Below are 57506 nucleotides of genomic sequence, written 5' to 3'. Positions count from 1 at the left end.
TGCCTTCGTAGGCCTCGATGCCCGGCACCGGCGGGCGCTTGGGCTGGAACGAGCCGCCGCCGGCCGCGATCACCAGCACCTTGCATTCGAACACCTTGCCGGCGTCGGTGGTGCAGCGGAAGGCGGGATCGCCGATCTTCTCCACCGTCTCGACCATCTCGCCGAGATGGAAGGTCGGATGGAACGGCTTGATCTGCTCCATCAACGCGTCGGTGAGGCCCTGCCCCGAAACCTGCGGAATGCCGGGAATGTCGTAGATCGGCTTTTCCGGATAGAGCTCGGCGCACTGGCCGCCGACCTTGTCGAGGATGTCGACGAAATGCGCCTTCATGTCGAGAAGGCCAAGCTCGAAAGCGGCGAACAGACCGCAGGGGCCGGCGCCAATAATCAGCACATCGGTTTTGATCACATCGCTCATGTCGTCTCTTTATCGGTCGTTATCGGTTGGACGGCGGCCCAGCGGGCAGAGGTGACCCTGCCTGTCTAGCCAACGGGGATGGATCAGGGAAGGCATAAAAGAGGGAGCGCCCCGCAGCCGCGCCCACTTGCCGGGGCAAAATAACTGGGCTGTAACGAGGAAAGATATGACGGAGATCAATCGGTGAACGCACCAAGCCGCCTCGATACGACGCCGCGCCTGGAGGACTATCCCTACCGCCTCAGCGACAACGTCCGCTTCGGCGATCTCGATCCCAACCAGCACGTCAACAACGCGGTCTACGCCACCTATTTCGAGACCGGCCGCGTCACGCTGATGAAGCTGCCGGAGTACGGACTGACGCCGCCAGGGCTCGCCTGGATCATGGTGCGGCTCGACATCCACTTCCGCGCCGAGCTGCACTGGCCGAACACGATCGAGCTCGGCCTAGGCGTAGTGAAGCTCGGACGGACGTCAGTGACCTTCGAGCAGGTCGTGTTCTCGCAAGGAAAGTGCATCGCCTCGGCGATGTCGGTCGGGGTCATGCTCGACGAGGCGACGCGGCGGCCAGCGCCGCTCAGCGCGGAGATCGTCGAGAAGCTCAGACCCTGGCACAAGCGCGGCATCGAGGTCGCGACGCCGAACATATAGTTCAGTTCAGAAGAGGCAGGCCTGTAAGGATCAGGCTTGTCAGGATCAGGCCTGGCGTTCCGGCGTCGTCACGACGAGACCGTCGAGATCGTCGGAGACCTTGATCTGGCAGGACAGGCGCGAATTCGGGCGCACGTCGAAGCCGAAGTCAAGCATGTCCTCTTCCATCGGCGTCGGGCTGCCGACCTTCTCGCGCCAGGCTTCGTCGACATAGACATGGCAGGTCGCGCAGGCGCAGGCGCCGCCGCATTCGGCCTCGACGCCGGGAATGCTGTTGCGGATCGCGGCTTCCATCACGGTTGCGCCGTTCTCGATTTCCACCGTGCGGGTTTCGCCCTTGTGGTCGACAAAGTGAATCTTGGCCATGTGTGCTCGTGCTGCCGCGGTGCTGGGAATGAAGGAGGGTCCGGGCTGTCCTATAACGGGTCGATCAGCCGGGCGCCATAGGGTTTTCAGCCGAAGTGAATCCCGCTTTGCGGGAAGAAAACGCGTCAAAACAAGAGACTAGAGTCCGGCTCGGCCGCGTGGCCTCAAGACTTCAGCATCGCCTCGATGGCGGCGCGGGCCTCGGTCACCGCCTCTTTCAGCGCGGCGAAAGCGTGACGCTGGTCATGGCCGGTCTGGACCGCGATCTCCAGGCTTGCGGCCGCATCCGCCACCGCAAAAGCGCCGATCCCGCGCGCCGAACCCTTGAGCTTGTGGGCCAGCACGCCCGCCTCGGCCGGCAGCGTCGCCATCGCCGCGATCAGGCGGATCGCCTGCTCGGCGAACATGGCCAGCACTTCCCGTTCCAGTTCGGCGTCGCCGAGCGTCATCCGGGAGAGGTGATCGAGGTCGAGCGGGCTGTCGATGGGTGCAAGCGGGGGCGAGGGCATCCAGTCCATCCGTTGCAGTTCAGGAGTCATGGCGCAGGCCCCGGCATCGCGCGACGGTTCCGCCGGTTCGGCGGTGAATGACCTCACCCAAGCATGGAAATGGTTAACGAAATGTTCGGGGGCAGAGACGCAGTTCCGCCGGTTTATTGACGAAAAGTTGCCGCAATCTGCCGAGTCCAGTGGAGAATTGCATTTATTGCTAAGGCGTTACGGCCCGATCCTGTTAACGATGATTAAGAATGTCTTAATCGCGGGCATTTCATTCGCGACGCTCTGCCAATAGGATGTTGCGGAAATTGGCGGACAAGCCGTCCGGGTGGGGACGGCTCGGAGATCCGCGCAAGCGGCATGATCCGGTCTGTGGGCTTGCGCACGCAGCGCGCAGGGCTCGCGGGGGGACGCGTACAAGTAACGAGGGCTCGGACTGAACATGGCGAACACTCCGAAAAAGGTCAAAGACCCCACAGAAGTTGCGCTTTCTGCGATCCAGGAAGCCCTGAACATCAGCGACACGGCTGCCGACACCAGCCGCAACGCCGCGATGCGCAACGAAACCGCGCCTTCGGTGGCGCCGCCGCCCCCGATCTTCGACGAGCCGAGCTTCGAGCCGCGCCCCGCCGCCAACGAACGTTCGACCGTGTTCGACCCGGTCGAGGAGCCGCGCTCTTCGCGCCGCGCCGCCAATGACGACCGCGAGACCATCGGCCAGCTGCTCCAGGCCCTGCAGAAGGGCCGCCCTGCCCGCAACGTCTACACCTTCGCCACCATCTTCGCCGGCGTCTGGCTCGCCGCCTGCGCCGCGCTGACCTTCGGCTTCCTGCCCTCGATCCAGGCCGCCATGGGCCAGAGCGGCGGCGTGCTCGTGATCGCCGGCCTGGTTGCGATGTTCTTCGCGCCGATCATGCTGTTCTACTTCCTTGCGAGCCTCGTCTGGCGCGGCCAGGAAATGCGCATGATCGCGCAGGCGATGGCGCAGGTTGCGATCCGCTTCTCCGAGCCCGAGGGCTCGGCCTCCGATTCCATGGTCACCGTCGGCCAGGCCATCCGCCGCGAGGTCGCGGCGATGGGCGACGGCATCGAGCGCGCCATCGCGCGCGCCGGCGAGCTCGAGACGCTGGTTGCCAACGAGGTTGCCGCGCTCGAACGCGCCTATTCCGACAACGAAGTGCGCATCCGCGCCCTGCTGCAGGACATCGCGCATCAGCGCGACAATCTGGTCGGCCAGGCCGAGCAGGTCCGCAGCGCCATCTCCGGCGTGCAGATCGATTTGCGCCACGACATCGCGCTGATCTCTGATGCCATCGCCTCGCGCGTCGACGAGGTCGCCAAGTCCATCACCGGCGCGCTGGAAGAGCGCGGCGCCCACATCACCAGCGCGCTGAGCAATGCCGGCGACAACATGATCCTGGCGCTCGGCGAGCGCGGCGGCGACCTGCTCGACCGCCTCGAGGAAGCCAGCAACGAGACCACGCGCGCCGTGCTCGATGCCAGCGAGCGGCTGACCACCAGCCTCAACTTCAAGACCGGCCACGTCCACGACGAGTTCGTCGACCTCGCCGACCGCGTCCACGAGATGCTCAACGAGCGCATCGACCGCATCACCGGCGAGTTCGAGCAGCGCTCCGCCGCGATCGTCGACGGCATCTCCGAGCGCACCGAGCAGGTGCACGACAGCCTGAAGAATTCCTCGGATTCGCTGCTGCTCGAGCTCGAGCTGCGCTCCAACGACCTCTCCGCCAAGATCGACGACGCCGGCAACCGCCTCGCCGGCCAGATCCTGACGAGCGGCGACAAGGCGAGCGAGGCGCTCGACGCCACCGTCAACACCCTCGTCGCCAAGGTCGTCAGCCAGACCGAGACCGCGCACGACTCGCTGTCGCTGCAGATGAGCGCGTTCGACGAGCTGGTCAGGAACCAGGGCACCGAGCTGGTCGAGAAATTCGCCCGCGACAGCGGGACGCTGGGCGCGCTGATCACGCGCCATATCTCCGAGTTCGACCGCACCGTGAAGACCTTCGGCGGCGAGATCGTCGAGCGCATGGGCCAGCGCACGCAGGACATCCACGAGTCGCTGAAGACCTATGTCGAGAATTTCGACACCCGCTTCACCGCCAATGGCGGCGAGATCACGGCCGTGCTCGACCAGCGCCTGGTGCAGTTCGAGACCACGGTCGGCGAACGCGTCAACCACCTCGACGCCTCGCTGAACAGCAAGATCGCCAGCCTCGACGGCACGATCGATGGTCACCTCAAGACCTTCGACGAGCAGCTCGTTGGCCGCGTCGCCGCGCTCGAACAGTCGTTCGACACCCGCGCGCAATCCATGACCGAGACCATCGACGGGCGCATCAACACGCTGGCGACCTCGCTGACCGACGGCGCCGCGCAGGCGATCCAGTCGATCGACTCCCGGCTCACCCACCTCACGACGTCGCTGACCGGCGGTGCTTCGCAGGCCATCGAAACCATCGATGCGCGCCTCAACCATCTCACGAGCTCGCTGACCGGCGGCGCCTCGCAGGCCATCGAGACCATCGATGCGCGCCTCAACAACCTCACCACCACGCTGACCGATGGCGCCTCGCAGACCATCCAGTCGATCGATACCCGCCTGACGCACCTCACGACGACGCTGACCGGCAATGCGACGCAGGCGCTCGAGTCGATCGACTCCCGCCTCACCTACCTGACCACCGCGGTCACGAACGGCGCCTCGCAGGCCGTGCAGTCGATCGACACGCGCCTGACCCTCTTGACCTCGACCCTCACGGACGGCACCGCGCAGGCGATCGAGGCGGTCGACCGCCGCATCACCGGTGTCACCGAGATCATCGACGGCCGCAGCACGCACCTGACCGACACGGTCACGGCGCGCTTCCAGGAAATCCACCAGGTCATCGAGACCCGGGTCGGCTCGGTCGCCAGCGACATCGACGTGCGCGTGGCACAGTTCGAGGACCTGCTCGGCTCGCGCGTCGAGGCCGTCGCAGGCCGCATCGAAAGCAGCGGCCGCCAGGCCAGCGAGGACATGATGTCCCGCGCCGAGATGATCTCGACCGCGATCCGCTCGCATGTCGAGGACGCCGAGCGCTCGCTCACCAACCTCGTCGTCAACACCAGCGAGACGATCCAGACCGGTGCGCGCACCGCCCAGCAATCGCTGATGACGGTCTCCTCCGACGTCAACGCCCAGCTCAAGATGACCTCTGCCGAGGTCGAGCGCGCGCTGACCGCGGTCGGCACCGGTTCGGCGAACTCGATCCTCAGCAGCGCCCGCGAGGCGCAGTCGACGCTGGTCGCAGCCTCGGGCGAAGCCTCCAACCAGATCAAGGGGCTCGCGGCCGACGTCGAACGTACGCTGTCGGCGGCAGGCTCCGCCACCGCAGCCTCGATCCTGGCCGGCGCCCGCGAGGTGCAGACCACCCTCGTCACGGCGTCCTCGGACGCGGCCAACCACGTCAAGACGCTCACCGCCGACGTGCAGCGTTCGCTGTCGCTGGCAGGCTCCACCACGGCGGAATCGATCACCGCCGGCGCCCGCGATGCGCAGAGCGCGCTGATCGCGGCCTCGGCCGAGACCGCCAACCAGATCAAGGCGCTATCCTCGGACGTGCAGCGCTCGCTGACGATGGCCGGCACCTCGACCGCCGAGACCATCATGAGCGGCGCCCGCGAAGCCCAGAGCACGCTGGTTACGGCCTCCTCGGATGCGGCGAGCCAGGTCAAGTCGCTCGCGGCCGAAGTGCATCGTTCGCTCTCGCAGGTCGGCCAGTCGACCGCCGAGACGATCACCACCAGCGCCCGCGACGCCCAGAGCACCCTGCTCTCCGTCTCGGCCGAGCAGACCAGCCAGGTCCGTTCGCTCGCGGCCGAGATGCAGCGCGCGCTGGCGACCGCCGGCGGCGCCACCATCGAGGCGCTCACCAGCGGCGTGCGCGAGGCCCAGGGCTCGCTGATCTCCGCCTCGACCGACGCGGCCAGCCAGATCAAGTCGCTGACCACGGACATCGAGCGCACGCTGACCGCAGTCGGCGCCGACACCGCCTCGACCATCCTCAACAGCGCGCGTGAGGCCCAGACCTCGCTGACCTCGACCTCGGCGGACGCCGCGAGCCAGATCCGCACGATCTCGACCGAGATCGAGCGGACGCTGAGCGCGGCCACCGCGAACGCGACCAACGACATCCAGACCAGCGCGCTCAACGCCCAGAACGCGCTGATATCGGCCTCCAACGAGGCGAGCTCGCGGGTCAAGTCGAGTTCGTCCGACGTCGAGCGTTCGGTGCTCGCCGCCAGCTCGAGCTTCGGCCAGGCCATGACCGGCAAGACCGACGAGATCGTCACCTACGTGCAGCAGCAGGCCGACCGCCTGTCGAACATGATCGACGCCAAGCGCGGCGCCCTGGTCGACGCGATCGGCTCCAAGACCAGCCAGCTCACGCTCGACATCGACCGCGTCACCTCGGACGCGCTGAAGTCGATCGAGACGCGCGGCCAGGCCTTCTCGCAGACCATGATGGGCAACGGCTCGGAAGTCGCCCGCACCATCAACGCGGCGAGCGAGATCGCCACCGGCGCGGTCGGCAAGTCGCTGAAGGACCTCGAGCAGGCCTCGCGCGCGGCGATCGACCAGTCGCGCCAGGTCTCGATCGCGGCCGTCACCGAGATGCAGGAGACCAGCAAGATCCTGCGTACCGACACGGTGGCGCTGTTCGAGCGCCTGCGCGAAGGCAACATCCTGCTTCAGGAGGTGCTGACCGGTGCGCACGACAACCTCAACTCGCTCGAGCGGGCGCTGGTGACGCGCGTCGCCGACTTCGTCTCGGCGATGAACGACGTCACCTCGCGCAACGGCGCGGCGACGCAGAACCTGGAAGAGCAGCTCAACGTCTTCAACAGCAAGACCACGAAGGCGCTCCAGGATCTCGGCGAGCTGTCGACCCAGTTCGACGCGCACGGCAAGGCTTTGGTCGACGCCGCGCAGGTCGTCGAGCAGAGCAACAAGAACACCACCGCCTCGCTCGCCGAGCGCAAGCAGGCGCTGGAATCGCTCGTCACCACGATCGACCTGCGCACCGCCGATCTCGACCAGCGCCTGTCGCGCTTCACCGGCCTGCTCGATGAATCGCTGGCAGCCGCCGAAGAGCGTGCCCGCGACATCGCCCGCGTCGTCGCCGAGACCGCCGGCGCAGGCTCGGCCGCGATCACCCGCCAGTTCGAGGCGGTGCGTGCGGCCTCCGAAGAAGAGCACCGCCAGACCATCGAGGCCATGCACGACATCTACCGCCAGACCACGGACGAGGCGGATACGATGTTCAAGCAGTCGACCGAGAAGTTCACCAACCTCGTCTCCAGCATGAAGCAGATGGCCTTCGAGATGCACAACGAGCTCGAAGCCACCCGCAACGAGCTGCGCCGCGGCGTGCTCGAGATGCCGCAGGAGGCCGCCGAGAGCACTGCGCAGATGCGCAAGGTGATCGTCGACCAGATCGAGGCCCTCGCCGAGCTCAACCGCATCGTGGCACAGCATGGCCGCGGCCTCGATGTCACCACGACGAGCCGCGCCTCCGTCGCCGTCCAGCGCCAGGAGGAGCCGATCATGGCGGCTGCGGGCGGACGTAGCGCCGAGACCCGCATGCGCGACACCGGCAGCGCTTCCACGCTGCCGCCGCCGGACCTCGGCATGCCGGCCGCACGCCGCACTGACGCACCGCCGGTCGCGCCCGCCGGTAACGACCAGGGCCGTGACGGCTGGCTGTCGGACCTCCTCAACCGCACGGACGCCAATCAGGGCGCCCCGACCGGCCGTGAGGCTCCGCGTGGCCGCGCCGCACCCGCGCCGCAGCCGCAGGCGCCGCAGGCAAGCAGCAATCCGCTGGAATCGCTGTCGCTCGACATCGGCCGGCTGATGGACCGCAACCTCGCTGCCGAGATGTGGGACCGCTACCAGCGCGGCGAGAACAAGGCCTTCACCAAGCGCCTCTACACGCCCGCCGGCCAGAAGGCCTTCGACGAGGTCGCCCGCAAGTACCGCGCCGACCGCAACTTCAAGGGCACGGTCGACCGTTATGTCGCCGAGTTCGAGCGCCTGCTCGACGAGGTCGCCCGCGACGGCCGCGGCCCGCAGGAGCTGCGCAGCCACCTGACCTCGGAGACGGGCCTGGTGTACACGCTGCTGGCACATGCGGCGGGACGGCTGGGGTAAGCGGCTCGCAGCGACACGAACAGCGAATGAAAACGGAGGCCTCACGGCCTCCGTTTTTGTTTGGATGTTCTGAAGCTCAATTGCTGCCGGGCTGGCCGAACGACAGCCGTTCAGCGAGGACGGCCGCCTGCGTGCGCGAGCCGACGCCCAGCTTGCGCAAGATCGTCGAGACGTGGCCCTTCACCGTCTGCTCGGCGATATCGAGCTCGCCCGCAATCTGCTTGTTGAGCTTGCCTTCCACGATCATCGCGAGAATTCGCAGTTGCTGCGCCGAGAGGGTGGCCATGCGCGCGGCGAGCTCGATGTCGGCGCTCTGGATCGAGCCGCGGCCGCCGACATTTGGCGGCATCCAGATCTCGCCGGCGAGGATCTTTGTGATCGCATCAGCCATCTCGGGCAGGCTGAGCGATTTCGGGATGTAACCGGATGCGCCATAGGCGATGGCGCGACGGATGGTGGCGGCGTCCTGCCGGGCCGAGATGATCGCGACCGGCACCGTCGGGAATTGCGCCGACAGGATGAACAGCGCGGCAAAGCCCTGAATGCCCGGCATGGTCAGATCCCAGAGGATCAGGTCGATCTCGTCGGACTGGGCCGCGAGCGCATTCAGCGCCTCGTCCAGCGACTGGCAGGCGACGATGTCGAGATCGGGCAGCACGGTCGACAGCGCGCTGCGGAGCGCAGCCTGCACCAGCGGGTGGTCGTCGCCGATCAGGATGCGCATCGTCAGGAAGTCTCCGGTTTCGTGCCGAACTGCCGGCTCAGGGCTTCGCCGCCGAGAAAGCGCCGCAGGGCCGCCGGCTTGACCGGCTTCGACAGGACCTCGCAGCCGCGCGCCCTCGCCGCCCGGCGCACCGCCTCGCTGCGATCGCCGGTGACGACCAGCGCGCGGACCTCGCGTCCCGCCTTCTGCCTGAGATTGTCGAGAAAGTCCAAGCCGTTGCAGCCGCCGTCGAGATGGTAATCGAGCAGCACGACGTCTGGCAGGACGGTCGCGGCCGCGTCCATCGCCGCGGTGGCGTCGGCTGCGACCAGCACGTGATGCCCCCAGCCGCCGAGCAGCGCGGAGAGGCCGTCGAGGATCGTCGCGTCATTGTCCAGGCACAGGATGGTCAGAGCGCGTTCCGCCGGTGCCGGCGCGGCCATCGCAGGGTTGCTCTGAAGCGGCCGGCCCGGTCCGTGCGCCAGCGGCACCGTGACGGCAAAGCACGAACCTTGTCCCGGGCGCGACCGGACATCGACGGCGTGGTCCAATAGCCGCGATACGCGCTCGACGATGGCGAGCCCGAGGCCCAATCCCTTCTCCGCCCCCGGCGCGAGGCGCTGGAACTCCTCGAAGATCCGCTTCTGATCTGCCGCCGCGATTCCGACGCCGGTGTCCCAGACCTCGATGCGCAGCACCTCTCCGCGCCGCCGGCAGCCGAGCAGGATGCGTCCCTTGGGCGTGTAGCGAAGCGCATTCGACAGCAGGTTCTGCAGGATCCGGCGCAGCAGATGCGGATCGCTGCGCACCGCAAGGCCGCAATCGACGACGCGGAAGGCAATCCCGCGCTCGCGCGCCATCGCCGAGAATTCGACGTTCAACTGCACGAAGAGATCGGCGATCGGAAAGTCGGATATCTCGGCGCGCACGGCGCCGGCATCATAGGAGGAGATGTCGAGCAGCCGGTCGAGCACGTGCTCGGTCGATCGTAGCGCCGTAACCGCGCTGCTCGCGAGGGTGCGCTCCTTGTCGGCGTCGCCAGCGCGCGACGGAGCGCTCAGGCTCTCGTCGAGCGCGGACAGAAACAGACGGGCCGCATTCAGCGGCTGCAGCAAATCGTGGCTGGCCGCGGCCAAAAAGCGCGTCTTGCCGAGATTGGCCTGCTCGGCTTCGGCCTTCGCCTGCTCGAGCGCCTCGGTGCGCTCGCGGACGCGCAGCTCGAGCCCTTCATTGGCGCGTCGCAAGGCCTCGGCGGCACGGTGACGCTCGGTGACGTCGGTATAGGTCGAGACGTAGCCACCCTCGGCGACGCGGTCGTAGACGATCTCCAGCACCGTGCCGTCCGGCCGCTTGCGCTCGTAGAGATAAGGCCAGCGCTGCGTGGCGACGTCACGGTTGACCAGAAGCGCGGCGAATTCGGATGCGGCATATTCGCCGCGCTCGACATTGAAGGCGATGAGATCCGCCAGCGGAAGCCCCACGCGCACGAAGTCCGGCGGCAGATCGAGCAGCGCGATGAACCGACCGTTCCAGGCTGTGATGTTGAAATCGGCGTCGAAGGCGCAGATGCCCTGCGGTACGCTTTCGAGCGTAGACTGCAACAGGCTGCGGTTGAAGCGCAGCGCTTCCGAGGCCTCGTCGAGCATCGCCATCGCCTCCCGCCGCGACAGCGAGTGGCCTTCCAGCGACGCCGCGATCACGACGCGCGCCGATGCCGCGCCGATCGCGCCGGCCAGCAAATTCTCGGTAAACCGAATCGAGTCGAGATCGACCAGTCCCGACGGATCGAGACGCGGCCCCGTCCCTGCGATGCGGGCCGCCAGATAAGCGTCGAAGGCCGCCGCGCCGCGCTCGGCGCCGACGAAACGCAGCGCCAGCGCGCGGAGATCATCGAGCCGCACCACCACGCGCGACGACAGCTTGGGGATGGATTCGCGGACGACGCCGTCGGCGAACGCGGCCGCCTGATTACGCTCGACTGTCGATTGCCGGCCAAGCGCCGAGACCATCAGGAAGCAGACGAGATTGGCGCCAAGGCTCCACAGCGTGGCGTGCGAGATCGGATCGATCCCTTCGAGGCCCAGCAGCGCATTCGGCTTGAGCCAGGCGAGTTGCCAGGGACCTTGGCGAACGATTTCCTCGATCCCCGGCCAGAGCGGCGCGGCCGAGGGCAGCAGCAGCGTGTAGGCCCAGACGAAGAAGCCGACTGCGATCCCGAGCGAGGCGCCGGCCTTGTTGGCCCGCGGCCAGAACAGCCCGCCGACGAACGCCGGACCGAATTGTGCGACCGCGACGAACGACAACAGGCCGATCACGGTGAGCGGATAGGACTGGTTGACGAGGCGGTGCATCAGATAGGCGAGCAGCAGGATGCTGAGGATCGAGAGCCGGCGCACCGTCACCAGCACCGACGTCATCGGCCGGCTCTGTGCGTGCAGGCCGAAGACGCGCGAGCGCAGCAGCAGCGGCATGATGACGTCGTTGCAGAGCATGGTGCTGAGCGCAACGGATGTCATGATAACCATGCCGGTGGCGGCCGACAGCCCGCCCAGAAACGCGATCAGGCTGATGGTGCCCGCATCGGCTGCGATCGGCAGCGAGATGACGTAGGTGTCGGGGTCCATCATTCCGCCGAAGCGGGTGAGCCCGGCCGCAGCGATCGGCAGGATCAAGAGGCTGAACAGCGCAAGATAAGCCGGATAGAGCCAGGCCGCGGTGCGCGTATGGCTTGGGCTCTCATTCTCGACGACGGCGACATGGAAGGCCTGCGGCAGGCAGAGGAAAGCAATCGCCGAGATGATGATCGTTGCAGGCCACACCGGCTGCGCCGGGTCGAAGCTCAGGATGCCGCCCAATTGCGGATCCGATTGAAACTGCGACAGCAGAGCGGCCGGCCCGCCGGAGGGTCCGAACAGCACGAACAGCGCGACGATCAGGAATGCGAGCAGCTTGACGACGCTCTCGAAGGCGATCGCGAGCATCAGGCCGCGATGATGCTCGCTGGCATGGACGTGCCGGACACCGAACACGATCGCGAACAGCGCCATCGATGCAGCGACGCCGAACGCCGAGTCTTGCCAGAACCGCAGCGCCTCGCCGCCGGCCCGCTCGGGCTGGAGGATCAGATAATCAAAACTCTTGCCGACGGCCTTGAGCTGGAGCGCGATATAGGGAAGCACGCCGAGCAGCGATGCGAGCGTCACGAAGGCCGCAAGCACCTGGCTCTTGCCGTAGCGCGCGGCGATGAAGTCCGCGATCGAGGTGACGTTCTGTGCCTTGGCGATCGCAATCACCTTGGACAGAAGCCGCTGGCCGAACAGCAGCACCAGGGTCGGACCGATATAGATCGTGGCGAAGTCCAGCCCGCTGGTGGCGGCCCGTCCGACCGAGCCGTAGAAGCTCCACGAGGTGTTGTAGACCGCAAGCGTCAGGCAATAGCTGATCGCGGCCGCCCAGGAGTTTGGCGACACCAGCGGCCCGCCGGCGCTTCGCCGGTCGCCCCACCAGGCCACCAGGAACAGGGTGGTCACATAGCCGGCAGCGACCGCAAGAACGAACCACGCCTGCAAGACATCCTCACCCGAAACAGTCTGATGCGCTCGCGACGAGCGGCCGGGCGCGGGCGGATACTAGAGCGTTTTCAATCGCATGGAAGGCCGTTTCAGTCCGCAGACAAGCGGCGGCCGAAGGGATTTCCCCGGCCGCCGCCCGCAATCGCTCAGGCCGCCTCGCGGGACAGCCGTTGCTGCGGCATGCGCTTGAGCGCCAGGTTGACCACGACGGCCACCACGATGTTGAGCGCGAGCGCCAACAGACCGGTGTAGATCGCGACCTTCCCGGCGCCGAAGTCGATGCTGTGCAGCGGCTTCAATCCGTCCGACCAGGCGAGCCACGATCCGCCGGCCAGGCCGACGGCCCAGCCAGCCAGCAGCGCCGGGCTCGAGAACCAGTTCAGATAGAGACCGAACACGAGCGCCGGCAGCGTCTGCAGGATCCAGAGGCCTCCGAGCAGTTGCAGGTCGAGCGCGAACTGCGTCGGCATCAGGAGGATGGCGAGCAGCGCGCCGACCTTCACCAGCATGGAGGTGATCTTGGCGACCTTCGCCTCACCTGCCGGCGTCACCTTCGGATCGACCCACACCTTCCAGAAGTTGCGGGTGAACAGATTGGCGGCGCCGATGCTCATGACGGCGGCCGGCACCAGCGCTCCGATCGCAATCGCGGCGAAGGCAAAGCCCGCGAACCAGCTCGGGAACAGCGTCTTGAACAGCTCGGGCACGACGTCGTTGTTGCTGGCGAGCTTGAGGCCCGCCGCATGGCCCATGTAACCGAGCAGCGCAAGCAGGCCGAGCAGCAGCGTGTAGGCCGGCAGCATCATCGCATTCTTGCGGATGGTGTTGCCGCCCGAGGACGCGAAGATGCCGGTCAGCGTGTGCGGATACATGAAGGCGGCGAGCGCCGAGCCCAGCGCCAGCGAGGCATAGGGCACGATCTGCGCCGGGGACAGCAGGATGCCGCCTGCGCCTTTCGCTGCGAATGCCGCATCCGCCGCGGTGAAGATCGCTCCGTAGCCGCCAAGCTTCGAGGGCACGATCGCAATCGCGGCGATCACCACGATGTAGATCATGATGTCCTTGACGAAGGCGATCAGCGCCGGCGCGCGCAGGCCCGACGAATAAGTGTAGAGCGCCAGCACCAGGAAGGCGAGAACGAGCGGCACCTCGCCGTGCAGGCCGAGCGCCTTGATCGCCACCTCCATGCCGATCAGCTGGAGCGCGATGTAAGGCATCGTCGCCAGCACGCCGGTGGCCGCGACCGCAAGCTCGAGCCCGCGCGATCCGTAGGCGCCGCGCACCACGTCGCCCGCGGTGACGTAGCCGCGCTCCTTGGCGACCTTCCACAGCACCGGCATCACCGCGAACACGAACGGATAGACGATGATGGTGTAGGGCAGCGCGAAGAAGCCGTAGGCGCCGACCGCGTAGACCAGCGCAGGAACGGCGATCACTGTGTAGGCGGTGTAGAAGTCGCCGCCGACCAGGAACCAGGTGATCCAGGTCCCGAACTTGCGGCCGCCAAGGCCCCACTCGTCGAGATGGGCGAGCGTCTCCGGCTTGCGCCAGCGCGAGGCGACGAAGCCCATGCCGGTGACGAGAATGAATAGTGCGAGGAATACGGCGAACGCCGCGCTATCGACATTAGTCAGCACGGCGCACGCTCCTGTAGACGATGTAGGTGAGCAGCGAGGTCAGCGGCACCCAGGCGAGCTGATACCAGTAGAAGAACGGGAAACCGAACAGATGCGGCTCCCTGATATTGTAGAACGGCACAATCATCAGGCCGATGAACGGCAACAACAGCAGCAGACGTACCACGCGCTCTCTCCTCCCCTGTGAGTGAAGTCGACGCGCCTTGTCGTGGGCACGCCTTGAGCGCGATATAGCGGACAATACCGGCCTACCCCTCCCCCTACCTTGGCTCGGCTGGACCCCCATACTTTCGTATCGCGCGGGGTGAAGAAGGCCGCGATGGTCTCCGCAAGCCGTCATTGCGAGGAACGAAGCGCACGCTGCAGCGCGTCCGGGACACGAGACCTACGATGACGAAGTGCGCGAACTTGCGCTCGCCTAGCGCCTGCCGCTCGCGGTGGGGGCCGGCCTCGGCGGCTCGGGCGGCGGGGCGGGCTGCGATGAGTTGCTGGCGCCGAACAGCACGCGGGTCGGGTTGCGGTCGAAATTGTTCACAGCGCGGCTGATGTCACCGAGGGTACGACGGCCGTCGCTCATCAACGCGCCGGAGCGCTTGTCGAAATCGTCGGCGAGCTCGCGGATCGACTTCACCGCCTGGAACAGCTCGCCGCCGTCCTTGCCGCCGGCGAGCGTGTTGAGTCCGAGCATGAGGTTGTCGGCCTTGAGCATGACGCCGTCGACCTTGGCCATCACGCCGTCGATCTTCTCGGAATTGCGCGCGAGCGAGTTGGTGAAGGTCTCCAAATTCTTCAGCGAGTTCTTCACCGATTCCTGATTGTCGGCGACGATCTTGTTGATGTTCTGCAGCGTGCCGCGGATCGCCTCGGTGACGTCCTGGAGCTTGTTGGGGTCGGCCGTCAGCGTCGGGATGCCGTCCTGGTCGAGCGGCGGCGGGGCCGCGGCCTCGTCCCCGCCCTTGAGCGAGATGGCGGCGACGCCGGTGAGGCCCTGGAATTCGAGGCCGACCAGGGTGTCCTTGCGGATCGGGGCGTTGTTCTCGATCATGGCGAGTGCGACAACCCGCCGCGGGTTGTCGAGCTTCACCGAGACCACCTCGCCCACCCGGATACCGTTGAAATTGACACTGCCGCCGTTGCGCAGGCCCGCCGCCGGGCCCTCGAACACAACGCGCAGGGGACTGCGCTGCTTGGTGGTGTGCAGCGACTGGAACCAGAGCACGAAGCCGATCGCCGCGGCGATCACCGCCAGCGTGAACGACCCGATCAAGACGTAGTTTGCCCGCGTTTCCATCAGGTGCTCCGGCTACTCATCACAGCTATTCAACCCAGCCACTCAACCCATGACCGCGCGGGCGCGCTTGCCATGGAAATATTGCCTCAGCCAGGGATGCTGCGAGGCCTGCATGTCGGCGATCGACCCTGCCGCTATGATCTTACCGTTCCCTAAAACGGCGATGCGGTCACACGCTGTGTAAAGGCTGTCGAGGTCGTGGGTTACCATGAAAACGGTCAGCCCCAAAGTGCGCTGGAGCGTCCTGACCAGCTCGTCGAAATCGCCGGCGCCGATCGGATCGAGGCCCGAGGTCGGCTCGTCCAGGAAGACGAGATCCGGATCGAGCGACAGCGCGCGCGCCAGCGCCACGCGCTTGATCATGCCGCCGGAGAGCTCGGATGGGAAGCGCTCGGCGACCTCCGGCTTGAGGCCGACCATGGTCAGCTTGGCCATGGTGATCTCGTCCATCAGCCGCTGCGAGACCCGAAGATATTCGCGCATCGGAAACTGGATGTTCTGCCGCACGGTCAGCGAGGAGAACAGCGCGCCCTGCTGAAACAAGACGCCCCAGCGCCGCTCCACGTTGCGGCGCTGCGAGGTGCTCGAGGAGTCCAGATCGACGCCGAACACCTCGATGGAGCCCGCAACCTTCGGCACGAGACCGATGATGGTGCGCGTCAGCACCGACTTGCCGGCACCGGAAGGACCGACGAAACCCAAGATCTCGCCGCGCTTGACGTCGAGGTTGAGGCCGTCGAGCACGCGTGTTGAGCCGAACTGCACGGTGATGTCGCGCACGCGGATGATCGGATTTTGGATCTCGCTTTGAGCTTCTTTTGCCATCGTCACATCCCGATCGAGGCGAAGAAGATGGCGAACACGCCGTCCATGACGATGACGAAGAAGATGCCCTTCACCACCGAGGCCGTGGTGTGCTGGCCCAGCGATTCCGCGCTGCCCTGCACGGCAAGGCCCTCGACGCAGGCGACGATGCCGATCACGGCCGCCATGACCGGGGCCTTGACGATGCCGACGATGAAATGGTCGATCGAGATGGCGTCGCGCAAGCGCAGCAGGAAGGCTTCGGGCTCGACCCCGCCATAGAGCCAGGCAACGAGACCGCCGCCATAGAGCGCGGCCATCGCGCCGAGGAAAGCCAGGATCGGCAGCGCCAGCACCAGCGCCATCATGCGCGGCAGCACCAGCACCTCGATCGGATCGAAGCCCATGGTGCGCAGCGCGTCGATCTCCTCGCGCATCTTCATCGAGCCGAGCTCGGCGGTGTAGGCGCTGCCCGAGCGGCCCGCGACCATGATCGCGACCAGGAGCACGCCGATCTCGCGCAGCACCAGCACGCCCAGCATGTCGACCACGAAGATGTCGGCGCCGAACCTTCGGAAATGGAAGATGCCTTGTTGGGCGATGATGCAGCCGATCAGGAAGGTGATCAGCACGATGATCGGCACCGCGCGCCAGCAGACCTGCTCCATGTGATGCACGGTCGAGGTCAGGCGGAACGAGCGCGGATGGATCAGGACGCGAAGCCATGCCGCGAGCACGGCGCCGAGCATGTCGACGAGGCCTGCGACCGTGCCGCCGATGCCGGCCACGGTCCGGCCGATCTGCTCCAGCATGCCCGTGATGGTCACCGTGCCGCCGTCGACCACGGCCGTCGCCCTGACCCGCCGCACCTCGTCCACGAGGCTGGAATAATTGGCGGAGAGACCCGCGATCTGCGCCTCGACGGACCCTTTCGTCAGGCTGCGGCGCAGCCGCTCGATCAGCCAGGCGCCGAACGTGTCGAGCTTGGCGACCTCGGAGACGTCGATGAAGATGCTTTGCGGGCCGCCGGCGAGCTTCTCGGCGTCGGCCACCATGCGCTCCAGGACCGGCGCGAAGCTCGCGGTCCATGTCCCGGTGGCGCAGAGTGCCAGCGCGTTGCCCTTGGCAATCCGCTCCAGCTTCGGATCGCTGCTCAAGATGTCCGCTCCCGTGCCGGGGCGGAGAAAATCAGATAGTTGCGCACGCGCCCTTACCCAGAGAAGGTATCCCCAAGTGGTTAATGTTAGTTGCTAGAGGTAACTAGCAGGTTCAGATTTCGCCAGAGTTCAAAATGACTTCCATGAAATTTGCTTCCCTGGCGGCGCGAATCGAGCGCTTCCCGATCGCTGGCAGCTTTATCATCAGCCGGGGGGCCAAGACCGAGGCCGTGACTGTCGTGGCGGAGGTCAGCCGGGACGGGCTGACCGGCCGCGGCGAGTGCGTGCCCTATCCCCGCTATGGCGAGACGCCCGAGGCGACCCTGGCGGCGATCCAGGCCATGCAGCAGGCCTTGGCGGACGGGCTGACGCGGCAAGCCCTCCAGGCCGCCATGGCGCCCGGTGCGGCTCGCAATGCCCTGGACTGCGCCCTGATCGACCTGGAGGCCAAGGCGGCGGGCCAGCGGGCCTGGAACCTACTCGACCGCCCGGTGCCGGGCGAGCGCACTACGGCGTACACGATCTCGTTAGGGACCCCCGTGGCCATGGCGGCCGCCACCGCCAAGGCGGCGCACCGGCCGCTGCTCAAGATCAAGCTCGGCGGCGACGGCGATCCGGAGCGGATCGCGGCGGTACGCAAGGCCGCTCCCGAATCCGAGCTGATCGTCGATGCCAACGAGGCCTGGACCGAGGCCAATCTGGCGCACAATCTCGCCGCCTGCGATGCCGCCGGCGTCACCCTGGTGGAGCAGCCACTGCCCGCGGGCAAAGACGAGGCGCTGGCGCGGATCAAGCGCCCGCTCGCGGTCTGCGCCGACGAGAGCGTGCATGACCGCTCCTCGCTTGCCCCGTTGCGCGACCGCTACGACGCCGTGAACATCAAGCTTGACAAGACCGGCGGCCTCACCGAGGCCCTTGCGATGGCGGACGCCGCGCAGGCGCTCGGCTTCGAAATCATGATCGGCTGCATGGTCGCAACCTCGCTGTCGATGGCCCCCGCGATGCTGGTGACGCCGCAGGCGCGCTTCGTCGATCTCGACGGCCCCTTGCTGCTGGCGCGCGACCGCGATCACGGCCTGCGTTACGACGATAGCCTGGTCTATCCGCCGGACGCCTCGCTCTGGGGTTGAGGCTTGAGCCGGTGCCGAGCCGACCAGATCAGAAGCGCGCCGGCCGCCGCCATCGCGGCCATCACGTAATACAGACCATCGCCGATACGGGCGTAGATCGCACCTGAAGCGATCGAGGTCGCAGCGCCCAGAAGCCCGTTGCACGCGGCGTAATAGCCCTGCCCCCGCGCGATCTGATGCGAAGGCACGCGCTGCACCAGCAGATTCATCGTGCCGACGATGGTCATGCCGAAGCTGAGACCGTGGCCGAGCTGGACGATCGCTAGCAGCGCGAGCGCCGGCTCGCTCGCGGTGACGATCCAGCGCAGCACGGCGCTGAGCCCTCCGATCGCGATCATGGTGGACGGATGCAGCGAGAAGCGCGGCGACAGCGCGAATACCACGATCTCCGCGATCACGCCCAGCGTCCACAGACCCGCGATCGTCAGCCCACTGATCCCATGGAGCTGCCAGTTGATGGCGGAGAAGGTGTAGTAGGCGACGTGACTGCCCTGAATCAGCGCAGCCGAGACGATGACGGCCCAGAAGCCGGCATCGCGCAGCAGCGCCTTGCCGGCATGTCTCTCCGTCGTCTTGCGCCTGACATCGTCGAGCGGCTGAAGCAGCAGGCCGGCTGCGACCGCAACGACGGCCCATGCGACGATGACCCAGATCAGATCGCGCGCGGCGATGTGGTCGACGAGATAGCCGCAGGCGAGCGAGCCGGCGGCGAAGGCCGCCGAGCCCCACAGCCGCAAGGGTCCGTAATCGAGCCCGTAACGGGCGACGCCGCGTAGCGCATAAGCATCGGTCAGCGGCATCGTCGGCGTCCACATCATGCAGGTCAGCGCGTAGATCAGGAACAGCGCCAGCGGCTGCTGCTGCAAGCCGACCGCGGTGAAGCCAATCGCGGTCGCCAGCACCGACACCATCATGCCGGCGCGAATGGCATGTCGCTTTTCGGCGAAGGCGGTCACTTGCGGCAGCGTGGTGAAGCGCGTGATCGCCGGCAGCGCGTTGATGAGGCCGATCCAGGCCGCGTCGACGCCGATCGCCTTCAGCCATACCGGGAAGAACGGCAGATGCGTGCCCGAGACCGCGAAGATGGCCGAATAGAACAGGGCGAGGCTGACGGCGAATCGCCGTTTCGCGGATGCTGGCGTGGGGATTTGTGATTCGGGTGCCATCAAACCAATTGCGATTCGGACGATATCGTGGTGATCGTTACTGTAACGCGCGGTGATTTGCGCGACGAGATCGCAATGGCCAACGAAGCATTCGCCCTTTCGCCCATGTCTGCCCGCGCGGCCGAGCCGAACGAGCAGGATTACGACGCGATCCGCGAAGCCTTCATGGAGACGGCGCGCGGCCGCTGGTTCCTCGGCGAATACGCCAAGCGCAACCGCAATGCCGACACGCGCATGGTGCTCGACGCGGTCGCGAAAATCGAAGAAACCCTTGCGGCGCAGCGACAACCCGTCGTCGAAGATCGCCTGCCCGAAGCGCTGGTCGAGATCCGCCGCGCGATCCGCGAGGCCGAGACGATCGCCATCGCCGCCGTCGACCCCGCCGCGATCGAGACGAGCCTCGCCGCGATCCCGCGCGGCGTGCGCATCATCAAGGAGATCTCCTGGCGCTGGCGCGAGATCGGCGCCGACGGACGAATCTGCGACCTCATTGATTCGCAACTCGCTTCGATCGAGGCCGCCTGCGGACAGATTTCGACCATCGACCCCCGCGTCGAGCTCAAAGCCGCATTCGATCTCTTGAGGGATCGGGTGGAGCAGACCGACGGCGGCGCATCGCCGCAGGCGGCGCCGTCCACGTCGGCTCCGATGCAGCAGGCGCCATCATCCGCCGCCGACGCTCCGCCCGCCGCGCCCGCGGCGATGGCGAGCGAAGCATCCGTGGCTTTTACGGAGTCACAGCGGGACGTCGCCGCGGCTGCCGAGCCCGAAGCGACCGTCGCCGTCGAAGCGTTCGCCGAGGCGCAACAGGCAATGGACGCGGCCGTCGCGCCGGAGATTGCGGCCGAGAGCCAGATCGCCGTCGAGAGCACAGCGCTCGACCAAGTCGCGCCAGAAGACGTCGCGCCCGAAGCCGTCCCGTTGGAAGAGCCGGCCACGGACACCGCCGCCTTCGCGGAAGCCGCTGACGCGTTCGCGCTCGACGCGGCCGCGCAAGCCGAGGACGACGCCGTGCTCGAGGCCATCGCGCTGGAGATGGCCGCGCCCGATCCGGAGTTCGACGAGATCATCGCGCCGGTCGAGATGGAAGCGGCCGTTCCGGAGCCGATGGTGGCGGAGGCTGCAGCGCCCATTGCTGCGGAGCTTCCGGAACCGATCGCGCCTCAGCCTGTCGTCGCTCCCATGGTGGAAGAGCCCGCCGCCGACGCGCCAATCGCAATGGACTCGCTCGCGCGCCTCACCGAAGCCATCGCGGAGGCCGCCGCCGAAGTGATGGAGCAGCAGGCCCCGGCGATGGCAGCCACCGCATCGCTCGCCGCAGCACCGGCCGCAACGCTTCCGATGCCCACGCCGCTCCCCGAGCCCTCGCTCGGCGCCACCATCCTCGCCAGTGGCATCCTGCAAAAACCCCGCGCGCCCGCCAACGACCCGCTCGCGCCAATCCGCCGCATGACCCAGGCCGAGAAGATCGCGTTCTTCTCGTAAAGGGGAGCGCTCTCTCCGCGTCATTGCGAGCAACGAAGCGACAGCGAGACTGCCAACTCCGTCATCCTGAGGCGCGAGACGCACGATGCTCAGCATCGTGCGGGGAGCCTCGAAGGATGCGCGGCCCCGATGCAGCCGGGCGTCGCCCTTCGAGGCTCGCCGAAGAGGCGAGCGCCTTCAGCGACAATGGCTTTGCCATTGCGCGGGGGTGACGGTGATGGATTGAATGCGCTGCTCACTTCCCCATCATCTGACGTCGCGGCGCGTTCAGCTGCTCACCCGCAATTCCACACCGCCCCGATCGGCGTGCGCGTCCAGCACGGGCCAAAACTGCCGCCGTTGTAGCGGCCGCCGTTGAAACCGGGGCGGCCGAAATAGTGCCACTCGCCGTCCCAGCGATAATATTGCGGAACCGGATCGATGTACCAGTGGCGGCGGTCGTTGCGCGCGAGCCGACGCATCGCGTCCTTCTGCTTGTAGAGCGGAATGCTGTTGCTCAGCGGCTGACGATAGCCCGGCAGGAAGCCGTAGCCCTTCCAGACGGGCTTGGGACGCTTTTGAAGGGGCTCAGCGGACGCCACAGTCGGCAGCAGCGAGAGGATGATGGCAACAGACAGACACATAAAGCGGGACATGGAGAAACCATAGACAGTCAGTTCCCGCCGCGCCATTCAAATTCGAGTGCGGGACGTTTCGCCGCTTCTGCCGAGCGGCCACTCTCGATAAGCTCAGCTCGCAACGCGTAGCGTGAACGCGGCGCGGACCGCTTGCATGTGCCGGAGTGACCGAATGCCTGAGAGCCCGCGCGTCGGCGCCTTTGCGATCGTTCCCAGCAACGATCTTCCCGCCGCAATTCCATTCTGGGAACGGCTCGGCTTTGCGCGCATCGGCGGCGATGCCGGCTATGTCATCATGAGCGGCCGGGGATGCGAGGTGCATCTCACGCAAGCCGGCGATGGCCCGTGGCGCGTGCCGGAGCACAATCCCTTTGGCATTTTCATTCGCACGCCCGAGGTCGAGGCCATTGCCGCGCGCGTGGACGATCTCATCATCCGGCCCGGCGGCGTGCTGCGCCACCGCGAATGGGGCATGTATGAAGTCGGCATCAACGGCCCCGACGGCCTTCTCGTCCGGATTGGCTGGCCCTCGGCGCTGATGCGCCAATCCGGCTAGCTGATCACGCCCTTCCTGATCAGGAAGCAGCCGTACCCCCTGCTGTCGCCGACCTGCACGACACCAAACCCCGCCGCGGCCGCGCGATAAAAATCCGCCCGCGAGAGCTTGCCGGGAACAACGGCGCGTCCGACCGCGCGCTCGATCTCAGCCAGCACGGCGCGCTGCACGTCGGGCACGCGGTCGGGATCGTCGACCGGCGCCATCACCCGCACCGGGTCGGGATCGAAATCGTCGAGCGGGTAGAGCGTCATGATGGCGCGAACGGCCGTCTCCATCGTCATGCCCGGCAGCTGGATCAGGCGCTGCGACGATGTCGAGCGGGCGATGTGCGTGGCCGGGTGGTTGGCGTCGACGACGACGAGATCGTCGCCGTGGCCCATGGAGGCCAGCAGCCAGAGCAGGTCGGGCGTGAGGATCGGATCGATCGATTTCAGCATGTGACGGCAGTTCCCATTATCGATCGCTAACCATAGCAGGTTCCGAGCGTGATTCAGATCACGCAAGGCCACCATGGTGAGGGGGATCACGGACCTCAAGCTCGAACGCGGCGAGGCTCCCCGGCAACCAATCTCGCATCGAGATCAGTGCCAAAGGAGCACGCCATGTTCCGCCTAAAGCCTTTCCTGATGACAGCAAGCCTTGTGGGGAGCCTGTTCGGCTTCGCCTGCGGCCCTGTTTCCGCGCAAGTTGCCCCGGTCGAGCCGGCCCCCACCGCGCTGCAGGGCCCGGAGCAGCGGGTGGCGCTGGTGATCGGCAATTCGAACTATAAGAACGCGCCGCAGCTCGCCAATCCCGACAATGACGCCGAGTCGATGGCGAAGTTCCTGAACTCGGCCGGCTTCGAGGTGGTTGCCGCGACCGACCTGACCCAGAACGACATGCTCCGCGTGGTGCAGGACTTCTCCGCCAAGGTGTCCGCGCGCGGTCCGAACACCGTGGCGATGGTCTATTACGCCGGTCACGGCGTGCAGCTCGCCGGCGAGAACTATCTCGTTCCCGTCGACGCCAAGGTGTCGAACCAGACCGAGCTCGTCAACAATTCGGTGCGCCTGGTCGACGTGATGTCGACGCTGGAGACGATCCCGAGCCGCATGCGCATCGTCATCCTCGATGCCTGCCGCAACAACCCGTTCCCTGATGTCAATGACGCCGGCCGCGGCCTTGCCATCGTCGATGCGCCGAACGGCTCGATCGTCGGTTACTCGACCGCACCGGGCGCTGAAGCGCTCGACGGCACCGGCGGTCACAGCCCCTACACGCAGGCGTTCCTGAACGTCGCACGCGAACCCAACGTGCCGATCGAGCAGCTGTTCAAGCGCGTTCGCCTGCAGGTGAACCAGTCCACCAGCGGTGCGCAGATCCCGTGGGAGAGCTCCTCGCTGACTTCGGACTTCACCTTCTTCGGCGACACCGCGGTTGCCGCCAATCGCGCGCCGGTCAGGGCACCGGTGGTGCAGATGGCCTCCAACCTGCCGAGCCGCTCGACTCGTCAGGCCTATGACTATGTCGTGTCGGAGGGCCGGCCGGAATATTATCAGGAGTTCATCCGGATGTACCCGCACGACCCGCTGTGCGACCACGTCCGCTGGCTGCTCAACAACATCCTGCTCTCGCAGGCCTGGCACAAGGCGGTGCTCGTCAATTCGCCGGTTGCCTACAAGACCTTCTATGACAGTTACGGCACCAGCCCCTACGCGCAAATGGCCCTGAAGCTGCAGATGCAGCCGAAGCAGATCCCCTTGATGCAGGCGACCAAGTTCCTGGCTCCGCAGAACATTGCTCCGACCTTCAAGATCGGCAATCTCGGCCAGCCGAAGTACATGCCGCTGCAGCAGGGTAATGGCGGCCAGATCAACGGTAATCTGCCGGTCGTGCAGAAGCCGGTCGACGGCAATGTCATCGGCAAGCTCGGCAATGGTGGCCAGATCGGCAACCTGCCCTCGGGCAACAACCAGCCGAACGGCACGCCGTCACAGACCCCGGGCAAGATCGTCACCCTGCCTGCACCGACCAACACGACCACCAGCAATGGTGGCATCGGCAAGATCGTCACCCTGCCGGCGACCAACAACAAGCCGGACGCTGGCAACGCCAATGGCAAGCCGGGCAAGATCGTGAGCATGCCGGTGAATGTCGGCAAGGGCGGCTCGACTGTCGACGTGAAGCCCGTTCAGACGCAGAACCACCCGATCCGCGTCAACAACGGCAACACCGGCATCGTGAAGCTCAACAACAATCCGGTGAACAAGGTGCAGGTGCAGAACAACGTCCAGAACAACCGCCCGCAGCTCAACACGATGCCGAGCCGCATGGTCAACAGCAACAACAACTTCCGGCAGTCGATGAACCAGGCGCCGAGCATGAATGGCGGCGGCAACCGTCGCGGCGGCTTCATGCACTGATTGGGCGAAGAAGAAGGTGCGCTCCCTCCCCCGCTTGCGGGGGAGGGTTGGGGAGAGGGTCTCTCCGCAACGGGACAATCCCCAAGAGGAAAGAGTCCCACCCGGCGCTTCGCGCCGACCTCCCCCGCAAGCGGGAGAGGTTTCACCGAGCAAGCGGTTAGTTCGATCCACAAGATCGACAAACACAAAGAAGGGGCAGAGCGGCAACGCTCTGCCCCTTCTTCATAAACCCTTAGACGTGGTCATTCCGGGATGCGCCGAGAGGCGCAGGCCCGGAATGACGGCTAGGCCACCAGCTCGGCGAACAGATCCGCGTCGACATTGCCGCCGGAGAGCACGATGACGACGTTCTTGCCGGCGACGTCGAGCCGGCCCGCCAGCAGCGCGGCGAGGCCGACAGCGCCGCCGGGCTCCACCACGAGCTTCAGCTCGCGATAGGCGAAGGCGACGGCGGCGCCGACTTCCTTGTCCGACGCGGTGACGCCGCGCGCGAGCAGCTTGCTGTTGATCGCGAAGGTCATCTCGCCGGGGATCAGGGCCATCAGCGCATCGCAGATGGTGCGGCCCGCGGGTGGATGCGGCTCGCGATGTCCTGCGCTCAGCGAGATGCCGTGATCGTCGAACGCCTCGGGCTCGGCCACCACGATCTCGGCGCGCGGATAGCGTGCCTTCACGGCGGTCGCGACGCCCGCGATCAGGCCGCCGCCGGAGGCCGGTGCCACCACGATGTCGGGGCTAAGGCCGAGGCCCGCCAAGTCTTCCGCGATCTCGCGGCCGGCGGTGCCCTGCCCCGCGATCACGAAGGGATCGTCATAGGGCCTCACCAGCGTCGCGCCGCGCTTTTCGGCGATGCCGCGCGAGATCGCCTCGCGGTCGTCCTTGTCGCGATCATAGAGCACGACCTCGGCGCCATAGGATTTGGTGCGCTCGCGCTTCGACAGCGGCGCATCCGCAGGCATCACGATGGTCGCCTGCATGTCGAGGATTTTTGCCGCGGCCGCCACGCCCTGGGCGTGGTTGCCGGAGGAGAACGCCACGACGCCGCCGGCGCGCTTGTCCTGCGGGATCGAGAACACCTTGTTGAAGGCGCCGCGGAACTTGAACGAGCCGGTGCGCTGGAGCATCTCCGGTTTCAAGAACACCTTCGCGCCGACGCGCTCGTTGAGCACGGGAAAGGACAACAGCGGAGTGCGGATGGCGTAGGGCGCGATCACACGCGCTGCGGCGTCGATATCGGCGGGGCCGATCGGGAGGAGCTGTTCGGTCATGGCCGAATGTTATCGCGGCCGATGAGGCCCGGGCAAGACACCTCCGCGCGAGGATTTTCCCCATAGCGTTTTCGAGCGAAGTGGAAACCGGTTCGCGTGAAGAAAACGCGTCAAAACAAGAATCTAGAGCTATTTCGATCCATCGGATCGAGATAGCTCTAGGCCACGAAGCGGGGCTGTTCCGCGCCGTTCCGGCCAGGCAGCACCGCGCCGACCGCCTCAATGCTGGCCACAAAGGCCCTCGCCGAGGCTTCCCAGGTGTAATTGGCCGCGAACGCGACGCAGTCCTGCCGGGAGATATCCAATGCCGCGAAGCAGGCGCTGCGCAAGTCGTGATCGAGCGCGCCGACCGGGGCATCACCGATGACGTCGCGGGGGCCCTTCACCGGGAAAGCGGCCACCGGCAGGCCGCTTGCGAGCGCTTCGAGCAGCACCAGGCCGAACGTGTCGGTCTTGCTCGGAAACACGAAGACGTCGGCGGCCGCATAGATATCCGCCAGTTCCTCGCCGTGCTTCTCGCCGAGGAAGATCGCATCGGGATAGGCCTCTTCGAGCGAAGCGCGCGCGGGGCCGTCGCCGACGATGACCTTGGTCCCGGGCAGATCGAGGTCGAGGAAGCCCTCGAGATTCTTCTCCACGGCGACGCGGCCGACCGACAGGAACACCGGCGCCGGCAGGCAGAGATCGATGGCGCGGGGGTGGAACAGCTGGGTGTCGACGCCGCGCGGCCACAGCACGACATTGTCGAAGCCGCGCTCGGTCAGCTCGCGGGCGAGCGCAGGCGTTGCAGCCATCACGGCGCGGCTGGCGCTGTGGAAGCGGCGCAGCGCCCGCCAGATCAGCGAGCCCGGCACCGGCACGCGGGCGCGGACATATTCGGGAAAGCGGGTGTGGAAGCTGGTCGTGAACGGCAGTCTGCGCTGGCGGCAGTAGCGGCGGACCATCAGGCCGATCGGCCCTTCGGTCGCGATGTGGATGCTGTCGGGGCGCGCCTCCGCGATCAGCTTCGCAATGCGCGCCGGACGCGGCATCGCCAGACGCACGTCGCGATAGCTCGGCATCGCAAAGGTGCGGAACGATTGCGGCGTCAGGAATGTGAATTCGACGCCGAGGCTTTTGCCGGCGTCGGCGAGCTTGGTCAGCGTCCGAACCACACCGTTGACTTGCGGGTGCCAGGCGTCGGTCGCGACCAGGATGCGCATCAGGCGGCCTCTGTTATGCAGCTCTGGCTGCGACCTGCGGGACTTGTGCCGGCTTCTGCAAATGATCCGCCCAGGTGATGATCTCGAAATGGCCGTCGTCGTGCTCGACCAGGGCCGTGCAGCTCTCGACCCAGTCGCCGCAATTCATGTAGCGGATGCCGCCCTCGTCGCGGATCACGGCGTAGTGGATGTGGCCGCAGATCACGCCGTCGGCGTCGTGGCGCCGCGCCTCGGCGGCGAGCGCCTGCTCGAACGCGCCGATATAGTTGACGGCGTTCTTGACCTTCTGCTTGGCCCATTGCGACAGCGACCAATAGGGCACGCCGAACAGGCGGCGGAAGAAGTTGACGAAGCGATTCATCTGGATCGCGAAGTCGTAAGCCTTGTCGCCGAGATGGGCGAGCCAGCGCGCGTTCTGCACCACGAGGTCGAAGATGTCGCCGTGGATGACGAGATAACGCTTGCCGTCCACGCCGGTGTGGACGGTGTTCTCGACGACGTCGATGCCGCCGAAATGCGTGCCGTAATAGTTGCGCAGGAACTCGTCGTGATTGCCGGGGATGTAGACGACCTTGGCGCCCTTGCGCGCCTTGCGCAGCAGCTTCTGCACGAGGTCGTTGTGGGATTGCGGCCAGTTCCAGCTCGATTTCAGCGCCCAGCCGTCGACGATGTCGCCGACCAGATAGATCGTGTCGGCATCATGGTAGCGCAGGAAGTCGAGCAGAAGATCGGCTTGAGAACCGCGGGCTCCGAGATGAACGTCGGAGATGAACAACGTGCGAAAGCGCCGCTCCGGGCTCTCGTCACTCACATCGTAACTTCCCATGCGCCAGCCTGTAACAATGTCCCGTGACAGGGGGATGACCGATTGAACTTTTGAGGCACCTTCAGATACGAATCACGCCTTGCCTCGCCCTCTCCGCGAATATCAGTCGCATGCGACAATCAGGCGACATGGCGCCGCAGGGGGCGCCGCAGCAATCCTACCCTCCCCTGGAGGGGGAGGGTGAACTACCCACACGAGCAGCGCTGAACAGACGAACGCCTGCGCTCCCGCTGGCCGCTCGCCTCAGTAGAACTTGTGGAAATGATGGACCGGGCCGTGGCCGTGCCCGACGCTGAAGCGGTCAGCGGCTGCGATGGCCGCGCTGATCCAGGTCTTGGCGTTGCGCACGGCAAGCTCCAGACCTTCGCCCTTGGCGAGCCCCGCCGAGACCGCCGAGGACAGCGAGCAGCCGGTGCCATGGGTGTTGCGTGTGGCAACGCGCGGCGCCGCAAGCGCGATCGTGCTTTCGGACGTGACGAGATAGTCGGTGCTCTCGGCGCCCTCGCCGTGTCCGCCCTTGATCAGGACCGCACCGCAGCCGAGCGCCAGCAGGCGATGCCCCTGGGTTTCGATCTCGGCCTCGCTTGCCGCGACCGGCTCGTCGAGCAGAGCCGCGGCCTCCGGCAGATTGGGCGTGATCACCGACGCCAGCGGTATCAGTTTTGTGCGGAGCGCGTCGACGGCCTCGGATGCCAGCAGGCGGTCGCCGGAGGTCGCCACCATCACGGGATCGAGCACGACGTGCCCCGGCGCCCAGCGCGACAGCGCGGCCGCGATCGCATCGATACTGGCGACCTGGGCCACCATGCCGATCTTCACCGCGCCAATGTCGAGATCGGAAAACACCGCATCGATCTGCGCGGCGACGAACTCGGCCGGCACCGCATGAATGCCGGTGACGCCGCGCGTGTTCTGCGCGGTCAAGGCCGTAATGACGGACGCGCCGTAGACGCCGAGCGCGGCAAACGTCTTCAGGTCGGCCTGGATGCCGGCGCCGCCGCTCGAATCGGAGCCGGCGATGGTGAGTGCGACCGGGGTCGTCATCGCCGGACACCTTTGCTGGATACAGACACCGCCATGGCCTGTCCTAGCGCGGCCGTGGAACACCGGCAAGCGCGCCGAGCCGCGGCCGATAGTGATTCGCGACGCCGTGCATTCCCTGCGAATCAGGCAAACAGCGGGCCGGCTCGCCCCGCAATCGTGCGGACTTGAAAATGCAACCGCGCCGGACCCTTGGTATAGTCTCGAACCTCACCTGCTTCGCCGAAGAGCGCGAGGTGAGAGTGGAACTGTCCAGCGACACCCATGTTGCGGGCTCACGGCCCGCAAGCCGCCTGGAACGGAATCTTGGGGTGGGAATGATGTGGGCCTTTTTTGAACGTCTCCTCGACTCGTCCATGCTGTCGCCGCACGGCATCTGCCTGTTGTGGGAGCCTGAGCTCATCTGGCTTCACGTCGTTTCCGACGCCTGCATCGCCGCCGCCTATTTTTCGATTCCGTTTGCCCTTGCGATCCTGGTCACCAAGCGGCGCGACCTCAAGTTCGGCTGGGTCTATTGGGCCTTCGCGATTTTCATCATGGCGTGCGGCCTCACCCATGTGCTGTCGATCTACACGCTCTGGGTCCCGGTCTATGGCATCGAGGGCATGGTCAAGGCGGCGACCGCGGTGGCATCCGTGGTCACGGCGGGCGCGCTCTGGCCGCTGCTGCCGAAGATCCTGACGATCCCCTCGCCGTTCGAGCTGCGGCAGGTCCAGGCCGCGCTCGAGGAGGAGGAGATCAAGAGCCGGGACGCGACGCTGCTGCTCAAGCAGGTCAGCGACGCCCAGCGCGCGATGCGCGAGAGCGTGGCGCGCCTCACCGCGATCGTCGAGACCGCGGTCGACGGGGTCATCCTGCTCGACGCGCAGGACCATATTCTGCTGTTCAATCCGGCCTGCGAGCGCTTGTTCTGCTACTCCGCCGACGAGGTCATGGGCCGGAACGTCAGGATGCTGATGCCCGAGGCGGGCACCGCGCCCGACAGCCACGCAAGGCATTTCGCGACCGCCGGCGAGGCCATCGGCCTGCGCAAGGACGGATCGACGTTTCCGATGGACGTGTCGGTCGGCCGGACCCGGCAGGACGGCGAATTGATCTTCGTCGGCATCGTCCACGACCTGACCGCGCGCAAGCTGACCGAGCAGCAGCTCCAGCAGGCGCAGAAGATGGAGACGGTCGGTCAGCTCTCCGGCGGCATCGCCCACGACTTCAACAACCTGCTCACCGTCATCATCGGCAACGCCGAGCATCTGAGCGAGCAGCTCAAGGCGAGGCCCGACCTGCGCCGCTTTTCCGAGGACATCTGCCAGTCGGGCGAGCGGGGCGCCGAGCTGACGCAGCGCCTGCTCGCGTTCAGTCGCCGCCAGTTGCTGCAGCCCCAGACGATCGATTGCCGCGGCCTGCTCGAGTCCATGTTCAAGCTGCTCAAGCGCACCTTGCGCGAGGACATCGAGATCAGGACGGCTTCCAGGCCCGGCACGATCGTGGCCTTCGCGGATCGGGCCCAGCTCGAATCCGCCGTGCTCAACCTTGCGCTCAATGCGCAGGATGCCATGCCGGCCGGTGGTCATCTGACCCTGAGCACGGAGTTGACGACACTTGACGATGACTATCGCGCCCTTCACCCCGAAGTCGCATCCGGCAACTATGTGTTGATCTCGATCACCGACGACGGCGAAGGCATGACGCCGGACGTCACCCGGCGCGCGTTCGAGCCGTTCTTCACCACCAAGGAGGTCGGCAAGGGCTCGGGCCTCGGCCTCAGCATGGTCTATGGTTTCGCCAAGCAATCCAATGGCCATGTCACGATCTACAGCGAGCCGGGCCTTGGGACGACGGTCCGGATCTATTTGCCGCGCGCGGACATTGGATCATCGCACGCCGAGCTTTCCGATGGCGAGGACGCGGCGCCCCGAGGATACGAGACGATCCTGATCGCCGAGGACGATCCGTTCGTTCGCTCCTCCGCCATTCGCAGGGTGGAAGCTCTCGGATATCGCGTCATTGCCGCGGTCAACGGCAAGGAGGCCTTGCAGCAGCTGCGTACCGAGCCCGGTATCGACATGCTGTTCACCGACATCGTGATGCCCGGCGGCATGAGCGGCTGGGAGCTCGCCGACCAGGCGCGGCGGATTCGCCCCGGTCTGCCGGTCCTGTTCACCTCGGGCTACGCGCTGGAGACCCTGGTCGAGGAGGGCCACGCGCATGCGCAGGCGATCGTGCTGACCAAGCCCTACCGCAAGGTCGAGCTCGCCCAGCGGCTCAGAGACGCATTCGCCGCGGCCGTGGTGACGTCCTAAACGAGGGACCGGCATCTGGCGGCCGGCAAGTCCGCTTGCTAAATCGGGCCGGGTTTGGCCTATTAGCCGTCAGATACGCTTTCGGAGTGCCCGCGATGGTTCCTTTTTTCGTCCAGATCAAATGCAAGCTCGGTCAGTCCTATACGGTCGCCAATGCGCTTGCCGAAGCCGAGATCGCGTCCGAGATCTACTCCACGGCCGGCCAATATGACCTCCTGGTGAAATTCTACGTCGACAAGGACACCGACATCGGACATTTCGTCAACGAGAAGGTGCAGGTGCTGCCGGGCATCCAGGACACCCTCACCATCATCACCTTCAAGGCGTTCGGCGCCAGCTGAGCTAACCAGCTTCCTTGCGCTTGGGCCGCGGCGGACCGTCGACCGGCGGCAGCGATTTGAGATAGTCCGCCATCGCCGCAATATCCGCGTCGGACAATTGCGAGGTGTTCTTGATCACCCGCCTCATCGCGCCGCCGACGCTGTCGCCGTCGGGCAAGTCGCCGGTCTTGAGCAAATCGGCGATATCCTTGGCGCTCCACTCGCCGAGGCGCTTCTGGGTGATGTTGGGGACCCACCCCTCGCCTTCCGGATTGGGCCCGCCGGCAAAGCGCTCGCCCGAGATGATGCCGCCAAGCGCGTTGCGCGGGCTGTGGCATTCGGCGCAATGGCCAAAACTGTTGACGAGATAGGCGCCGCGATTGAATTGCGGCGACTTGGTGCCGTCAGCGACGAAGCGCTTGCCGTCCATGAACAGCAATTTCCAGATGCCGACATTGCGCCGGATATTGAACGGAAAGCCGACATCGTGGTCACGCACCTTGCCGGCAACAGACGGCAGCGTCTTCAGATAGGCCAAGAGATCGAGCACGTCCTCGCGCCTTGCGTGCTGATAGGACGTATAGGGAAAGGCAGGAAAATAATGCTGTCCGCCTGGCGAAACCCCGTGCATCACCGCGTTGACGAAGTCGGCGTCGGTCCATTTGCCGATGCCGTCGTTCGGATCGGGAGAGATGTTCGGCGCGTAGAACGTTCCGAACGGCGACTTGATCGCGAGGCCGCCACCGAGCTTGACACGGTCGGGCTGGTCCGGAGTGGCATGGCAGGACGCGCAGCCCCCGGCGTTGAACATGGCCTCGCCGTTGGCAAGGTTTGCCACGTGGGCCGGCGCATTGCCCGCGGCCGCCACCACTGGCGCGCTGAGCCACCAATAGACCACGGCAGCAGTGACCGCGGCGAGCAGCCCCACGAGAATTGTTCGTTGCAACATGCGGATCCATTCACTCGTCGCGGCGAATCTAAGACCGATGCCGTCGCGACTCCAACCACGAAGAATTTAGCCAGCCCCGGCCGGAAACGGGAATAAACTGAAACGCCGGCTGTTGAAAGTTTGGCAGCCCGAACGGGCTCAGCAGGGAGAATGTCATGAACAAGACCGTCATTGCCGCCTTAGCGCTCGGTGCCGTTGCTTTTGCCGGCCCGGCCAGCGCCGAAAAGCTGAAAGCAACGCTCGACGGCAAGTCCGAGGTGCCGGCAACGACCACCAGCGGCACCGGAACCGCCGATCTGGACTATGATGCCGCCAGCAAGAAGCTGTCGTGGACCGTCACCTATTCCGGGCTCTCCGGGCCCGCCACCGCCGCGCATTTCCACGGCCCGGCCGAGGCCGGCAAGAACGCAGGCGTGGCCGTTGCGATCCCGAATGCGGCCGCGAGCCCGGTCAAGGGCGAAGCGACGCTCACCGACGCGCAGGCCGCCGATCTGCTCGGCGGCAAGCTCTACATCAACATCCACACCGCGGCGAACCCGGGCGGCGAGATCCGCGGCCAGGTGACGAAGTAAGCCGCGACGCTGCTTCGTTGCGTGAAGGCCGGGCGCGGGAGGGGCGTCCGGCCTTTTCGATTCCGGCCGCGCCTTAAGCCGCGTTCAGCGCCTGCGTGAGGTCGGCAATCAGGTCGGAGGGATTCTCGATGCCGATCGACAGCCGGATCGTGGAATCGAGCACGCCGATTTTCCGGCGGATGTCGGCGGGGACGCCGGAATGGGTCATGGTCGCAGGCAGGCTGGCGAGCGATTCCGTGCCGCCGAGGCTGACCGCCAGCTTGAGGATCTGCAGCGCGTTGAGGAATTTGACCGCAGCGTCCTTACCGCCGACGATGTCGAACGAGAAGGTGGATCCCGCCCCCAGGCATTGCCGCGCGAACACACGCCCGGCCGGCGAGGCCGCCTCGTGATGACCGAGATAGTGGACCTTGGCCACCTTGGGGTGATCGCGCAAATAGTCCGCCACGAGGCGCGCATTCGCATCGGCTTTTTCCATGCGGAGGCTCAGAGTCTCGAGCGAGCGGTTGATCATCCAGCAGGAATGCGGATCGAGCTGGGTGCCGATGGCGCCGCGGAGCGCCTTGATGCCTTTCATCAGCGCCTTCGAGCCGAGCGCGGCGCCCGCGATCAGGTCGGAATGACCACCGACGTACTTCGTGAGCGAGTAGAGGGAAATGTCGGCGCCGTGCTCGATCGGCCGCTGAAACACCGGTCCGAGCAGCGTGTTGTCGCAGGCGATGATCGGCGTGTGTCCCTGGGCCTTGCCGATAGCGTCGGCGATGCGGCGGATCATGGCGACATCGACCAGGCCGTTGGTCGGGTTGGCCGGGGTCTCGATCAGGATCATCGAAACGCGGCCCTTGGCCATGGCCTCCTCAGAGGCCTGCTTGACGGCGGCTTCGTCGATCCCGTCGGCAAAGCCGACGGCGCCGATCGACAGGCGGGCCAGCGTGTTCGTCAGCAGCGTTTCCGTCCCGCCATAGAGCGGCTGCGAGTGCAGGATGACGTCGCCCGGGCGAACGAAAGCCAGGATCGTGGTGGCGATGGCCGCCATGCCGGACGAGAACAGCGCGCAGCTCTCGGTGCGCTCGTAGATCGAGAGCCTGTCCTCGACGATCTCGCTGTTGGGATGGTTGAAGCGCGAATAGACCAGACCCGCACCCATGCCTTCCGGCGGCTCGCGCCGACCGGCGACGAAATCGAAAAAGTCCTGCCCGTCATCGGCCGTCCTAAACACGAAGGTAGAGGTCAGGAACACCGGCGGCTTGATGGCGCCTTCCGACAGTTGCGGATCATAGCCATAGGTCAGCATCAGCGTTTCAGGGTGCAGCATGTGATTGCCGATGTGGGTCTTCGACGGAAACGGTTTTGCCATGGCCTGTCTCGCTGTTGATTGGGGTCTTCGCCGCGCGTTGGAACTCCTGATGTAATGAGGCAGTCGGGAAAGAGGTGCGCCTCGTCGCATCAACGCCACGGCCTTTGGCTCGAAGATAGCTGCTCCGGCAGCGATCCGTCAGACCTTGCGCACAGAAAAAGGGCGGTCGCTATCGCAGCCGCCCTTCATAATTCCAATGCAGTATGTAGCCCGGACGAGCGAAGCGACATCCGGGAAAGACTATCAACTCGGCTGGACTCCCCGGATATCGCTTCGCTCATCCGGGCAAGGGACTCTGTAACCCGCTATTTCAACTTCACCCGATAGGTCTCGTGGCAATCGTTGCAGCGATCATTGATCGCGGTATAGGCCGCTTTCAGGCTCGCGACGTCGGTAATCTTGCCTTTGACGTCGGCGATCGCCTTCTGCACTGGCGGAATCTTGGAGTCGAAATCGGCCTTGTTCTGCCAGACCTTTTGCGAGGCACCGTACGTCGCGTTCACCACGTCCTGCTTGGGATTGACCTCGAAGGTCTTGGCGATCTTGGCGACGTCGGCCTCGATGCTGGCAATGGCCTGATCGGCAGCCTTCCGGTCGAAGGGGATATCGCCCTTCGTCATCTTCTGGATGACGCCATACTGGTTCTTGGCGATCGAGCGCATCAGATTGTCCTGCTGGACGGCAATCTCCTGTTGCGCCATCACGGCGCCGGCCCCCAGCAAAAGGGTGCCCACGACAATCATCGTTCTTTTCATTGGCTAACGTCTCCGGCTCGCAGAGGTGAGGATGGGCCCATCCATGGATAGAACCCCGCAGCGGGCATTTATTCCCGCCGCGGAAGAATCCCGCCTAGAGGCTGTGGCGGCGATGGTGCTCGCTGATGGCGATCCACACCCGCTCGGGGGTCGCGGGCATGTCGATGTGGTCGATCTTGTACTCGCGCCAGAGGGCGTCGACGATGGCGTTGACGACGGCCGGACAGGAGCCGATCGCGCCGGCCTCGCCCGCCCCCTTCACGCCCAGCGGATTGGTCTTGCAGGGCACGTTGGCGGTCTCGAACACGAAGGCCGGCCCGTCCGCCGCGCGCGGCAGCGCGTAGTCCATGAAGGTCGCGGTGATGAGCTGGCCGTCATTGGGCCCATAGACCACCTGCTCCATCAGCGCCTGGCCGATGCCCTGCATGGCGCCGCCATGCACCTGGCCGGCCAGCAGCAGCGGGTTGAGCGTCTTGCCGAAATCGTCGACGATCACGTAGTTGACGATTCTGATGATGCCGGTGGCCGGATCGATCTCGACCTCCGCCAGATGCGTCCCATTCGGGTAAGTGCCGTCGGCACTGGCGAAGGTCGCGCTGCCGTTCAGCTTCGACGGATCGGCGCCGGGCCGCTTGGCAAGGTCGGCGAAGGAGATCGAGCGGTCAGTGCCGGCGATCCGGATCACGCCATCGGTGATCTCGAGGTCGCCCGCGCTCGCTTCCAGCGCTTGCGCAGCGAGCTCCTTCAGCTTCTTGCCGAGATCGCCCGCAGCACGCTCCACGCAGACGCCGCCGGTGGGAATCGAGGCCGAGCCGCCGGTGCCGAGGCCGGTCGCGATCTCGTCGGTGTCGCCCTGACGGATATGCACCCGCTCCGGCGGCAGGCCGAACTGCTCTGCGACGATCTGCGCATAGGCGGTCTGGTGGCCCTGCCCGCTCGATTGCGTGCCGATCAGCACGGTGACGTCGCCACTGGGATCGAGACGGACGTTGGCCGTCTCCTCACCCATCACGCCGCAAATCTCGACATAGCTCGCTAGCCCGATGCCGCGGATCAGCCCGTTCTTCTTGGCCGCCTTGGCGCGCTTGCCAAATTCCTTCCACTCGGCGATCTCCATCGCGCGCTTGAGATGCGCGGCGAAATCGCCGGAATCATAGACCTTGCCCGTCGCGGTCTTGTAAGGCAGCGCCTTCGGCGGAATGAAATTCTTGCGACGGATGGCATCGGGCGTCATGTCGAGCTTTCGCGCGCAGGCGTCGACGAGACGTTCGATCACGTAGGCCGCCTCCGGCCGCCCGGCGCCGCGATAGGCATCGACCGGCACGCTGTGCGTGAAGATAGTGCGCACCCGGCAGTGGAAGGCCTGGATGTCGTAGAGGCCCGGCAGCATGCCCGCGCCGCCATGCGGGATGTAGGGGCCGAAGGTCGACAGATACGCGCCCATGTCGCCCATCAGGTCGCAGTCCATCGCGAGGAACTTGCCGTCCTCGGCCAGCGCCATCTTCGCAGTGGTGACGTTGTCGCGGCCCTGCGCATCGCCCAGGAAATGCTCGGAGCGATCTGCCGCCCACTTCACCGCCTTCTTCAGTTTTCGCGCGGCGACCGCCATCAGGGCGTATTCCCGGTACGGAAACAGCTTTGTGCCGAAGCCGCCGCCGACGTCGGGGCAGATCACCCGCATCTTGTCGGTGGGGATGTTGAGCACGTTCTGACAGAGGATGTCGCGCAGGCGATGGCTGCCCTGGCTGCCGATCGTCAGTGTCAGATGGTCGCGCTTGGCGTCATATTCGCAGACCGCTGCGCGCGTTTCCAGGAAGCTGGCAACCACGCGCGGATTGACGATGGCAATCTCGGCGACCGCATGCGCCTTGGCGAAAGCAGCTTCCGTCGCCGCCTTGTCGCCGATCGAGACGTCGAACAGCACGTTGCCGGCCTTGTCCGGCCAGACTTGCGGCGCGCCCTTCTTGACGGCGTTGACGACGCCGGTCACCGCCGGGAGCGGGCTCCATTTGACGTCGATCGCCTCGATCGCATCGCGCGCCTGGTCGATGGTCTCGGCGACGACGAAGGCGACGGCATCGCCGACGTGGCGCACCTCGTCCTTGGCCAGGATCGGGTATGGCGGGCCGGTGAACGGATCGGTCTCGAGGTTGAACAGGCAGGGCAGATTGCCGAGATCCTTGACGTCATCGGCGGTCAGGATCAGCGCGACCCCGGGCAAGCCGCGGGCGCGGCTCACATCGATGGTGTATTTGGCATGCGCGTGCGGCGAGCGCAGCATCAGGCAGCGGAGCGCAGCCTGCGGCGCGTAATCGTCGGTATAGCGGCCCTTGCCGCGGATGAGCGCGTCATCCTCCTTGCGCAGCACGCTTTGGCCAACGCCGAACTTGATGGGAGCCGCCATTTTATCTTCCCGTTCTCATGGTTGTTTTGCCGGCATATTGCCGTGGAAAAACTGGCAAGGCAAACGGCTTTAGGCGGGCACGAGCCGCGAAGAACCACACCTCGTCGGTCAGAGCGGGGCGGGGCCGGCAGGCCGCAGTCCGGTCATTTCCGTGTGAAGATTGATGGTCCCTCGGGCGGCCTCGGCGCACATGGTCCCGGCCAGGCGGCACGACGGCAGGATCGTTACCGAACTTGCACCACAACGCGCGCCTGAAAACAAGCAGTGGTGCTTAACGCCGCTTGTTCGCAAAGCGCGTGTCCACGTCGCGTGGTTGATCATTTACATCCCACCGCGGCCCCACAGAGTCCTCGTGCTATCTCTCAGTCTGTCAATGGCGCGTTCAGGCGCGATGCGGTCGATCTCGCCGCGCGTCAAGCCGATATCCATCAGCTCCCTGTCGCTGAGGTCCTGCAAGGCGACCCCTGCGCGCGGCCGCCAAGCCTGAAACGCCCGCCAGTATCGCCTGAGCAGGCTCTCGACGATGGAGAGGTCGAGGCCACGCCTTGCGGCGTCGACCTCCGTCGCGGCTGTGATGTTGGTCTGTTGTGGTGGCATCGGATGCTCCTGCTGTTGAGCCGGCAGGGAGCGTGGCCAAACAAAAGGCCCCGTCCGATGCCGGCGGGGCCTGGTGGAAAAGATGTCGTCATCGAATTGCTAGCGCACGACTCCTTCCACGGCCCAGCCGAAGCGGGTCATGTGGTTGCGGTTGACGGTGCGCGAGCATTTAATCATGCAGCGCGTTTAGCACGCCAATCGCGCAAAATCAAGAGATGTGCCGATGTCCGTTGCATCCTGGGAGCGAGCACCTGCTTGCCTAGCCGCGCACGAGCGAGACAAGCCAGCTGCGGCCAACAGGATGAGATCGCGAGAGCATGAACAATCGTGCCGCCGACGGCGAGCAGGACGAGCCTCAACTCGTCATGGAAATGCATCGAGGCGAAAGCTGAACCGCTGAGGCGCGCGATCCGCCAGAACGCTGCGGCGAGGATGATCCCGGTCAGCAGGAATTTGCCGAGCGACATCAGCCAGGCACGGTCAAGCACGAGAAAGCCGCGCCCGAGGCAAAGAAGGGCACCAGCAGCAGAATGGTCCAGCTTCCCGTCGTACGCTCAGACGCCGTGCTTGGGCGATTGTCATGGCGAGCTAACGGTTCTTCCGAGTGTTTCAGCATGTTGCCACTTTTAGGAGGACTTGTCGCGTGGGTTCAGATCGGCAACACTGCTTGGATTTCCAGTAATTGCTTTGATGGGTGTCCTCATGCCCGAAACATTGGAAATCCTGTTGTGGTGTGCCGCGCTCGCGACGTGGCTGATGCTTTCCTTCAGGATAATAAGCGAGCGCCTGAAGCCGCTCTCAAATCTCGTCAGCCATCTGCTCGAAGTTGCTTTCAGGCACAAGGCGAAGTGACGTAGTAACGGCCGCAAAGGCACGGCTTGGCAGCTGCCGAGCTGGCAGAGCTGCGCCTCGCGTTGATGGCGTCAAGACGAACGGACCAAGCGGCACATCGTGCGGCTGCAACCTCTCGCAACCCTACTGGGGCCGACGATGCTCACTCGAAGCAAGTTATTGGCTATCAGGCTGAGGAAACGGCTGAAACGAACAACGCTGCTTAGCCTGCCAACCTCCGATCGAGGGAGAACCGGCCTCCTCCGGTGACCAGGATCAACAGAGCGCCTCCTGATATCGAGATGTTCTTCAGGAAATTATTGTACTGCCCGATCTGTTGCGGACCGGCGGGATATTCCCAGTAACGATGTGCGATTGCAGTCGCCGACAATACAAACAGAAAGATCAAAATTGCGCAGTAGCGCGTACCAATGCCGAGTATCAAACCAACCGATATCAGTATTTCCAGGATGACGGTGGTCGTCGTGAACAGCTGCGGCACTGGAAGGTTGAGCGACCGAAAATAGCCCACTGAGCCACTGAAGTTGGAAAGTGCTCCATACACGCTTCCAACAAACACCCATGCAAGCAGGATGCGGCCGATCAGGATCAGCAGGTCGGCATTGCTGGTGGCGAACTGGTCGATCCGAGATGTGGACCAGGGAGAGCGAAATGACATGGTCACTGCCTCATCGCGTTCCTACCTGAGGACGGTACCTGAATATCGTATCACGATTGGCGAACCGCATGAAGGCCGCCCCGCGAGGCTGACGCACTGTAGACCCCTGGTGCATCCGAGGCCCAACAAACGGTCCATCCGCTCACGGCGTTGGCCGCGTTCAAAGCGATTCTTCGGCGCGGTGACGGCGGGCTAGGCGTGTTGGCTTTCGGCACACGCCTAGCCGCGCACCAGCGAGACCAACCAGCTGCGGCCGAACAGGATGAGGATCGCAAGCGCGTAGACGATCGTGCCACCGACGGCCAGTAGGACCAGTGTCAACTCGTCGTGGAAGCGCATCGAGGCGAGAGCTGAAGCGCTGAAGTGCGCGATCAGCCAGAAAGCGGCGGCGAGAATGACCCCTGTCAGCAGAAATTTGGCCAGCGACATCAGCCAGGCGCGGTCGAGCACGAGAAAGCCGCGCCGCACGGCGAAGAACAGCACCAGCAGCAGATTGGTCCAGACGCCGATGGCGGTGGCGAGCGCAAGTCCGATCTGCGCGAGCGTCCCCATCAAGGCGAACTTCAGCGCGACGTTGACGGCGATGCCGGTCAGCGACGCCCGCACCGGCGTCGCCGTATCCTTGCGCGCATAGAAGGTCGCAACCGCGCTGCGGATCAGCACGAACGGGATCAGGCCGATGGCGTAGGCCGCGAGCGTGCCGCCGGCGGCGACCGCATCGGCCTTGGAGAACGCGCCGCGCGCGAACAGCGCGCGCATGATCTCGTCGGGCACGGTGAGGAACGCGGCCACGAACGGGACCGAGAACAGCAGCGTGAAATCGAAAGCGCGGCGTTGCGCCTTCATCGCGCCGTCATGGTCGTTGGCGGTGATCCGCCGCGACATCTCCGGCAGCAGCACGGTGCCGATGGCGATGCCGATCACGCCAATCGGAAGCTGGTTGAGCCGATCGGCGTAATAGAGCGCCGACAGCGCGCCGGCCGGCAGGAAGGTCGCGATGATGGTGTCGGCGAACAGCGCCACCTGCGTGCCCATCGAGCCCAGCGTCGCGGGGCCGAGTGCCTTGAAGAAGCCGCGGACGTCTTCGTCGAGCTTGAGCGGCGCAAACCGCGGCAGACCGCCATGGCGGGCGAGATCGCCGGCGAGCAGGAAATATTGCAGGAAACCGGAGATCAGGACGCCCCAGGCCGCGGCGTGGCCCGCGCTCGGAAACCAGACGGCGACCGCCAGCGTCATCATCATCGAAACGTTCAGGAAGATCGAGGCGGCCGCGGCGCTGGCAAAGCGCTGCATCACGTTGAGCATGCCGCCATAGAGCGTCACCAGCGTGATCAGCAGGAGATAGGGAAAGGTGATCCGGGTCAGCTCGATCGCGAGCTTGCGCTGCTCGGCATCCTCACCGAAGCCCGGCGCGAGGATACTCATGGCCTGCGGCATGAACAGCCAGGCGACGATCAACAGCACCACCTGCGAGGCCAGCAGCAGCGTGAAGATGCGGTCGGCGAACAGGCGCGCCGCCGCCGCGCCCTTTTCGCCATGGACATGCGCATAGGCCGGCACCCAGGCGGCGTTGAAGGCGCCCTCGGCGAAGATCGCGCGGAAATGATTGGGCAGCCGCAGGGCGACGAAAAAGGCATCGGCCACGGGGCCCGCGCCAAGGATCGCCGCGAGCATGATGTCGCGGGCAAACCCCGTCAGCCGCGAGAGCAGCGTGTAACCACCGACCGTGAAGATGCGTCCGAGCATGCGTCTGTTTTAGAGACTAATCAGCCTAACGATAAGGCTTTGAAGTTTGACGTGATCAAAAAAGACGGGCGCTCGGCCTGCGATGCGCATTGCCGTGCCCTCTCCCCTTGTGGGAGAGGGCAGCGACGCTGGTAGATGCAAACTCAATCGGGTGAGGGGTATCTCTCAGCGCATACCGTGTGGAGAGAGACCCCTCACCCGTCTCGCCGCTATGCGGCGAGCCACCCTCTCCCACAGGGGGAGAGGGTAAGCGATCAGCCCGCAATCGCGCCGCGGACGGCGGCGATGATTCGCTCCTGATCGGCTTCGGTCAGATAGGCGTGCATCGGCAGGCTGATGACATCCTGCGACAGGCTCTCGCAACCGGGCAGGCCGCCCTCGGCGACCGGATATTGCTTGTAGGCGGTCTGCTGATGCATCGACTTGCCGTAATAGATCGCGGTCGGCACGCCCTGGGCTTTCAGCGCGGCCGCGAAGCCGTCGCGATCGGTGCCCTCAGGGAGGCGGATCGTGTACTGCGCCCAGACCGAGGTGTTGCCGGGTGCCAGGCGCGGCACGGTGACGACGTTGCTCAGGCCCCGCGCGTAGCGCTCGGCGACCTTGTTGCGGGCGGCGATCTCGTCGTCGAAGATCTTCAGCTTCTCGATCAGGATCGCGGCCTGCATGGTGTCGAGCCGGCCGGTCAGGCCGAGGCGGACGTTGTCGTATTTGTCGACGCCCTGCCCGTGCACGCGGATGCTGCGCAAGGTGGCCGCGAGATCGTCGTCATCGGTGAAGATCGCGCCGCCGTCGCCGAAGCAGCCGAGCGGCTTTGCGGGGAAGAAGCTGGTCGTGGTGGCGAGCCCGAAGGTGCCGAGCTTGCGGCCCCTGTAGCTCGCACCGAACCCTTGCGCGGCGTCGTCGATCACGAACAGGCCTTCGGCCCTGGCGATCTCGGCGATGGCATCGTGGTCGGCGGGCTGGCCGAACAGATCGACCGGAATGACCGCAACCGGCTTCAGGCCGGCCTTGCGGGCGGTTGCGATGCCGCGCTTGAGCGACTCCGGGCTCATGTTGAAGGTCGTCTCGTCGACATCGACGTAGACAGGGGTCGCGCCCATCCGGGCCGCCGGCGACGCGGTCGCGATGAAGGTGAAGGACGGACACAGCACGGCATCGCCGGGGCCGACGTTCTTTGCCATCAGCACCATGAGAAGCGCGTCGGTGCCGCTGGCGCAGCCGATCACGTGCTTGGCACCGCTATAAGTCGCGAGCTGCTTCTCGAGCTCGGCGACTTCAGGGCCATTGACGAACTGGCAGTGGTCGAGAACGCGCTTGACCGCGGCATCCAGCGAAGCGCCGAGCCGGCGGCGCTGCGAGGCGACGTCGATGAAGGGAATGGGTTCGGAACGCAGATGCTGGTTCATGACCTGGCTCTTGGCGCCTTCTTGAATGGTCGACATGGACGAAGGGTTCAGCCGGCGACGCGGCGCGGGCCCTTGAGGGCGGGCGATTTGGCCGCGGGCCGCGACGGCGTCTCCAGGCACTGCGTCGCGATCTCGAGGCTGGCGACGCCTTCGTCGCCTGTGACCGCCGGCGTCTCGCCGTTGCGCACCGCCTTGAGGAACGCGATCAGCTCTGCGCGGAGCGGCTCGTCATGTCCGACCGGCAGATGCCGCATCGAATAGCTGCCGTCCGGCTTGAAGCCGAAGCACTCGGTGACCTGGCGCGTGAGCAGATCGCCCATCACGTATTTGCCGCGCGTCGCGACCGTGACGCTGCGCGCCTTGAACGGCGTCAGCCAGTTGGTGTTGATGTGTGCGAGCACGCCGCTCTCGGTGCGGAACTGCAGCAGCGCGATGTCCTCGCGCTCGGCGACCGCGCTCGACAATTGCGGCTGCACCTCGACGATGTCGGATTCGGTGAACCAGCGGATCAGGTCGATGTCGTGCACGGCGAGGTCGATGACGACGCCGACATTGGACATGCGCGGCGGGAACGGGCCGACGCGCGTGATCGCGATGGAAAGAATGTCTTCGCCAGCGATCGCCTGCTTGACGGCGGCAACCGCCGGATTGAAGCGCTCAACATGGCCGACCATCAGCGTGACGCCGGCCTTTTGCGCGGCAGCGACGATCTCGCGGCCCTCCTCCACCGTGGATGCGATCGGCTTCTCGACCAGAACATGAATGTTCCTGGCGATGCAGGCGAGCGCGACCTCGTGATGCAGATGGGTGGGAGCTGCGATGGTGACGGCGTCGACGCCTTCGGCGAAGAGCTGGTCGAGCGTCTCGAAGCTTGCGCAATTGGCAAGTTCCGTCGCGCGTGTGCGATGTGCCGGCGAAGGATCGACGACGCCGACGAGGCTGACGCCGGGAAGACCCGCAAGCACGCGCGCGTGGTTGCTCCCCATCACGCCGGCGCCAATGACGCCGACGCGCAAGCCGGCCTTTGCCGGTGCAGACCCTTTGGAACTCATCTGAGTAAACCCCGATTCAACGCAAATCCCCGGCGCGCTTCTAGCACGGACGCCACATTTGTGGCGAATGCCGCCTTGGCGGCCCGGACACGATTTGATTCAAAAAGTTACACGTTCCCCGGGCCTTAAGCCGAAAAATATCGCGTCTTTGGCCCGGGTCACGTGATTCGGAGTTTGCTGGTTACGACCTTTGATAGTCGTCTTCAATCCGGATGATGTCGTCTTCCCCGAGATAGCTTCCTGTCTGGACCTCGATCAGTTCCAGCATGATTTTACCGGGGTTCTCCATCCGGTGCACGGCGCCCATCGGGATGTAGATCGACTCGTTCTCGTGCACGGTCTTCACGGCCTCGTTGACGGTGACGCGGGCGGCGCCGCGGACCACGATCCAGTGCTCTGCGCGATGATGGTGCTTCTGCAGCGACAGCCGCCCGCCCGGCTTCACCACGATGCGCTTGACCTGGTGGCGCTCGCCATTGTCGACGGACTGATAGCTGCCCCAGGGCCGATGCACCTTGAGATGCTCCTCGGTGACCTTCGGCGCGACCGCCTTCAACTTCGTGACGAGACGCTTCAGGCCGTTGGCATCCTTCTGGCGCGAGACCAGCACCGCATCCGCGGTCGCGACCACGACGAGATCGTCGACGCCCTCGAGCGCGACCAGCGCCTGGTCGGTGGTGACGTTGCAGTTGCGGGAGTCTTCGAACACCGCCGCGCCGTGCGAGGCATTGCCCTGCGCGTCCTTGTCGGAGAGCTCCCACACCGCGTGCCAGGAGCCGACATCGGACCAGCCGCATGACACCGGCACCACGGCTGCGCGCGAGGTCTTCTCCATCACGGCATAGTCGATCGAGATCGCCTTGGCCGCGCCGAACGCCTCGGGCTCCAACGTGACGAAGCCGAGATCGCGGCCGGCATTGTTGACCGCGTTGGTGACGGCCTCGACGCTTCCTGCATCGACCCTGCGATACTCATCGAGCAGCACGCTGGCCGGGAACATGAAGTTGCCGCTGTTCCAGAGATAGCCCGAATTGACGTAGTCGGAGGCCTTCACCGCGTCCGGCTTCTCGACGAAGCGCGCGACCGCATGCACCTCGCCGGAGATCACCTCGCCCGGGTTGATATAGCCGTATTCGGTCGCCGGCCGCTCCGGTTTGACGCCGAAGGTGACGATGCGCCCGGTGCTCGCGGCGTTACGGCCCTCGCGGCAGGCGGCAACGAAAGCGGCATTGTCCTGCACGACGTGGTCGGCGGCGAGCGCGAGCACGATGGCTTCACTGGCGCGGTTCTGCGCGAACACGGCGCCGGCCGCGATCGCAGGTCCTGAATCGCGCCGCATCGGCTCGAGGATCACGTCGGCCTCGATGCCGATCTCGGCGAGCTGCTCCAGCACCATGAAGCGATAGGACGCATTGGTGATGACGATCGGCCGGTCGAACAGGGAGGGATCGGAAACGCGCAGCAGCGTGTCCTGGAAAGTCGAGCGCGTGCCGAACAGCGGCAGGAACTGTTTTGGCCGCACCTCGCGCGAAGCCGGCCACAGCCGCGTGCCGGCACCGCCGCACATGATCAGGGGGATAATGCGTTTGTCCATCGTCATCTCAAACCTTGAAGTAGTCCCGATACCAGGTGACAAAATTATGGACCCCATGCTCGATCGGCGTTGACGGTGCAAAGCCGGTGTCGCGCATCAGATCCTCGACATCCGCGAACGTTTCCAGCACATCTCCCGGCTGCATCGGCAGCAATTCTTTGATCGCCGTCCGGCCCAGCTCCCGCTCCAGAAGACCGACGACGTGCATCAGTTCCTCCGGATGGTGATTGCCGACATTGTAGAGCTTAAACGGCGCATTTGCGGCAGCCGGATCGTCCGCAGGCACAAGATCGATCAGCTTGGATACTACACGTGTGACATCATCAACATAGGTGAAGTCGCGACGCATTCGGCCATGGTTAAACAGCCGGATCGGCTTGCCCGCCATGATGGCGTTTACGAACAGAAACATGGCCATGTCGGGCCGTCCCCATGGCCCGTAAATGGTAAAGAAGCGCAGGCCCGTGACCGGCAGGCGATAGAGATGGCTGTAGGACTGCGCCATCACCTCGTTCGCCTTCTTGGTCGCGGCGTAGAAGCTCACGGGATGGTCGGTCCGGTCCGCAACCGCAAATGGCAATTTTGTGTTGGCGCCATAAACGGAGGATGACGAGGCGTAAACGAGATGACGACAGCCGCTGTTGCGGCAGCCTTCGAGCACGTTGAGAAAGCCCACCAGATTGGAATCGGCATAAGCGTGCGGCTGCTCGATCGAGTAGCGCACGCCGGCCTGCGCCGCCATATGCACGATCTCCGTAAAACGATGTTGCGCAAACAGCGCCGCCATCGTCTCGCGGTCGGCAAGATCGACCTCGACGAAGGAGAAGCGGGGCTCGCTCTGCAACAGTGCCAGGCGCGCCCGCTTCAGTGCCGGATCGTAATAGGCGTTGAGATTGTCGAGCCCGACGACAGTGCGGCCTTCGCCCAGGAGCTGCCGGGCGACGTGAAAGCCGATGAAGCCGGCGGCCCCGGTGACCAAAATCGCCTGATCCGTCATCCTGTTCCCTGGGGATCCCTAGCCCGATCCTGTTTAGCCGTCACCTCAAGGTGATCGCAATAGGCCCGCTGTATGCGCTCCATAATGCCCCCCACGAGGGCTCACGAGAGCCTCACGAGGGCTATTGCAAGATCGGCGCCAAAACCATACCAAAGCGGCCGAATTCGGCGCTCGCGTCGGGTTGCCTCAAATCTTCGCAAACCCTGTTCATGCGGGCGAGATGCGCCGAATCCTGCTGTCGACGGCCAAAATCGTGATTTCCGCGGCGCTGCTCTATCTGGCGCTGCGCAAGGTCGATCTGTCCGAATTGTTTTCGCGCTTCACCGTGACCAGCCTGTTCTGGATCGGCGCCGCGATCGCGGTCACCTTCCTGCAGATCTTCGTCGGCGTGCTGCGCTGGCGCGAGATTAGCGCCGTCTGCGGCGCGCCGCTCGAGCTCGGCCGCGCCATGCGCTACAACGTGATCGGCTCCTTCTTCAACCAGACCCTGCCGTCGGCGATCGGCGGCGACGCGGTCCGGCTCTGGCTGGTGGCGCGCGCCGGCGCCGGCTGGCGTGCGGCAACCTATTCGATCTTCGTCGACCGCGCGATCGGCTTGATCGCGCTCGCGATTCTCATCGTCGCGAGCCTGCCCTGGAGCTACACCCTCATCACCGATCCGCACGGGCGCTCGGCGCTGCTGCTCATCGATTTCCTGGCGCTCGCCGGCGGCCTCGGCTTCCTGGTTTTCGGCGCGCTGAAATGGCGCTGGCTGAAGACCTGGTGGGCCACGCATCACATTCACGCCTGTGCCGTGATCGCGAACCGCGTGATCTTCAGCCGCAGCCGCGGACCGATCATCGCAATCCTGTCGGTGCTCGTTCACGTGCTCGCCGTCGTCATCGCCTGGTGCGTCGTGCAGTCGATTGCGGCCCCGGTTCGCTTCAGCGACGTCTTCCTGCTGGTGCCGCCCGTGATGCTGATCACGATGATGCCGATCTCGATTGCCGGCTGGGGCGTGCGTGAAGCCACGATGGGCCTGGCGTTCGGCTTCGCCGGCTTGGCCGCCAACGAGGGCGTCAACGTCTCGCTGCTGTTCGGCGCCGTGTCCTTCATCGTCGGTGCGTTCGGCGGCCTGGTCTGGATCCTCAGCGCGGAGAAAGCCGCGCAGGGGTCGAAGCCGATCGGAGTACCGGAGTGACGACCCTCGTCGCGGGTCCGGACCTTGCGGCCGGGCTGGTGCTGTTCGCGCTTGCGCCGGCCGTGCTGGCTGCACTGATCTCGGCCTGCCTCACCTGGCAGAGCATGCCGCTGCTGCAGCGTTATGCACTGGCGCGTCCGAACGCACGCTCGTCGCACAAGATACCAACCCCGCAGGGTGCGGGCATCGCGGTTGTCGCGGCCACGCTGCTGGTGGCTGCGTCCTGGGCGGCCTGGACCTACGGCGCGATTCCCTTGCCTCTGATCGGCTCCGCCGTCGTGATCGCGATGGTCGGGCTCGTCGACGACATCAGGCCCCTGCCCGTGCTGCTCCGCCTCGTGCTGCAGGCGGGAGCCGTGGCCGCCGTCGTCTTCACGACACCGGAGACCGCGCGCATCGTGCCGGCGCTGCCGCTCGCGCTCGAGCGCGGCCTCATCCTGCTCGCCGGAATCTGGTTCGTGAACCTCGTGAATTTCATGGACGGGCTCGACCTGATGACCGTGGCGGAGGTGGTGCCTGTCACGGCCGCGCTCGGATTGCTCGGATGGTATGGCGACCTCTCGCCGTCCGCGGCGCTGCTCGCCACCGCGCTGTGCGGAGCCATGCTCGGCTTTGCGCCGTTCAACCGTCCCGCCGCAAAGGTCTTCCTGGGCGATGTCGGCAGCCTGCCGATCGGCCTCTTGCTCGGCTGGTGCCTGCTGGAGCTCGCCTGGCACGGACAGCCCGCCGCGGCGCTGCTGCTGCCGGCCTATTATCTTGCGGATTCCACCATCACGCTGTTTCGGCGCATCGCGCGGCGCGAACCATTCTGGTCGGCACACCGCACGCACTTCTATCAGCGCGCCACCGACAATGGCTTCACGGTCAAGCAGGTGATCGGCGAGGTGTTCGCACTCAATCTCGTGCTGGCATTGCTTGCCATCGTCAGCGTTCGCGCCGGCTCGACGACGGTCACGATCGTCTCCGTGATCGCAGGCGCGTTCGCGGTCGCCTTCGTGCTGCGGCGCTTTTCCCGCCCTCAGGCATCCTGAGCCGACAGCGCCAGCCGCAACCCCTCGTCGAGGGAGACCTGCGGCTGCCAACCGGTCGCGAGCGCCTTCGAGATGTTGAGCTCGAGCGAGCCGATCAGGCTGTCATGCGTATCCTGCCGGCCCATGACATTGAGCAGCGTGCTGAGCAGGCCCGGCGGCACACCGAACAGTCGCAGGTTCTTGCCGGACGCTTCGGCCAGACGGGTGATGAATTCGGGCGTCGAGACCTGCTCCCTGTCGGCGACGAGGAAGATCTCGAAATTGCTGGTGGGATCGGGATGGCCGAGCCGGCGCAGGATAAACGAGGACAGGTTCTGCACGGCAAGGAAGGCGCGGTGATTGCGGATCGCGGCAACGGGCAGCGGCAGCCCGAGCTGGACCGCGCGCGTCAGCAGCGCAAAATTGCCCTTGGCGCCGGCGCCATAGACCAGCGGCGGCCGGATCACCGAGATCTTCATGTCGTTGTCGCGCGCCAGCGTCCTCAAGCCCGCTTCGGCCGCAGCCTTGGACATGCCGTAGAGGCCGCGCGGCGTCAGGATGTCGCTCTCGCTGAACGGGGCGCGGCCCTCGTTGCTGCGGCCGTGCACGAGCACGGTGCTGATGAAGACGAACTGGCGCACGCCGGCCGTCGCCGCACAGCGCGCCAGATGCAGCGTGCCGGCGATGTTGACGTTGCGGTAGAGCTGGACCGCATGCTCCTCGTGCTTGTGGTGCACGCGCGCGGCGAGATGAACGACGGCGTTGACGCCTTCCAGCGCGGCCTGCCAATCGGTCTCGGGACCGATCGTTTCGATCACGACCTCGTCGTCGGCACCTTCCGCGCGGCGAACCGCGCGGCGGACCGACCATCCCTCGCGCTGGAGCGCCGGCACGACATGACGGCCGACGAAGCCGCTCGCTCCCGTCACCAGCACCACCGGTTTCTTCTCGCTCATCGTTGCTCCGAAAGGTTCGGGGTGTGCAACAATTCGTCGATCACACCGGCATAGGCGTTCATCGCCGTCGTCCGGTCGAATCGCAATGCCGTCCTCACCGCGCGCTCCGTCATCGCAGCGTCGGTGGAACGGGACGCCGCGCGGATCGCAGCGGCGAGCTGGTCCGGCCGGCCCGGCGTCACGACCCAGCCGAGCCCGTTCTCCACCACCGTCAAGGCGGCCTCGGCCTCCGGCTCGGACACCAGCACCACGGGACGGCCGACCGCCAGCAGATTGTAGAACCGGCTCGGCACCGACACCCCCGCCACGTCCTTCCGGTACGGAATGATCCAGAGATCGGCGGACGCCAGGAACGCCTCGAGCTCGGCATCCTCGACCCGCCCGACAAAGGAGACATTGGGCAGGTTCGCCGCCGCCTGCAACTGCTTCAGCCGTTCGAAGCCGATGCCCCAGCCGGACAGCAGGAAGTGAATGTCGGTCTCGTCCTTCAGAAGCCGCGCCGCCTCGAACACGATCTCTGGATCATGGGTGAACCCGAGATTGCCCGACAGGCCGACAATGAAGCGCGCCGAAAGCGCCTTGCGGAACGGGTTGTCCGAATTGACCGGCCGCGACGCGGGCACGAGCGTCGCCCAGTTCGGGATGAAACGGATCTTGTTCCGCGTCATGCCGGCATAGCTCAGCAGCGGCCGCTCAGCGTCGCGGCCGATGGTGATGACGGCATTGAGGGCGCGGAACATCAGGCTGTTGGCGGCGCGCATCGTCCGCGTCACGAACGAGCCCGGTTTCAGCAGGCCCGCCATCACCAGCACGTCGGGAAAGAGGTCGTGCATGATCAGCGCCGAGCGTGCGCCCTTGAACCTGGCTGCCGCCGCCACCGCGTAAGGCAGCATGAACGGGGCGGTGACCGTGAGCACAACGTCCCCTGCCTTAAGCTCGCGCAGCAAGGCAAAGAACGTGCGCGCCGCGAACAGCAGCTCCGAGACCCCGCGCCGCACCAGCGCCGCCTTGCCCGCCATGCGGTTCTTGATTGCGATGACACGCGGCTTGCCCGGGCCGGTCTGCAAGGCCGGCAATGCGCCCGGCCAGCCCGAGAGCACGACGACCTCGCGCTCGGCGGCGAGACGGCAGGCGATGTCGGCCATGATCGCCGCCGTCGTGCTCGTATCCGGCGGATAATGCTGGCTCGCGACGACGATCTTGCCCCGAGGCTGCATGGTCAGGCCGCGGTCGACCCGAATTCGGGTACCGCATCCTTCAGGATGGTCCTGATGGTGGCGCGATCGTCGCGTGCGATCGCCTGCTCCAGCGCCGCGATCCATTTGCGCAACGTCTGCATCGGCGGCTCGTTCGGCTGCGCGGCCATGATGCCGGCAACGCCGATCTCGCGGGTCGGCTCCTCGGTGGCGAACAGGATCTCGTGCAGGCGCTCGCCCGGCCGCATGCCCGTGAACACGATCTCGATATCGTAGCCGGGCTGCAGCCCGGAAAGGCGGATCATGCGCTCGGCGAGATCGACGATCTTCACCGGCTGGCCCATGTTGAGCACGTAGACGGAGACGTCAGGACGGTGCGTTCCGAGCGCATGCGTGGCCGCGGTGATGACGAGATCGCAGGCCTCGCGGATGGTCATGAAGTAGCGGACCATGTCGGGATGCGTCACCGTCACCGGGCCGCCAGCCTCGATCTGGCCCTTGAATTTCGGAACCACCGAGCCGTTCGAAGCCAGCACGTTGCCGAACCGGACCGAGATCAGCCGCATCGGCGGCTTGGCGCTGTGCGCCCCGGCTGCGAGGTCGTGATCCAGCGCCTGGCAGTACATCTCCGCAAAGCGCTTGGTCAGGCCGAGCATCGACACCGGCTCGATCGCCTTGTCGGTCGAAATCATCACCATGGCTTCGGCGCCCGCGGCAACGGCGGCATCCGCAACGTTGATCGAGCCGAAGATGTTGGTCTTGACGCCCTCGCTCCAGTCGCGTTCGAGGATCGGCACGTGCTTGAGCGCGGCGGCGTGGAACACGATGTCCGGCTTGAACCCGGCCATCAGGCGCATGATGCGCTCGCGGTCGCGGATGTCGGCGATCCGCCCTTCGACTTCGGCAGCCGCCCCTCGCGCGGCGAGCGCTTCGGTGATGGCGTAGAGCGCGGGCTCGGAGTTTTCCACGATCAGGAGCCGCGCGGCACCGAAGGCGACGACACGCTCGCAGATCTCCGACCCGATCGAGCCGCCGCCGCCGGTGACGATCACCGCCTTGCCGTTGATCAGCGCTTCCAGGCGCGCATAGTCGATCGTCTCGCTCGGCCGCAGCAGGAGGTCCTCGACCGCGACGGCCGTGAGCCGCGGCGTATCGCCGCTCTCGAGCGAGGGCATCCGGTTGACGATCACACCCAGCTTGCGCGCCCGCATCAGGATCGATTCCGGACGCGCTTCCGGCTCGAATGCCGAGGGCGTCATGACGAGGCGCGCGATCGGCTTATTGCGCTTGGCGAAGTCGGCGACGACGTCCTCGACGTCATCGATGCCGCCCAGCACCGGCACGTTGCGGATGAACTGGCCCCGATCCGAGCTCGACGGCGACAGCACGCCGATCGGCCAGATGCGCTTGATCGCCCCGCTCTCGATGCCGCGCAGGAGTACCTCCGCATCCGCGGCGCGGCCGATTAGCAGCGTCGGCGCGGCCTCCTCGCCCCTGGCGTGACGCCGCACCCGCGTATAGCGGAAGTAACGATAGGTCATGCGCAGCGCGCTGAGGAACGAGATCTCGAGGAACCAGTAGAGGACGATCGTCACCTTGCCGAGGAAGAAGGCACCGCGGACGTTGGGGGCGACGAAGATGTAGTCGAGCACCAGCAGGGCGACCGTCAGCACGGACGAGACGCGAATGATGTTCAGCGCATCAGGCAGCGAGATGAAACGCCATTTCGTCGTGGTCAGGTTGAAGATGAAGAACACGACCACGCTGAAGGCGAGGAAGTAGGGCAGGATCTGGAACAGCAGCGGCAAGCGCTCGAAGAAGCCGTCGCCACCCTCGAATCGCAGATAGAAGGCGGCAAAAAGCGCCGCCGCGGTCGCCAGCAGGTCGTGGAGCGCGATTAGGAAATTGCGCAAGGTGAGATGCGAAAGACGCGTCATCCGCCGACCGATGAAAACCCAGTTAGATGCAACCTGACCGCGCTGATAGCCCATCTGGACAGGACTTGCCAGCCGCGCGGCCTTTCAGGAACCGGCTTCCCCCGTCTTCGCCTCGGCCTGTTGCGCCCGGATCACCATGCCGCCGGCAACGCCGACGCCGATGACGTACATCCAGCCCTCGTGGAAGTCGAACAGATGGGAGTTGAACAGCGAGGTAAAGACGTTCTGCACCACCACCAGGAGCCCGATCCAGTTGGCAAGCCCGTCGCCGCGAAACAAGCGTAGATGCAATATCCAGATCGCGTAGAGAACGGCGATGCCGATCACGCCCCATTGCACGGCAACGTTCAGCGTCTGGTTATGCGGGTTGCCGATCACCTCGGCGGACGCCTGGTACTGACCGGCGGGCGTCGCGACGCGTTCGAACAATCCGCGCGTCGAGCCGGTGCCGTGTCCCATGATCGGCGCCTCGGCGAAGAAGCCGAGCGACTTCCGCCAGAATTCGAGCCGCAGCCCCGCCGAGGTCGGCTCGCCCTTTTCCATGTAACGCGTGTAGTCGTCGGAAAACCTCTCGGCGGTATGGCGCAAATATGGCGAGGCCTGCCAGGCGAGAACAGCGGCGACGAGCAATGTGGCGGAGATGAGCGCGATGCTGCGCCATTTGAGATGAAGCAGCGCGAACACGCCGAACATGATCGGAACGGTGACGAGCGCTGTGCGTGACACCACCACGAAGGTCATGTTGACGAAGAAGCTCAGTGCCAGCGCCGTCAGCAGCCCGGCGAACCAGTATCGCTTCTCACGCAGCAGCATCACGATCGGATAGGCGAGCGCGACCGCGCAAAGCGCGAATTCCTGGCTCTGGTTGATGTAATTCTTGACGAAGATGCCGCGCTCGGCCGGATCGGTCTTGAGCGCGAGATTCGGGTAGAAGGCGACCAGCCAGGACATCACCGACAGCAGGGCGCAGGACGCCAGGAAGGCGATGAAGATCCAGCGCCCGCGCGGCGAGCGCTCGAAATGATAGAACAGCACCGGCAGCACCAGCAGCTTGATGGTCGGATTGACCGCATAGAAGCGGGCGCCCCAGCTCGCGTCCGACCACAGCGTCCCCACCAGCGCGAGCAGGACCAGCGCGATCGGGGCCGCGCAGATCGGACGCGTCAAGGATTGCAGGAACGCGCGGACGTCGAGAAATGGCACCATGCAAATCAGCATCAGCGCGTTGAATATCCCCGCCAGCGAGGTCGACCACGGCAGCGAGGCTGCGGTCAGGACCGCAAATATATCGACGGTCTCGCGCCAGGCCGCCGGGCTGCGCAGGCGGCGAAGCAACATCCCGCCGGTCGTCTCGCGTGCCAGTGCCGTCACTTGCCTCCTCCCCGGGCGCGATGGACCAGCGCCGTCGTGCTGAAGCCCTGCAGGATGTCGACCAGCACGACGGTGCCGCCCGCGGCCTCGACGACCTCGTGGCCGACCACCTGCTCACGGGTGTAGTCGCCGCCCTTCACCAGCACGCCAGGCTTGATCCGGGTGATCAGGTCGATCGGCGTGTCCTCCTCGAAGATGACGACGAGATCGACGGCCTCGAGCGCGGCGAGCACCTCGGCACGCGCGCGCTCGTCCTGGACCGGCCGCTCGGCGCCCTTGAGCCGCCGCACCGAGTCGTCGCTGTTGAGCCCCACGATCAGGCGGTCGCAGGCGGCGCGCGCCGCGGTCAGCACCTTGACGTGGCCGGGATGCAGGATGTCGAAGCAGCCATTGGTGAAGCCGACGCGCTGGCCTTGTGTTTTCCATTCGGCGAGTTGCGCATCGAGTGCGGCCGGCTCGAGCACGATCTTCTCCTCGGCCGCCAGAGTGGCATGCGGCAGGATCTTTCGGCGCAGCTCGGCCGCGCTCACACTGGCGGTGCCTTGCTTGCCGACGGCGACGGCGGCAGCGGCATTGGCCATGCGCAGCGCCGTGTCCCAGTCCGCGCCTGTAGCAAGCGACACCGCGAGCGCGGCGGCGACGGTGTCACCGGCGCCGGAGACGTCGCGCACTTTCACCGGGAAGGCCGGAACGTGAACCGCCGCGCCATTGCGCGGCACCAGCGTCATGCCGTGCTCGCCCTGGGTGACCAGGATCGCCTCGCAATCGGCGAGCCGCATCACGTCCTCGCTGGCCTCGACGATGCTCTGCACCGTCTCGGCGCGGCTGCGGGTCGCTTCGGAGAACTCCTTGCGATTGGGCGTCAGCAGCGTGGCGCCGCGATAGATCGCCCAGTTCAGGCTCTTGGGATCGACGATCACGGGCTTGCCGAGCTTTCGCGCGGCATCGATGGCGTGGCGGATGACGCGCGCCGTCAGCACGCCCTTGGCGTAGTCCGACAGCAGCACGATGTCGGCGCGCGCGATCTGCGGCAGGATCGCCTCGATCAGCTTCGTCTCGATGTCATCGGAAGCAGGCGCCGCCTGCTCCCAGTCCGCGCGCAGCATGTGCGTGGAAAAATGCTCGGAGACGAAGCGGACTTTTCGCGTGGTCGGGCGCGTGGGATCGCACACCAGCACGCTTTCGATGCCGGCGTGCCCGTCCAGCGCCGCCTTGAGCCGTGCACCGGCATCGTCCTCGCCGACGAGGCCGACGAAGATGCAGCGCGCGCCCAACGAGGCGACATTGCGCGCGACATTGCCGGCGCCGCCGATATGGATCTCGCTGCGCTGGGCCGCGATGACGGGCGCCGGCGCTTCCGGCGAGATCCGCGACACCTCGCCATAGACGAACTCGTCCAGCATGATGTCGCCGATGCACAGCACCGTGCGGCCTGAGATGGCCTGCGCGAGGGCGTCGAAATCGAGAATGGGCGTCGGCATGGTCAAAAGGCCTCAGCGGAAGCGGTCGGGCCGGTCGAGGTAATCCCCGACATAGGCCTTCACCGCATCCTCGAGCGTCGTGAAGCCGCCGTTATAGCCGGCGCGGTGCAGGCGATCGACCTCGCTCTGGGTGAAATACTGGTAGGCCCCGCGGATCTGCTCGGGCATGTCGATATATTCGATGTTGGGCCTGGTGCCGAGCGCCGCATAGGCCGCCAACATCAGATCCCTGAAGCTGCGCGCCTTGCCGGTTCCGACATTAAAGATGCCGGATACCGACGGCGTCGCCAGCAGCCACATCACGACGCGCACGACGTCGTCGACATAGATGAAATCGCGGCGCTGATCGCCGTCGGCGATGCCCTCGCGATGCGACTTGAACAGCTGCACCACGCGGCCTGCCTTGACGTCGTCGAAGCGGCGCGCCAGCACGCTCATCATCGAGCCCTTGTGATACTCGTTGGGGCCGAACACGTTGAAGAATTTCAGGCCCGCCCATTGCGGCGGGAGCGGATCGCCGTTCGCTACGCGCCCGGCGACCGCGAGATCGAACATGTGCTTGCTCCAGCCGTAGAGATTCATCGGCCGCAGTTTCTTCAGTGCCGGCAGCGAGGCGTCGTCGTCAAATCCCGTCTCACCGTCGCCATAGGTTGCCGCCGAGGAGGCGTAGATGAACGGCACCGCGCCCGCCGTGCACCAATCGAGCAGGCGCATCGACAGGCGGAAATTGGTTTCGAACACGAGGTCGCCGTCGGTCGCGGTGGTCGCGGAAATCGCCCCGAGATGGATCACAGCCTCGAGCTTGCGGCCCTTCAGCCAGTCCATCAGCTCGGCCGGCGGGACAATATCCACAAGCTGGCGCTTGGCGAGGTTCCGCCACTTGCCCTCGTTGCCCAGGAAATCGCAGACCACGACGTCGCTGCTGCCCGCGTCATTGAGCGCGGCCACGACATTCGACCCGATAAAACCGGCCCCGCCGGTCACCAGCAACATTCCGAAATCCCTGCCCGATCTTTGCGGCCCGGTCCTGCCGTAGCGCATGAGCCGCCAAAGTGTAAGCGGTTTTGGGATTGAGTGGTCTGCCGGCTTTACCTGCCGGCCTGGAGCGGCTACCGAACCGCCACAATCAGATCGTCTCGGCCCTATTAACGAATGAACCAAGATTCGACACTTAGCGGAGATGCAGATCGGAGCGACACCCGCCCGATTCTGATCATTCCCTACATGTGGATCGGCGATTTCGTCCGGAATCACACCGTTGTCCGGGTCCTCAAGGAGCGCTGGCCGAACCGGCCGGTCGATCTTCTGACCACCTCCCTGTGCGCCCCGCTGGTCGATTACATGCCCGGCGTGCGCGAGGGGATCGTCTGGGACCTGCCGCGCGGACGCCTCGCCGTCGCCCGCCAGCTCGCCCTGGGGAAACTCCTGCGCGAGCGGAACTACGGCACGGCCCTGGTGCTGCCCCGGACCTGGAAGGCGGCCATCGCCCCCGCCCTCGCCGGCATTCCTGAACGGGTCGGCTTCGTCGGCGAGTTCCGGTTCGGCCTGCTCAACCGCTGGCGCTGGGGCGAGAAGAAGCTGCCGCGCTTCATCGACAAGAACGCCGCCCTGGCCCAGCCCGACGGCGCCCCGCTGCCGGCGGAATGGCCGGTACCGCAATTGCGGGTCCCGGCCGAGGACATCGTCCGCTGGCGGCAGGCCAACGGGATCGGCGCCGGCGCCGCGGTGGCGCTGGCCCCCGGCTCGGTCGGCGTCTCAAAGCGCTGGACCTATTATCCGGAGGCCGCCCGGCTGCTGGTCGAGCGCG

At 65.7% G+C, this 57506-nt stretch carries 49 protein-coding genes (2 of these 49 cut by a window edge); 14 read left to right on the top strand and 35 right to left on the bottom strand.

The genetic code is table 11. From position 1 onward, the window contains the following. Positions 1 to 418: the start of an NAD(P)/FAD-dependent oxidoreductase gene (locus GGD67_RS29325; RefSeq protein WP_179737757.1), read on the bottom strand. It extends 611 nt beyond the left edge of the window; 418 of the gene's 1029 nt are visible here — the first part of the coding sequence; it begins with the start codon at positions 416 to 418; its stop codon lies beyond the left edge, outside the window. 183 nt (positions 419 to 601) lie between these two features. Between GGD67_RS29325 and GGD67_RS29320 the strand changes: the two genes are divergently transcribed. Beyond that, positions 602 to 1069: a thioesterase family protein gene (locus tag GGD67_RS29320; RefSeq protein ID WP_018317346.1), complete on the top strand. Its 468-nt coding sequence runs from the start codon at positions 602 to 604 to the stop codon at positions 1067 to 1069. 45 nt (positions 1070 to 1114) lie between these two features. Here the strand turns inward: GGD67_RS29320 and GGD67_RS29315 are convergent, their stop codons facing one another. Together GGD67_RS29315 and GGD67_RS29310 are read right to left on the bottom strand one after the other, a co-directional pair. Continuing rightward, on the bottom strand, positions 1115 to 1435 hold the full coding sequence (locus GGD67_RS29315; protein WP_018317347.1) for a 2Fe-2S iron-sulfur cluster-binding protein: 321 nt from the start codon (positions 1433 to 1435) through the stop codon (positions 1115 to 1117). A 164-nt stretch (positions 1436 to 1599) separates the two neighbouring features. Next, on the bottom strand, positions 1600 to 1974 hold the full coding sequence (locus tag GGD67_RS29310; RefSeq protein ID WP_179737755.1) for an Hpt domain-containing protein: 375 nt from the start codon (positions 1972 to 1974) through the stop codon (positions 1600 to 1602). Between GGD67_RS29310 and GGD67_RS29305 the strand changes: the two genes are divergently transcribed. Then, positions 1973 to 2227 (top strand): hypothetical protein, encoded by a 255-nt coding sequence (locus GGD67_RS29305; RefSeq protein WP_179737753.1) that lies wholly within the window; start codon positions 1973 to 1975, stop codon positions 2225 to 2227. The two genes, GGD67_RS29310 and GGD67_RS29305, sit on opposite strands and share 2 nt — an antisense overlap. Positions 2228 to 2374: 147 nt before the next feature. Then, positions 2375 to 8149 carry a negative regulator of septation ring formation gene (locus GGD67_RS29300; protein WP_179737751.1) on the top strand — a complete coding sequence of 1925 codons (5775 nt, stop codon included), beginning with the start codon at positions 2375 to 2377 and terminating at the stop codon, positions 8147 to 8149. Between the two features lie 76 nt (positions 8150 to 8225). On the opposite strand, the gene GGD67_RS29295 is transcribed toward GGD67_RS29300, so the two are convergent. From GGD67_RS29295 to GGD67_RS29265, 7 genes are all read right to left on the bottom strand, one after another. Further along, positions 8226 to 8879 carry a response regulator transcription factor gene (locus GGD67_RS29295; RefSeq protein ID WP_179737880.1) on the bottom strand — a complete coding sequence of 218 codons (654 nt, stop codon included), beginning with the start codon at positions 8877 to 8879 and terminating at the stop codon, positions 8226 to 8228. Beyond that, positions 8876 to 12421 carry a NahK/ErcS family hybrid sensor histidine kinase/response regulator gene (locus GGD67_RS29290; protein WP_179737749.1) on the bottom strand — a complete coding sequence of 1182 codons (3546 nt, stop codon included), beginning with the start codon at positions 12419 to 12421 and terminating at the stop codon, positions 8876 to 8878. The genes GGD67_RS29295 and GGD67_RS29290 overlap by 4 nt, the downstream gene beginning before the upstream one ends. 149 nt (positions 12422 to 12570) lie before the next feature. Beyond that, positions 12571 to 14061, bottom strand: coding sequence for a monocarboxylate uptake permease MctP (gene mctP / locus GGD67_RS29285; RefSeq protein ID WP_018317352.1), 1491 nt, complete (start codon positions 14059 to 14061; stop codon positions 12571 to 12573). Continuing rightward, the gene (locus GGD67_RS29280) at positions 14051 to 14227 is read right to left on the bottom strand and encodes a DUF3311 domain-containing protein (protein WP_018317353.1); all 177 of its coding nucleotides are present in this window, start codon (positions 14225 to 14227) and stop codon (positions 14051 to 14053) included. The genes mctP and GGD67_RS29280 overlap by 11 nt, the downstream gene beginning before the upstream one ends. A gap of 252 nt (positions 14228 to 14479) precedes the next feature. Further along, positions 14480 to 15352, bottom strand: a complete 873-nt coding sequence (locus tag GGD67_RS29275; protein WP_018317354.1) for an MlaD family protein — start codon at positions 15350 to 15352, stop codon at positions 14480 to 14482. A gap of 42 nt (positions 15353 to 15394) precedes the next feature. After that, positions 15395 to 16177: an ABC transporter ATP-binding protein gene (locus GGD67_RS29270; RefSeq protein WP_179737741.1), complete on the bottom strand. Its 783-nt coding sequence runs from the start codon at positions 16175 to 16177 to the stop codon at positions 15395 to 15397. Positions 16178 to 16179: 2 nt separating this feature from the next. Next, complete coding sequence (locus tag GGD67_RS29265) at positions 16180 to 17313, bottom strand: ABC transporter permease (protein ID WP_179737738.1); 1134 nt, start codon at positions 17311 to 17313, stop codon at positions 16180 to 16182. Positions 17314 to 17447: 134 nt separating this feature from the next. Here GGD67_RS29265 and dgcA point away from each other — a divergent pair, with 134 nt between their 5' ends. Beyond that, a complete protein-coding gene (dgcA, locus tag GGD67_RS29260; protein ID WP_179737737.1) occupies positions 17448 to 18443 on the top strand; it encodes an N-acetyl-D-Glu racemase DgcA in 996 nt (331 codons plus the stop codon). On the opposite strand, the gene GGD67_RS29255 is transcribed toward dgcA, so the two are convergent. Beyond that, entirely contained in the window at positions 18413 to 19609 is a 1197-nt protein-coding gene (locus GGD67_RS29255; protein WP_179737735.1) for a major facilitator superfamily domain-containing protein 6, read from the bottom strand. The genes dgcA and GGD67_RS29255 overlap by 31 nt on opposite strands. 75 nt (positions 19610 to 19684) lie before the next feature. Here GGD67_RS29255 and GGD67_RS29250 point away from each other — a divergent pair, with 75 nt between their 5' ends. Next, positions 19685 to 21094 carry a hypothetical protein gene (locus tag GGD67_RS29250; protein ID WP_179737878.1) on the top strand — a complete coding sequence of 470 codons (1410 nt, stop codon included), beginning with the start codon at positions 19685 to 19687 and terminating at the stop codon, positions 21092 to 21094. 275 nt (positions 21095 to 21369) lie between these two features. Here the strand turns inward: GGD67_RS29250 and GGD67_RS29245 are convergent, their stop codons facing one another. After that, entirely contained in the window at positions 21370 to 21765 is a 396-nt protein-coding gene (locus GGD67_RS29245) for a hypothetical protein (protein WP_246784329.1), read from the bottom strand. Between the two features lie 118 nt (positions 21766 to 21883). Here GGD67_RS29245 and GGD67_RS29240 point away from each other — a divergent pair, with 118 nt between their 5' ends. Next, positions 21884 to 22267, top strand: coding sequence for a VOC family protein (locus tag GGD67_RS29240; RefSeq protein ID WP_179737734.1), 384 nt, complete (start codon positions 21884 to 21886; stop codon positions 22265 to 22267). Here GGD67_RS29240 and GGD67_RS29235 read toward each other — a convergent pair. Continuing rightward, positions 22264 to 22707 (bottom strand): RbsD/FucU family protein, encoded by a 444-nt coding sequence (locus GGD67_RS29235; protein ID WP_018317362.1) that lies wholly within the window; start codon positions 22705 to 22707, stop codon positions 22264 to 22266. The genes GGD67_RS29240 and GGD67_RS29235 overlap by 4 nt on opposite strands. A gap of 165 nt (positions 22708 to 22872) precedes the next feature. On the opposite strand from GGD67_RS29235, the gene GGD67_RS29230 reads away from it, so the two are divergent. Then, positions 22873 to 24672, top strand: a complete 1800-nt coding sequence (locus GGD67_RS29230; RefSeq protein WP_179737733.1) for a caspase family protein — start codon at positions 22873 to 22875, stop codon at positions 24670 to 24672. A 284-nt stretch (positions 24673 to 24956) separates the two neighbouring features. Here the strand turns inward: GGD67_RS29230 and GGD67_RS29225 are convergent, their stop codons facing one another. The 4 genes from GGD67_RS29225 to thiD form a co-directional block, all read right to left on the bottom strand. Continuing rightward, positions 24957 to 25940 carry a threonine/serine dehydratase gene (locus tag GGD67_RS29225; RefSeq protein WP_018317364.1) on the bottom strand — a complete coding sequence of 328 codons (984 nt, stop codon included), beginning with the start codon at positions 25938 to 25940 and terminating at the stop codon, positions 24957 to 24959. A gap of 158 nt (positions 25941 to 26098) precedes the next feature. After that, complete coding sequence (locus tag GGD67_RS29220; RefSeq protein WP_018317365.1) at positions 26099 to 27142, bottom strand: glycosyltransferase family 1 protein; 1044 nt, start codon at positions 27140 to 27142, stop codon at positions 26099 to 26101. Between the two features lie 13 nt (positions 27143 to 27155). Beyond that, positions 27156 to 27968 carry a UDP-2,3-diacylglucosamine diphosphatase gene (locus GGD67_RS29215; protein ID WP_018317366.1) on the bottom strand — a complete coding sequence of 271 codons (813 nt, stop codon included), beginning with the start codon at positions 27966 to 27968 and terminating at the stop codon, positions 27156 to 27158. Between the two features lie 243 nt (positions 27969 to 28211). Further along, complete coding sequence (gene thiD, locus GGD67_RS29210; protein WP_179737732.1) at positions 28212 to 29012, bottom strand: bifunctional hydroxymethylpyrimidine kinase/phosphomethylpyrimidine kinase; 801 nt, start codon at positions 29010 to 29012, stop codon at positions 28212 to 28214. 353 nt (positions 29013 to 29365) lie between these two features. On the opposite strand from thiD, the gene GGD67_RS29205 reads away from it, so the two are divergent. After that, positions 29366 to 31309, top strand: coding sequence for a PAS domain S-box protein (locus GGD67_RS29205; protein WP_246784328.1), 1944 nt, complete (start codon positions 29366 to 29368; stop codon positions 31307 to 31309). 95 nt (positions 31310 to 31404) lie between these two features. Further along, positions 31405 to 31650: an Lrp/AsnC family transcriptional regulator gene (locus GGD67_RS29200; protein ID WP_018317369.1), complete on the top strand. Its 246-nt coding sequence runs from the start codon at positions 31405 to 31407 to the stop codon at positions 31648 to 31650. A 1-nt stretch (position 31651) separates the two neighbouring features. Here the strand turns inward: GGD67_RS29200 and GGD67_RS29195 are convergent, their stop codons facing one another. Then, entirely contained in the window at positions 31652 to 32578 is a 927-nt protein-coding gene (locus GGD67_RS29195; RefSeq protein ID WP_026201834.1) for a cytochrome c, read from the bottom strand. 155 nt (positions 32579 to 32733) lie between these two features. On the opposite strand from GGD67_RS29195, the gene GGD67_RS29190 reads away from it, so the two are divergent. Next, a complete protein-coding gene (locus GGD67_RS29190) occupies positions 32734 to 33150 on the top strand; it encodes a CHRD domain-containing protein (protein ID WP_018317371.1) in 417 nt (138 codons plus the stop codon). Positions 33151 to 33223: 73 nt separating this feature from the next. Here GGD67_RS29190 and GGD67_RS29185 read toward each other — a convergent pair whose 3' ends face one another. From GGD67_RS29185 to GGD67_RS29165, 5 genes are all read right to left on the bottom strand, one after another. Beyond that, positions 33224 to 34507: a cystathionine gamma-synthase family protein gene (locus GGD67_RS29185; protein WP_179737730.1), complete on the bottom strand. Its 1284-nt coding sequence runs from the start codon at positions 34505 to 34507 to the stop codon at positions 33224 to 33226. Positions 34508 to 34812: 305 nt separating this feature from the next. After that, positions 34813 to 35262 (bottom strand): cytochrome c, encoded by a 450-nt coding sequence (locus GGD67_RS29180; RefSeq protein WP_018317373.1) that lies wholly within the window; start codon positions 35260 to 35262, stop codon positions 34813 to 34815. A 94-nt stretch (positions 35263 to 35356) separates the two neighbouring features. Beyond that, the gene (locus GGD67_RS29175; protein ID WP_179737729.1) at positions 35357 to 37666 is read right to left on the bottom strand and encodes a xanthine dehydrogenase family protein molybdopterin-binding subunit; all 2310 of its coding nucleotides are present in this window, start codon (positions 37664 to 37666) and stop codon (positions 35357 to 35359) included. 321 nt (positions 37667 to 37987) lie between these two features. Continuing rightward, positions 37988 to 38263 (bottom strand): DUF1127 domain-containing protein, encoded by a 276-nt coding sequence (locus tag GGD67_RS29170; protein ID WP_179737728.1) that lies wholly within the window; start codon positions 38261 to 38263, stop codon positions 37988 to 37990. A gap of 173 nt (positions 38264 to 38436) precedes the next feature. Continuing rightward, positions 38437 to 38751, bottom strand: coding sequence for a hypothetical protein (locus GGD67_RS29165; RefSeq protein ID WP_246790877.1), 315 nt, complete (start codon positions 38749 to 38751; stop codon positions 38437 to 38439). Between the two features lie 214 nt (positions 38752 to 38965). Between GGD67_RS29165 and GGD67_RS29160 the strand changes: the two genes are divergently transcribed. Next, complete coding sequence (locus GGD67_RS29160) at positions 38966 to 39115, top strand: hypothetical protein (protein WP_177237325.1); 150 nt, start codon at positions 38966 to 38968, stop codon at positions 39113 to 39115. A 202-nt stretch (positions 39116 to 39317) separates the two neighbouring features. Here the strand turns inward: GGD67_RS29160 and GGD67_RS29155 are convergent, their stop codons facing one another. The 6 genes from GGD67_RS29155 to GGD67_RS29130 form a co-directional block, all read right to left on the bottom strand. Beyond that, positions 39318 to 39773 carry a DoxX family protein gene (locus GGD67_RS29155; protein WP_092261218.1) on the bottom strand — a complete coding sequence of 152 codons (456 nt, stop codon included), beginning with the start codon at positions 39771 to 39773 and terminating at the stop codon, positions 39318 to 39320. A gap of 219 nt (positions 39774 to 39992) precedes the next feature. Beyond that, positions 39993 to 41519 (bottom strand): murein biosynthesis integral membrane protein MurJ, encoded by a 1527-nt coding sequence (murJ, locus tag GGD67_RS29150; protein ID WP_179737727.1) that lies wholly within the window; start codon positions 41517 to 41519, stop codon positions 39993 to 39995. A gap of 254 nt (positions 41520 to 41773) precedes the next feature. Beyond that, positions 41774 to 42961, bottom strand: coding sequence for a DegT/DnrJ/EryC1/StrS aminotransferase family protein (locus tag GGD67_RS29145; protein WP_283806128.1), 1188 nt, complete (start codon positions 42959 to 42961; stop codon positions 41774 to 41776). Positions 42962 to 42972: 11 nt separating this feature from the next. After that, a complete protein-coding gene (locus GGD67_RS29140; RefSeq protein WP_018317380.1) occupies positions 42973 to 43977 on the bottom strand; it encodes a Gfo/Idh/MocA family protein in 1005 nt (334 codons plus the stop codon). A 181-nt stretch (positions 43978 to 44158) separates the two neighbouring features. Further along, entirely contained in the window at positions 44159 to 45571 is a 1413-nt protein-coding gene (locus GGD67_RS29135) for a mannose-1-phosphate guanylyltransferase/mannose-6-phosphate isomerase (protein ID WP_179737726.1), read from the bottom strand. 7 nt (positions 45572 to 45578) lie between these two features. Further along, the gene (locus GGD67_RS29130) at positions 45579 to 46568 is read right to left on the bottom strand and encodes an NAD-dependent epimerase (RefSeq protein ID WP_179737723.1); all 990 of its coding nucleotides are present in this window, start codon (positions 46566 to 46568) and stop codon (positions 45579 to 45581) included. A 220-nt stretch (positions 46569 to 46788) separates the two neighbouring features. Between GGD67_RS29130 and GGD67_RS29125 the strand changes: the two genes are divergently transcribed. Both GGD67_RS29125 and GGD67_RS29120 read left to right on the top strand, forming a co-directional pair. Next, positions 46789 to 47748 carry a lysylphosphatidylglycerol synthase transmembrane domain-containing protein gene (locus GGD67_RS29125; RefSeq protein ID WP_018317383.1) on the top strand — a complete coding sequence of 320 codons (960 nt, stop codon included), beginning with the start codon at positions 46789 to 46791 and terminating at the stop codon, positions 47746 to 47748. Continuing rightward, positions 47745 to 48779 carry an MraY family glycosyltransferase gene (locus GGD67_RS29120; RefSeq protein WP_409411113.1) on the top strand — a complete coding sequence of 345 codons (1035 nt, stop codon included), beginning with the start codon at positions 47745 to 47747 and terminating at the stop codon, positions 48777 to 48779. Before GGD67_RS29125 ends, GGD67_RS29120 begins: the two co-directional genes overlap by 4 nt. Here the strand turns inward: GGD67_RS29120 and GGD67_RS29115 are convergent. From GGD67_RS29115 to rfaD, 6 genes are all read right to left on the bottom strand, one after another. Beyond that, the gene (locus GGD67_RS29115; RefSeq protein ID WP_018317385.1) at positions 48767 to 49714 is read right to left on the bottom strand and encodes an NAD-dependent epimerase/dehydratase family protein; all 948 of its coding nucleotides are present in this window, start codon (positions 49712 to 49714) and stop codon (positions 48767 to 48769) included. The genes GGD67_RS29120 and GGD67_RS29115 overlap by 13 nt on opposite strands. Then, positions 49711 to 50931, bottom strand: coding sequence for a glycosyltransferase family 4 protein (locus tag GGD67_RS29110; RefSeq protein ID WP_179737721.1), 1221 nt, complete (start codon positions 50929 to 50931; stop codon positions 49711 to 49713). Before GGD67_RS29110 ends, GGD67_RS29115 begins: the two co-directional genes overlap by 4 nt. 2 nt (positions 50932 to 50933) lie before the next feature. After that, positions 50934 to 52847, bottom strand: coding sequence for an SDR family NAD(P)-dependent oxidoreductase (locus GGD67_RS29105; protein ID WP_179737719.1), 1914 nt, complete (start codon positions 52845 to 52847; stop codon positions 50934 to 50936). 84 nt (positions 52848 to 52931) lie between these two features. Beyond that, complete coding sequence (locus tag GGD67_RS29100) at positions 52932 to 54218, bottom strand: O-antigen ligase (protein WP_179737717.1); 1287 nt, start codon at positions 54216 to 54218, stop codon at positions 52932 to 52934. Beyond that, on the bottom strand, positions 54215 to 55699 hold the full coding sequence (gene rfaE1 / locus GGD67_RS29095) for a D-glycero-beta-D-manno-heptose-7-phosphate kinase (protein WP_179737715.1): 1485 nt from the start codon (positions 55697 to 55699) through the stop codon (positions 54215 to 54217). The genes GGD67_RS29100 and rfaE1 overlap by 4 nt, the downstream gene beginning before the upstream one ends. 12 nt (positions 55700 to 55711) lie before the next feature. Beyond that, positions 55712 to 56692, bottom strand: coding sequence for an ADP-glyceromanno-heptose 6-epimerase (gene rfaD / locus GGD67_RS29090; RefSeq protein WP_018317389.1), 981 nt, complete (start codon positions 56690 to 56692; stop codon positions 55712 to 55714). Between the two features lie 159 nt (positions 56693 to 56851). Here rfaD and waaF point away from each other — a divergent pair, with 159 nt between their 5' ends. Then, positions 56852 to 57506: the 5' portion of a lipopolysaccharide heptosyltransferase II gene (waaF, locus tag GGD67_RS29085; protein ID WP_179737713.1), read on the top strand. It continues 410 nt past the right edge of the window; only the first 655 of its 1065 coding nucleotides appear in the window; the start codon lies at positions 56852 to 56854; the stop codon falls past the right edge of the window.

Origin of the sequence: Bradyrhizobium sp. IAR9, from assembly GCF_013408065.1 — a bacterium.
GTDB lineage: Bacteria > Pseudomonadota > Alphaproteobacteria > Rhizobiales > Xanthobacteraceae > Bradyrhizobium.
This window is presented reverse-complemented; position numbering and strand designations above follow the sequence as displayed.

What these genes read in the sequence shown, in the direction of transcription:
- GGD67_RS29315 (WP_018317347.1), bottom strand. Translation starts at nt 1,435, where the DNA reads ATGGCCAAGATTCACTTTGTCGACCACAAGGGCGAAACCCGCACGGTG.
- GGD67_RS29305 (WP_179737753.1), top strand. Translation starts at nt 1,973, where the DNA reads ATGGCGCAGGCCCCGGCATCGCGCGACGGTTCCGCCGGTTCGGCGGTG.
- GGD67_RS29310 (WP_179737755.1), bottom strand. Translation starts at nt 1,974, where the DNA reads ATGACTCCTGAACTGCAACGGATGGACTGGATGCCCTCGCCCCCGCTT.
- GGD67_RS29300 (WP_179737751.1), top strand. Translation starts at nt 2,375, where the DNA reads ATGGCGAACACTCCGAAAAAGGTCAAAGACCCCACAGAAGTTGCGCTT.
- GGD67_RS29275 (WP_018317354.1), bottom strand. Translation starts at nt 15,352, where the DNA reads ATGGAAACGCGGGCAAACTACGTCTTGATCGGGTCGTTCACGCTGGCG.
- GGD67_RS29270 (WP_179737741.1), bottom strand. Translation starts at nt 16,177, where the DNA reads ATGGCAAAAGAAGCTCAAAGCGAGATCCAAAATCCGATCATCCGCGTG.
- dgcA (WP_179737737.1), top strand. Translation starts at nt 17,448, where the DNA reads ATGACTTCCATGAAATTTGCTTCCCTGGCGGCGCGAATCGAGCGCTTC.
- GGD67_RS29255 (WP_179737735.1), bottom strand. Translation starts at nt 19,609, where the DNA reads ATGGCACCCGAATCACAAATCCCCACGCCAGCATCCGCGAAACGGCGA.
- GGD67_RS29250 (WP_179737878.1), top strand. Translation starts at nt 19,685, where the DNA reads ATGGCCAACGAAGCATTCGCCCTTTCGCCCATGTCTGCCCGCGCGGCC.
- GGD67_RS29245 (WP_246784329.1), bottom strand. Translation starts at nt 21,765, where the DNA reads ATGGCGCGGCGGGAACTGACTGTCTATGGTTTCTCCATGTCCCGCTTT.
- GGD67_RS29240 (WP_179737734.1), top strand. Translation starts at nt 21,884, where the DNA reads ATGCCTGAGAGCCCGCGCGTCGGCGCCTTTGCGATCGTTCCCAGCAAC.
- GGD67_RS29235 (WP_018317362.1), bottom strand. Translation starts at nt 22,707, where the DNA reads ATGCTGAAATCGATCGATCCGATCCTCACGCCCGACCTGCTCTGGCTG.
- GGD67_RS29230 (WP_179737733.1), top strand. Translation starts at nt 22,873, where the DNA reads ATGTTCCGCCTAAAGCCTTTCCTGATGACAGCAAGCCTTGTGGGGAGC.
- GGD67_RS29225 (WP_018317364.1), bottom strand. Translation starts at nt 25,940, where the DNA reads ATGACCGAACAGCTCCTCCCGATCGGCCCCGCCGATATCGACGCCGCA.
- GGD67_RS29220 (WP_018317365.1), bottom strand. Translation starts at nt 27,142, where the DNA reads ATGCGCATCCTGGTCGCGACCGACGCCTGGCACCCGCAAGTCAACGGT.
- GGD67_RS29215 (WP_018317366.1), bottom strand. Translation starts at nt 27,968, where the DNA reads ATGGGAAGTTACGATGTGAGTGACGAGAGCCCGGAGCGGCGCTTTCGC.
- thiD (WP_179737732.1), bottom strand. Translation starts at nt 29,012, where the DNA reads ATGACGACCCCGGTCGCACTCACCATCGCCGGCTCCGATTCGAGCGGC.
- GGD67_RS29205 (WP_246784328.1), top strand. Translation starts at nt 29,366, where the DNA reads ATGCTGTCGCCGCACGGCATCTGCCTGTTGTGGGAGCCTGAGCTCATC.
- GGD67_RS29200 (WP_018317369.1), top strand. Translation starts at nt 31,405, where the DNA reads ATGGTTCCTTTTTTCGTCCAGATCAAATGCAAGCTCGGTCAGTCCTAT.
- GGD67_RS29195 (WP_026201834.1), bottom strand. Translation starts at nt 32,578, where the DNA reads ATGTTGCAACGAACAATTCTCGTGGGGCTGCTCGCCGCGGTCACTGCT.
- GGD67_RS29190 (WP_018317371.1), top strand. Translation starts at nt 32,734, where the DNA reads ATGAACAAGACCGTCATTGCCGCCTTAGCGCTCGGTGCCGTTGCTTTT.
- GGD67_RS29185 (WP_179737730.1), bottom strand. Translation starts at nt 34,507, where the DNA reads ATGGCAAAACCGTTTCCGTCGAAGACCCACATCGGCAATCACATGCTG.
- GGD67_RS29180 (WP_018317373.1), bottom strand. Translation starts at nt 35,262, where the DNA reads ATGAAAAGAACGATGATTGTCGTGGGCACCCTTTTGCTGGGGGCCGGC.
- GGD67_RS29175 (WP_179737729.1), bottom strand. Translation starts at nt 37,666, where the DNA reads ATGGCGGCTCCCATCAAGTTCGGCGTTGGCCAAAGCGTGCTGCGCAAG.
- GGD67_RS29170 (WP_179737728.1), bottom strand. Translation starts at nt 38,263, where the DNA reads ATGCCACCACAACAGACCAACATCACAGCCGCGACGGAGGTCGACGCC.
- GGD67_RS29160 (WP_177237325.1), top strand. Translation starts at nt 38,966, where the DNA reads ATGCCCGAAACATTGGAAATCCTGTTGTGGTGTGCCGCGCTCGCGACG.
- GGD67_RS29155 (WP_092261218.1), bottom strand. Translation starts at nt 39,773, where the DNA reads ATGTCATTTCGCTCTCCCTGGTCCACATCTCGGATCGACCAGTTCGCC.
- murJ (WP_179737727.1), bottom strand. Translation starts at nt 41,519, where the DNA reads ATGCTCGGACGCATCTTCACGGTCGGTGGTTACACGCTGCTCTCGCGG.
- GGD67_RS29145 (WP_283806128.1), bottom strand. Translation starts at nt 42,961, where the DNA reads ATGTCGACCATTCAAGAAGGCGCCAAGAGCCAGGTCATGAACCAGCAT.
- GGD67_RS29140 (WP_018317380.1), bottom strand. Translation starts at nt 43,977, where the DNA reads ATGAGTTCCAAAGGGTCTGCACCGGCAAAGGCCGGCTTGCGCGTCGGC.
- GGD67_RS29135 (WP_179737726.1), bottom strand. Translation starts at nt 45,571, where the DNA reads ATGGACAAACGCATTATCCCCCTGATCATGTGCGGCGGTGCCGGCACG.
- GGD67_RS29130 (WP_179737723.1), bottom strand. Translation starts at nt 46,568, where the DNA reads ATGACGGATCAGGCGATTTTGGTCACCGGGGCCGCCGGCTTCATCGGC.
- GGD67_RS29125 (WP_018317383.1), top strand. Translation starts at nt 46,789, where the DNA reads ATGCGCCGAATCCTGCTGTCGACGGCCAAAATCGTGATTTCCGCGGCG.
- GGD67_RS29115 (WP_018317385.1), bottom strand. Translation starts at nt 49,714, where the DNA reads ATGAGCGAGAAGAAACCGGTGGTGCTGGTGACGGGAGCGAGCGGCTTC.
- GGD67_RS29110 (WP_179737721.1), bottom strand. Translation starts at nt 50,931, where the DNA reads ATGCAGCCTCGGGGCAAGATCGTCGTCGCGAGCCAGCATTATCCGCCG.
- GGD67_RS29105 (WP_179737719.1), bottom strand. Translation starts at nt 52,847, where the DNA reads ATGACGCGTCTTTCGCATCTCACCTTGCGCAATTTCCTAATCGCGCTC.
- rfaE1 (WP_179737715.1), bottom strand. Translation starts at nt 55,699, where the DNA reads ATGCCGACGCCCATTCTCGATTTCGACGCCCTCGCGCAGGCCATCTCA.
- rfaD (WP_018317389.1), bottom strand. Translation starts at nt 56,692, where the DNA reads ATGTTGCTGGTGACCGGCGGGGCCGGTTTTATCGGGTCGAATGTCGTG.